The 48,881-nt window shown below is 56.5% G+C and carries 44 protein-coding genes and 1 tRNA gene (1 of these 45 cut by a window edge); 22 read left to right on the forward strand and 23 right to left on the reverse strand.

The features are described 5' to 3' along the window. The 6 genes from B5D61_RS19250 to B5D61_RS19275 all read right to left on the reverse strand — a co-directional run. On the reverse strand, positions 1 to 688 hold the beginning of the coding sequence (locus B5D61_RS19250; RefSeq protein ID WP_078815053.1) for an FAD-dependent oxidoreductase. The gene continues 881 nt to the left of window position 1, outside the view; the window shows 688 of its 1,569 coding nt (coding positions 1–688); its start codon is at positions 686 to 688; its stop codon lies beyond the left edge, outside the window. Then, positions 685 to 2,181 carry a polyamine aminopropyltransferase gene (locus B5D61_RS19255; protein WP_078815054.1) on the reverse strand — a complete coding sequence of 499 codons (1,497 nt, stop codon included), beginning with the start codon at positions 2,179 to 2,181 and terminating at the stop codon, positions 685 to 687. The genes B5D61_RS19250 and B5D61_RS19255 overlap by 4 nt, the downstream gene beginning before the upstream one ends. 67 nt (positions 2,182 to 2,248) lie before the next feature. Then, positions 2,249 to 2,452, reverse strand: coding sequence for a DUF350 domain-containing protein (locus tag B5D61_RS19260; protein ID WP_078815055.1), 204 nt, complete (start codon positions 2,450 to 2,452; stop codon positions 2,249 to 2,251). A gap of 65 nt (positions 2,453 to 2,517) precedes the next feature. Further along, positions 2,518 to 2,715 (reverse strand): hypothetical protein, encoded by a 198-nt coding sequence (locus tag B5D61_RS19265; protein WP_078815056.1) that lies wholly within the window; start codon positions 2,713 to 2,715, stop codon positions 2,518 to 2,520. Then, positions 2,715 to 4,625: a DUF4178 domain-containing protein gene (locus B5D61_RS19270; protein WP_078815057.1), complete on the reverse strand. Its 1,911-nt coding sequence runs from the start codon at positions 4,623 to 4,625 to the stop codon at positions 2,715 to 2,717. The genes B5D61_RS19265 and B5D61_RS19270 overlap by 1 nt, the downstream gene beginning before the upstream one ends. A 37-nt stretch (positions 4,626 to 4,662) precedes the next feature. Then, positions 4,663 to 5,286: a hypothetical protein gene (locus B5D61_RS19275; protein WP_078815058.1), complete on the reverse strand. Its 624-nt coding sequence runs from the start codon at positions 5,284 to 5,286 to the stop codon at positions 4,663 to 4,665. Positions 5,287 to 5,619: 333 nt separating this feature from the next. On the opposite strand from B5D61_RS19275, the gene B5D61_RS19280 reads away from it, so the two are divergent. Next, complete coding sequence (locus B5D61_RS19280) at positions 5,620 to 6,759, forward strand: sensor histidine kinase (protein WP_078815059.1); 1,140 nt, start codon at positions 5,620 to 5,622, stop codon at positions 6,757 to 6,759. A gap of 341 nt (positions 6,760 to 7,100) precedes the next feature. Next, positions 7,101 to 7,355: a GlsB/YeaQ/YmgE family stress response membrane protein gene (locus B5D61_RS19285; protein WP_078815060.1), complete on the forward strand. Its 255-nt coding sequence runs from the start codon at positions 7,101 to 7,103 to the stop codon at positions 7,353 to 7,355. Positions 7,356 to 7,505: 150 nt separating this feature from the next. Here B5D61_RS19285 and pstB read toward each other — a convergent pair whose 3' ends face one another. From pstB to B5D61_RS19300, 3 genes are read right to left on the reverse strand one after another with little or no spacing between them, the layout of a single operon-like run. After that, complete coding sequence (gene pstB, locus B5D61_RS19290) at positions 7,506 to 8,294, reverse strand: phosphate ABC transporter ATP-binding protein PstB (RefSeq protein ID WP_078815061.1); 789 nt, start codon at positions 8,292 to 8,294, stop codon at positions 7,506 to 7,508. A 3-nt stretch (positions 8,295 to 8,297) separates the two neighbouring features. Beyond that, positions 8,298 to 10,118 carry an ABC transporter permease subunit gene (locus B5D61_RS19295; RefSeq protein WP_078815062.1) on the reverse strand — a complete coding sequence of 607 codons (1,821 nt, stop codon included), beginning with the start codon at positions 10,116 to 10,118 and terminating at the stop codon, positions 8,298 to 8,300. After that, positions 10,118 to 12,523 carry an ABC transporter permease subunit gene (locus B5D61_RS19300; RefSeq protein ID WP_078815063.1) on the reverse strand — a complete coding sequence of 802 codons (2,406 nt, stop codon included), beginning with the start codon at positions 12,521 to 12,523 and terminating at the stop codon, positions 10,118 to 10,120. The genes B5D61_RS19295 and B5D61_RS19300 overlap by 1 nt, the downstream gene beginning before the upstream one ends. A 307-nt stretch (positions 12,524 to 12,830) precedes the next feature. Here B5D61_RS19300 and B5D61_RS19305 point away from each other — a divergent pair, with 307 nt between their 5' ends. From B5D61_RS19305 to B5D61_RS19340, 8 genes are all read left to right on the forward strand, one after another. Next, on the forward strand, positions 12,831 to 13,442 hold the full coding sequence (locus B5D61_RS19305) for a superoxide dismutase (protein ID WP_078815064.1): 612 nt from the start codon (positions 12,831 to 12,833) through the stop codon (positions 13,440 to 13,442). 122 nt (positions 13,443 to 13,564) lie between these two features. Continuing rightward, complete coding sequence (locus tag B5D61_RS19310; protein ID WP_139373373.1) at positions 13,565 to 14,812, forward strand: PQQ-binding-like beta-propeller repeat protein; 1,248 nt, start codon at positions 13,565 to 13,567, stop codon at positions 14,810 to 14,812. A 117-nt stretch (positions 14,813 to 14,929) separates the two neighbouring features. After that, positions 14,930 to 15,006: transfer RNA gene (locus B5D61_RS19315), tRNA-Arg, on the forward strand. Between the two features lie 71 nt (positions 15,007 to 15,077). Continuing rightward, positions 15,078 to 15,605, forward strand: coding sequence for a hypothetical protein (locus B5D61_RS19320; protein ID WP_139373374.1), 528 nt, complete (start codon positions 15,078 to 15,080; stop codon positions 15,603 to 15,605). A 21-nt stretch (positions 15,606 to 15,626) separates the two neighbouring features. Further along, positions 15,627 to 16,118, forward strand: coding sequence for a YidB family protein (locus B5D61_RS19325; protein WP_425440075.1), 492 nt, complete (start codon positions 15,627 to 15,629; stop codon positions 16,116 to 16,118). Positions 16,119 to 16,248: 130 nt separating this feature from the next. Next, positions 16,249 to 17,436 (forward strand): ABC transporter permease, encoded by a 1,188-nt coding sequence (locus tag B5D61_RS19330; protein ID WP_078815067.1) that lies wholly within the window; start codon positions 16,249 to 16,251, stop codon positions 17,434 to 17,436. 12 nt (positions 17,437 to 17,448) lie between these two features. Continuing rightward, complete coding sequence (locus B5D61_RS19335; protein WP_078815068.1) at positions 17,449 to 18,204, forward strand: ABC transporter ATP-binding protein; 756 nt, start codon at positions 17,449 to 17,451, stop codon at positions 18,202 to 18,204. Positions 18,205 to 18,287: 83 nt separating this feature from the next. Then, entirely contained in the window at positions 18,288 to 19,580 is a 1,293-nt protein-coding gene (locus tag B5D61_RS19340) for a (Fe-S)-binding protein (RefSeq protein WP_245846569.1), read from the forward strand. 11 nt (positions 19,581 to 19,591) lie between these two features. Here B5D61_RS19340 and B5D61_RS19345 read toward each other — a convergent pair whose 3' ends face one another. Both B5D61_RS19345 and B5D61_RS19350 read right to left on the reverse strand, forming a co-directional pair. After that, on the reverse strand, positions 19,592 to 20,638 hold the full coding sequence (locus B5D61_RS19345; RefSeq protein WP_078815070.1) for a redoxin domain-containing protein: 1,047 nt from the start codon (positions 20,636 to 20,638) through the stop codon (positions 19,592 to 19,594). Positions 20,639 to 20,657: 19 nt separating this feature from the next. After that, positions 20,658 to 21,761 (reverse strand): CAP domain-containing protein, encoded by a 1,104-nt coding sequence (locus B5D61_RS19350; protein ID WP_078815104.1) that lies wholly within the window; start codon positions 21,759 to 21,761, stop codon positions 20,658 to 20,660. A gap of 101 nt (positions 21,762 to 21,862) precedes the next feature. On the opposite strand from B5D61_RS19350, the gene mnmA reads away from it, so the two are divergent. Beyond that, positions 21,863 to 22,939: a tRNA 2-thiouridine(34) synthase MnmA gene (mnmA, locus tag B5D61_RS19355; protein ID WP_078815105.1), complete on the forward strand. Its 1,077-nt coding sequence runs from the start codon at positions 21,863 to 21,865 to the stop codon at positions 22,937 to 22,939. A 32-nt stretch (positions 22,940 to 22,971) separates the two neighbouring features. Here mnmA and B5D61_RS19360 read toward each other — a convergent pair whose 3' ends face one another. The 3 genes from B5D61_RS19360 to B5D61_RS19370 all read right to left on the reverse strand — a co-directional run bounded on the left by B5D61_RS19360 (position 22,972) and on the right by B5D61_RS19370 (position 25,496). After that, positions 22,972 to 23,124: a FeoB-associated Cys-rich membrane protein gene (locus B5D61_RS19360; RefSeq protein ID WP_078815071.1), complete on the reverse strand. Its 153-nt coding sequence runs from the start codon at positions 23,122 to 23,124 to the stop codon at positions 22,972 to 22,974. A gap of 66 nt (positions 23,125 to 23,190) precedes the next feature. Next, positions 23,191 to 25,263, reverse strand: coding sequence for a ferrous iron transport protein B (gene feoB / locus B5D61_RS19365; protein WP_078815072.1), 2,073 nt, complete (start codon positions 25,261 to 25,263; stop codon positions 23,191 to 23,193). Then, positions 25,260 to 25,496, reverse strand: a complete 237-nt coding sequence (locus B5D61_RS19370) for a FeoA family protein (protein ID WP_078815073.1) — start codon at positions 25,494 to 25,496, stop codon at positions 25,260 to 25,262. The genes feoB and B5D61_RS19370 overlap by 4 nt, the downstream gene beginning before the upstream one ends. A 163-nt stretch (positions 25,497 to 25,659) precedes the next feature. On the opposite strand from B5D61_RS19370, the gene B5D61_RS19375 reads away from it, so the two are divergent. The 3 genes from B5D61_RS19375 to B5D61_RS19385 all read left to right on the forward strand — a co-directional run bounded on the left by B5D61_RS19375 (position 25,660) and on the right by B5D61_RS19385 (position 27,884). Then, complete coding sequence (locus B5D61_RS19375) at positions 25,660 to 26,430, forward strand: ABC transporter permease (RefSeq protein ID WP_078815074.1); 771 nt, start codon at positions 25,660 to 25,662, stop codon at positions 26,428 to 26,430. Positions 26,431 to 26,502: 72 nt separating this feature from the next. After that, complete coding sequence (locus B5D61_RS19380) at positions 26,503 to 27,030, forward strand: DUF5069 domain-containing protein (RefSeq protein WP_078815075.1); 528 nt, start codon at positions 26,503 to 26,505, stop codon at positions 27,028 to 27,030. Further along, complete coding sequence (locus B5D61_RS19385; RefSeq protein WP_078815076.1) at positions 27,030 to 27,884, forward strand: sterol desaturase family protein; 855 nt, start codon at positions 27,030 to 27,032, stop codon at positions 27,882 to 27,884. The genes B5D61_RS19380 and B5D61_RS19385 overlap by 1 nt, the downstream gene beginning before the upstream one ends. A gap of 11 nt (positions 27,885 to 27,895) precedes the next feature. Here the strand turns inward: B5D61_RS19385 and B5D61_RS19390 are convergent, their stop codons facing one another. The 6 genes from B5D61_RS19390 to B5D61_RS19415 all read right to left on the reverse strand — a co-directional run bounded on the left by B5D61_RS19390 (position 27,896) and on the right by B5D61_RS19415 (position 36,243). Continuing rightward, on the reverse strand, positions 27,896 to 28,093 hold the full coding sequence (locus tag B5D61_RS19390) for a Trm112 family protein (protein WP_078815077.1): 198 nt from the start codon (positions 28,091 to 28,093) through the stop codon (positions 27,896 to 27,898). 12 nt (positions 28,094 to 28,105) lie between these two features. Then, positions 28,106 to 29,239 carry a molybdopterin-synthase adenylyltransferase MoeB gene (moeB, locus tag B5D61_RS19395; RefSeq protein ID WP_078815078.1) on the reverse strand — a complete coding sequence of 378 codons (1,134 nt, stop codon included), beginning with the start codon at positions 29,237 to 29,239 and terminating at the stop codon, positions 28,106 to 28,108. Positions 29,240 to 29,256: 17 nt separating this feature from the next. Next, the gene (locus tag B5D61_RS19400) at positions 29,257 to 31,233 is read right to left on the reverse strand and encodes an amidophosphoribosyltransferase (protein WP_078815079.1); all 1,977 of its coding nucleotides are present in this window, start codon (positions 31,231 to 31,233) and stop codon (positions 29,257 to 29,259) included. A gap of 70 nt (positions 31,234 to 31,303) precedes the next feature. Further along, complete coding sequence (locus tag B5D61_RS19405) at positions 31,304 to 32,221, reverse strand: DUF502 domain-containing protein (RefSeq protein ID WP_078815080.1); 918 nt, start codon at positions 32,219 to 32,221, stop codon at positions 31,304 to 31,306. Between the two features lie 98 nt (positions 32,222 to 32,319). After that, positions 32,320 to 33,423, reverse strand: coding sequence for a dihydrolipoyllysine-residue succinyltransferase (gene sucB, locus B5D61_RS19410; RefSeq protein ID WP_078815081.1), 1,104 nt, complete (start codon positions 33,421 to 33,423; stop codon positions 32,320 to 32,322). Positions 33,424 to 33,471: 48 nt separating this feature from the next. Continuing rightward, entirely contained in the window at positions 33,472 to 36,243 is a 2,772-nt protein-coding gene (locus B5D61_RS19415; RefSeq protein ID WP_078815082.1) for a 2-oxoglutarate dehydrogenase E1 component, read from the reverse strand. A gap of 183 nt (positions 36,244 to 36,426) precedes the next feature. On the opposite strand from B5D61_RS19415, the gene B5D61_RS19420 reads away from it, so the two are divergent. After that, entirely contained in the window at positions 36,427 to 37,677 is a 1,251-nt protein-coding gene (locus B5D61_RS19420) for a competence/damage-inducible protein A (protein ID WP_078815106.1), read from the forward strand. On the opposite strand, the gene sugE is transcribed toward B5D61_RS19420, so the two are convergent. Then, complete coding sequence (sugE, locus tag B5D61_RS19425; RefSeq protein WP_078815083.1) at positions 37,678 to 37,998, reverse strand: quaternary ammonium compound efflux SMR transporter SugE; 321 nt, start codon at positions 37,996 to 37,998, stop codon at positions 37,678 to 37,680. It lies immediately after the preceding gene. Between the two features lie 128 nt (positions 37,999 to 38,126). On the opposite strand from sugE, the gene B5D61_RS19430 reads away from it, so the two are divergent. Beyond that, a complete protein-coding gene (locus tag B5D61_RS19430; RefSeq protein ID WP_078815084.1) occupies positions 38,127 to 39,098 on the forward strand; it encodes a ThuA domain-containing protein in 972 nt (323 codons plus the stop codon). A 90-nt stretch (positions 39,099 to 39,188) separates the two neighbouring features. On the opposite strand, the gene trxA is transcribed toward B5D61_RS19430, so the two are convergent. Further along, a complete protein-coding gene (trxA, locus tag B5D61_RS19435; protein ID WP_078815085.1) occupies positions 39,189 to 39,518 on the reverse strand; it encodes a thioredoxin in 330 nt (109 codons plus the stop codon). 150 nt (positions 39,519 to 39,668) lie between these two features. Between trxA and mazG the strand changes: the two genes are divergently transcribed. From mazG to B5D61_RS19460, 5 genes are all read left to right on the forward strand, one after another. After that, positions 39,669 to 40,430 carry a nucleoside triphosphate pyrophosphohydrolase gene (mazG, locus tag B5D61_RS19440; protein WP_245846571.1) on the forward strand — a complete coding sequence of 254 codons (762 nt, stop codon included), beginning with the start codon at positions 39,669 to 39,671 and terminating at the stop codon, positions 40,428 to 40,430. 14 nt (positions 40,431 to 40,444) lie between these two features. Further along, positions 40,445 to 41,221, forward strand: a complete 777-nt coding sequence (locus B5D61_RS19445; RefSeq protein WP_078815087.1) for a YdcF family protein — start codon at positions 40,445 to 40,447, stop codon at positions 41,219 to 41,221. Between the two features lie 85 nt (positions 41,222 to 41,306). Continuing rightward, positions 41,307 to 41,852, forward strand: coding sequence for an RNA polymerase sigma factor (locus B5D61_RS19450; RefSeq protein WP_078815088.1), 546 nt, complete (start codon positions 41,307 to 41,309; stop codon positions 41,850 to 41,852). A gap of 31 nt (positions 41,853 to 41,883) precedes the next feature. After that, the gene (locus tag B5D61_RS19455) at positions 41,884 to 44,226 is read left to right on the forward strand and encodes a YfbK domain-containing protein (RefSeq protein WP_078815089.1); all 2,343 of its coding nucleotides are present in this window, start codon (positions 41,884 to 41,886) and stop codon (positions 44,224 to 44,226) included. A gap of 138 nt (positions 44,227 to 44,364) precedes the next feature. Continuing rightward, positions 44,365 to 44,961: a hypothetical protein gene (locus B5D61_RS19460; RefSeq protein WP_078815107.1), complete on the forward strand. Its 597-nt coding sequence runs from the start codon at positions 44,365 to 44,367 to the stop codon at positions 44,959 to 44,961. A gap of 221 nt (positions 44,962 to 45,182) precedes the next feature. Here B5D61_RS19460 and B5D61_RS19465 read toward each other — a convergent pair whose 3' ends face one another. Next, positions 45,183 to 46,553, reverse strand: a complete 1,371-nt coding sequence (locus B5D61_RS19465; RefSeq protein ID WP_078815090.1) for a hypothetical protein — start codon at positions 46,551 to 46,553, stop codon at positions 45,183 to 45,185. 130 nt (positions 46,554 to 46,683) lie between these two features. Between B5D61_RS19465 and B5D61_RS19470 the strand changes: the two genes are divergently transcribed. Next, on the forward strand, positions 46,684 to 48,507 hold the full coding sequence (locus tag B5D61_RS19470; protein ID WP_078815091.1) for a serine/threonine-protein kinase: 1,824 nt from the start codon (positions 46,684 to 46,686) through the stop codon (positions 48,505 to 48,507). Positions 48,508 to 48,881 lie beyond the last annotated feature (374 nt).

Genomic DNA, 48,881 nt, shown 5'->3' on the forward strand with positions numbered 1-48,881 from the left:
TCCAACCCTGACGAGCCATCCATTCCGCCATGGAAAGCTGATCCAACTCCATGAGATCCGCATCTCGTGGACTGCGATCAACGGGTAGGACGAAGGCTCGTCGTTCCTGATAGTTGCGAATCGTGGCCTCGAAGGCCGCCCATTCTTCACGATCCCGTGGCGTCATGCCTGCCAATGGGGCTATGCCTGCTTCCCATTGCCCGTGAATGAAGAGTCGCTCATGAGGCTCCTGACAGAGCGCCACCTCGTCATAGAGAGGTCTGCCAGCGGCATCCCAGCCCTGGATTAGGCCCAGTTCCTCGAACAAGGCACGCACTTCATGCAGTTCAGGGCCCGGCAGTGGCACATAGTGAGCGCCCCAGGGATACGCGGAGATGGTATTGTGCCCTGAGATGGAGTTCCCTCCGGCTTTAGGCTCCAGTTCGAGCAGTGTGAAGTCCTCCACGCCGTTTTTCCTCAGTTGATGGGCCGCCGCTAACCCCGAGATGCCTCCCCCAGCGATGAGCACATCCGTCTGGATCACTCGAGAGGGGGAGAGGGGGTGCGCAGGGGAAAAATCGCGCAGCCGATGACCCACACTGGCCGAGGCTCCCAGAATGCGTCCCGGGAGCTCTTGATCACGGGAGCAGGAGCCTGTCAGCAAGGCAGGCACCGCAGCCGTGGCTTGGAGAAAACGGCGGCGTTTCATCGGCTCCAGTCGTCGTCAAAGTAATGCACCAAGGCCTGATTATTCAGGCGATTGATCTCGGTCTCCACGCGACCCATGTCAGGGGGGAAGAAGCGGAGCTGAGTCAGGACTTCTTCGGTAACGAAGCGCAGTCCCTCTGGGAGATAAACCGGACCACTGAGGGGCTGGCGGGAGGCAAGAATAAAACCCCATTCACCAAAGCTGGGCACCAAGGCATGATAGGGTTCAGTCTGCAAACCACACGCGCGCAGCGTGGCATCCACACACCAGAAAGAATGCCGGGCCACAAAGGGGGAGGTGCTTTGAACGACCAAGGCCGCCTGGGGTGTCATGACCTTCAAGAGGCGTTGATAAAAAGTGGTGGTGTAGAGCTTGCCTAACGAAAAGTTAGAGGGATCGGGGAAGTCAATGATGACAAAATCAAAGAGCTCGTGGTTTCCCGCCAGCCAGGCGAAGGCATCGGCGTTTTCCACATGCACACGCAGGGATTTCAATGCGTCTGCATTTTGCGCGAGCAGCATGGGATTGGTGGAGAAAAGCTGCGTCATGGCTGGGTCCAGATCCACCAGGGTGATGCTTTCGACCCGGGGATACCGCAGCACTTCACGTGCGGCCAGGCCATCTCCACCGCCGAGAATGAGGACGCGGCGAGCCTCGGGCAGGCGCGAGAGCCCGGGATGCACCAGCGCCTCATGATAACGGTATTCGTCTCGGCTGCTGAACTGAAGATTACTGTTCAGATACAGTCGCAGCTCGTCTTTTTTACGCGTGAGCACGATCCGCTGGTAAGGGGTGGAGGTGGCGTAGATGACGGGATCTGGAAAAGCCGCATACTCACCCCAGCGGGTGATTTCCGTGCCGTGCATGAACCCGGCGATGAGCAGCACCGTTACCGTGAGTCCTTGAACCCAAAGGGAGCGTAGACGGGGGATCTCGGCTCTGAGCATGACGAGCGCCAGCAGCCCCACCCCGGCATTGATCAAGCCGAAGAGGAAGGCCGAGCGCACCAGGCCGAGATGTGGCACCAGCACCAGAGGGAAGAGCAGGGAAGCCAGCAGGGCACCGATGTAGTCGAAGCTAAATACATTGGAGACCAGATCTTTGAAGGCAAAGCGTCCCTCCAGGATGCGCAGGAGAAGCGGAATCTCCAGGCCCACAAACGAGCCGATGAGAAAGACGATGCTGTAGAGCGGGATGCGGAAGGACACGGTCCAACCAAAAATCAGAAACAGTAGCGAGGCTGAGCAGCCCCCCAGGAGGGCGATGAGAAACTCCACCCGGATGAATGTTCCGACGAGATTGCCAGTCACAAAACGAGACAGATAAGACCCCACCCCCATGGCGAAGAGATAGACGCCAATGATGGTGGAGAATTGCGTGACGGAATCCCCCAAGAGATAAGAAGCCAGCGTGCCTGCAATCAACTCATACACCAGGCCGCAGGTGGCGATGGCGAACACTGAGAGCAGCAGGAGCCAGGGGCGGGTATTCATGAAACGATGCGTGCCTAGCCAGCGCAGGCTTGCGAGCCTCTCGATGCCAAACCGACGAGCGTGGAGATCAATGAATCGCCGCTGCAATGATCAAGCAAATGCCGAGTGCCGCAGCACCGACTACAATCGCCAGGGCAAGGTTCTTTTCTTCGACGAGCTGCTTCCACAGGTCATACGGCGTGAGTTTATCCACGATGATGAAACCGGCGATGAAGATCACGATGCCGAGCACGGCATAGATCATGGAGTTGAGGAGGATGGTAAAGTCCATGGTGGCGAAGTGAAGGATGAGGGTGAAGTGATGTGATGAAGACGAATGATGTGGTGCCTAACAAGTTATTTGTGAGAGCCGCCGAAGGACCAGCCGCCACTGCTGCTGCCACTGGTAAAGACTGAGGGACGATAACGATAAGCGGTGCTGGTGAGCGCCCGGCGATTGGCCGTGTCTGGGAACATCGTCCAGCCACGCATGTTGGCCGTGACGAGGTAGGCGCAGGCCAGAAGGCTGATGGAGGAGTAAAAAGGATGTTTCATCAGTCGCTCGAATACGGGTTAAAGTCGCTCTCCATCCAGCGGCGTTTTTCAAAGCTGATGCTGCGCAGGATGAGCCACCCGGGCCATAGGGCGATGAGGCCGAGACCGATCCAGAAATTGGACCAGAACAATCCTCCGCGCTCAATGGTGAAGGTGACATTCGCTTGGGTCAGATCGCTGGAGGCATCCGGGGTCACGCGCAGATAATAGTCACCGCTGGGAATGGAGGCCAGGGTCACACGCTGGCGGCTGCCATCCGGTGCGGTGGTGTAATTGGCCAGCGGGAACGCCACGGGATAGGTTTGTTGGCTCTCGGCGGCCACGAGGCTGCCTTTGAGGCCCAGGTATTTGTCGCTGGGGAGTAAGCCGGTGGCGGTGATGTGAACGGGCGCTGAGCTTCCCTCCAGCTTGAAGGTCTCCGTCACCATCGCATCTCCTGGAGTGGCCCCCTGATAGGTGGCACCGACATGGCTCACTTCTTTGACCGTGCCCCAGCCCATGAAAAGGATCTGGATGACGATGTAAGCGATGACGGTGAAGACGGCGGGCGTGCGGATCTCCGACAGACGTTGGCGATGGGGATTCGGTTCGTTGAGGTAGGGACCATCTGGCGACGGGAAAGTGCGACCGGCTTTGGCAAAAGCCGCCTGCACCTCGGTGTGGGGGAGATATTCTCCACCGGACCAAGTGATCTCATTGAGTCCATCCATCTCTTCCTTGGAGAGGATATAAGGCGGTGCGATGAAATCGGTGAGCAGGGCACGTTCACCGTTTTTTACCCGCCAGTAAAACTCACCCAGCACGTCGGAGGTGATGGCTTCTTCACGGGCAAAGAGCTTGAAGGGACGGCCCTGCCATTCGGAGTCAGTTACATGTCCGGGAAGGAGGCGCACCAGACTCCAGTGGCCTTTGAACGTGACCAGAAAACGAAAGCCTAACCAAGGATTGAATAGGAGATATTCATCCCAGGAACTCCAGCGATCTTTCCGCCGCATAAAGCCGACGATTTCCCACAGCTCACCTTTCAACAGACCGCGCGTGCCGATCTCCAGGAGGGGCTGAAGGCGCAGCGTCGTTTGCGCCACCTTACCGATCTCTTTGAGACGCGGGGTGGAGGCATCTAGGATGCTCGCGCAACTTCCACACACTGCACTCATGCTCTGGCCCTCGGCACGCAGATGGACCGGCGCGGCGCACCTCGGGCAGTTCAGCGCCTCACTCTGGCGGCGGGTGATTTCGGCCTCTTTGTCCCAGCCGGGCACCTTGCGCAGTTCCGTGAAGTTCAGGTCAGCAAACTCCGCGTATTCGCCCTGATAAAACTCCACATCTCCCGAGGAGACTTCGATACTGCCGAATTGACCTTGAGGCCCGTTGAGGTCGATGCTGGTGCGCTTCCATCCCGGTGGCGGCACCATGGGCAGTTCACCCTCGGCGGCGATACATCGCCCTTCTTTCACATCGGTGATCAGCCAGTCTTCTTGATGGATCTTGATCCGCTGTCCGGCCTTGCTCGTGTCATCCACAAACGGCGGGAGCTTCACGCTGTGCGGAAAGCTCACCATGAAAAAGCCCATCACCTCAGCGATCCAGCCCGTCGTACCTTGGCCAAAGTCGGCGCACCATTCCGTCCAGGAGCCATCCCCATAGTGAAGACGCATGCGACCGATCAGCGTGAAGGCGCGGCCTTGCCAATGGCCCCGAGTGCCGATCTGGAGCGGGGAGAGGTCGGGCGGCAGCTCCGCCACTTGACCGTAGTTCTCCACCTGGAAATCCCGCCGGACCACCACCGTGCGGCAGTGGGCACAGATGGAAGAGATGCTGATGGAGGAGCGGAACTCGACCGGAGCACCGCATTGCGGGCATTCATAGCGGCGGCTGGCAGGGGCTGGGGCAGTCGTCGATGTTTCCACGGGTCTTATTCAAGCGGTAGGAAGGCCGAATGACAAATTACAATTGCGGCTTGGGAATGGATCGGGGCAGCCGCCGCCAGTCACCACTGTCCCAGTCCAGTGTCTCCAGTCCATGGAGTTGCTTTTTATAGTCATACGGGCTCGGCTCCAGTGTGGCATAGCCCGGGTAATAATAGCGGAGCCCGCGCTCACGACTATACTCCAGCTCCCTGAGCATGGTGTAGATGCCTAGGCTGCGCCAATCATGGTCAGGCTCAAACAAACCATAGACGGCAGAGCAGCTCTCCGCTCCGATGTCCAGGTAGCTGAGGGCGATGAGTTCCCGGCCCTCATACACCCGGCATTCCACACACTCACAGGGCACCGTGGCCGGATGAGGTGAAAGGAACATGTCCAGATCATCCGGCACGTTGTCTTTGAAGCGGTTTTTATGGCGCTGAAACATCAACCGCGCCTGCATGCTCAGCGTGGCGGGCGCGAATTCATGCCGGAGATCCTCGTTCTTACGCAAGACCCGGCGCTGGCTTTTGCTCAGCTCGAAGCGTGGTAAATCCACCCGCAAGGGGGTGATGGAGCGCACGTGATTTTCGTCAATGCTGAGACTGTAGCGGAAAAAAGTGCTGCCAAAATGACGCCAACCGGTGGCCCAGAGACGATCCATAATCTCCGGCGGGACGGAATCGCACAGGAAAGTCTGATTGATGATCTCGGGCACGCGCCAGAGTTTTGCTGATCTCCGCGAGGTGTCCAGCGATTCATTAAGAAATGAGCTGCTTTTCGGCGGAGCTGATCGAGGTCTAGAATGTGTCGAAATAATGCGGTCAGATAGCGAATTGTTTGGCAGACAAAGTCTGCTTTCAATTATCACCTCGTGGGTGGTTTTTTCTGGGGTTCAAATTTTGTAGTCGGAAGACTTTGTGTTGGTGATATTCTTAAGTTGGAAGATAATCATGTTTCGCGATCCCCTGCTTTATTTTTATGGTATAGTCATGCCATGCTACACTGTTTTTTAGCCGTGCATCGAGATGAGCTCATTGAAAGATGCCGAAGTAAGGCTTCTAACAGCGTGGGTGTGGTGGCAAGAGCGACCGACGAGATTGATCATGGGGTTCCTTTTTTTCTCGATCAGCTCATCAAGACCTTGAAGGTCGAGCAAAGTGCCCATCCCATAGATGGCTTGAAAGTCTCAGGAGGTTCTGGAGGCACTACGTTAGGTCTTTCCGAGTTAGGGGACATTGCTGCGCAGCACGGGAGAGATCTGATGCACCGGGGCTTTACTGTCGAACAAGTGGTGCATGGTTATGGAGATTTGTGTCAGTCAATCACAGATCTGGCTTTTGAACGTCACGAGCCTGTCAAGGTAGAGGAGTTTAGAACTCTCAACCGATGTCTGGACAATGCCATCGCGATGGCCGTAGCTGAGTTCAATCATCAGCGAGATTCTTTGGCAGCGGAGACACACGCAAAGATGCATTTGATGGAGATCGGTTTTTTCGCTCATGAGCTGCGTAATTTCCTCAATACGGCAACCCTGGCCCTCGTTGTGATTACCGAAGAAAACTTGAGTCTGAGCGGAGCTACCTGTGCGGTTCTCAATCGTGCCCTTATCGGCATGCGTGCTCTTATTGACCGCTCTTTGACGGATGTCCGCATGAGTGCCGGACTTCCGATTCAGCATCAGCTTTTTGACATGGCTGATTTTATTGATGAGTTGAAGCTTTCCTCGATGCTGGAAGCACACGTTAAGAAGTGCCGTTTTATCGTTCAGGCGGTGGAGTGCGGTCTGATGATTGAAGCTGATCGGGACCTGCTGCTGTCAGCTGCGGGGAACCTTCTGCAAAATGCCTTCAAATTTACTCTTCCTGGCACCGAAGTGATTTTAAGCTGTTTTGCTCGAGGAAACCGCATTCTTATCGAAGTGGAGGATCATGGCAAAGGTTTGCTACCGGCAGAGATCGAGAAGATATTTCACCCTTTCGCTCAAACAGGAAGCGACAGAAGCGGTCTCGGCTTGGGGTTGGCCATCGCACGCCGCTGTGTCGAAGCGAATAAAGGCGTTTTGAGCGTTCGCACCAAAGCGACATCCGGCTGCGTGTTTACCATTGATCTGCCCAGGCAGATTTCATCAAATTGATTGGCACGAGCGATTTCCCAAGGCTCCGTCTTATGGCATAACCAATTATTGCTTTGCGGTCTGTGGTGTGAACACTCGCAGACCTTTGTCTCGGAACTTTGATGCCCCGCTCCATGATCGCATTCGTGCAGGCTACAGGTTCATCGGTTTTCCAATGCGCAGCCCTGAGTTTAGAATCAAATGCTCTGCTTGTAGCGTATAACCCGCTTCTGAAGTGTGCGATGTGGTGAGGGACAGAGAGACTAGGTGATCGGTTTTATCGGTCCTTACTCAGATAAACACCCGCATGGCCGGTGAGTGCGACGAATGATGGCGTAACAAAACCGCTAACATCAAATCATATGGAAATTCTCTGGATGCTTATCATCGGCCTCATCGTTGGGGCATTAGCCAAATTCTTGACGCCGGGTAGAGACCCGGGCGGCTTCTTCATCACCATGATCCTGGGCATTGTCGGTTCGATGGTAGCTGGGTTTCTTGGCCGGACTCTTGGCTGGTATTCGGATGGTGAAACGGCGGGACTGATCGCGTCAATTCTTGGAGCGATTCTGGTCCTGTCTGTTTACCGTCTGATCTCAAGTCGTCGCAGATATTAAAGGAGGATGCTGACCCAGTTCGCCTGCTCGCATCGATCCAGCGCTTATGCTCAGGCAGCTTGGTCAGGATGAACTCTCTGAAAGTCACTCATCTTGTGAACTGGGGACCTCACGGAAGCAGATACCGGCTCTCATCTTTTTTCTCTGGATTCAACTGAACTTACCACGCACGTAGGCCTCGGTTTGAGGATCACGCGGGGTGTTGAAGAGGTCCATGGTGGGGCGGAACTCGATGAGTTTGCCCAGATAGAAGAAGGCGGTGTTGTCGGCACAGCGGCGGGCCTGCTCCATGTTGTGAGTGACGATGACGATGGTGAACTCTTCTTTGAGGCCATGCATCAGTTCCTCGATCTTGAGGGTCGCTACAGGGTCGAGCGCAGCGCAGGGCTCGTCCATGAGCAGGATCTGTGGGCGATTGGCAATCGCGCGGGCAATGCACAGACGCTGCTGCTGACCGCCGGACAGACCAAAGGCGCTGTCGTGCAGCTTGTCCTTCACTTCATCCCAGAGTGCGGCACCGCGCAGGCTTTTTTCCACCACTTCATCCAGCTCGCTCTTGCCGTTGCGACCGGCGACGCGGAGCGGGAAAATGACGTTCTCGTAGATGCTCTTGGGGAAGGGATTGTATTTCTGGAAGACCATGCCCACGCGCTTGCGCAGGGAGATGACCTCGACATCGGGGTCATAGAGACTCTGGCCATCAATGTAAATGTCCCCCTGATGCTGGATGCCATCCACGAGGTCATTCATGCGGTTGATGTTCCGCAGCAGAGTCGTTTTTCCGCAGCCGGACGGGCCGATGAAGGCGGTGATTTCTTTCTCGGGGATGTCCAGGGAGATGCTGTGCAGCACCTGCTTCGGCCCATACCAGAAAGAGAAATCATCCACCTTGATGAAGGCGGGATCGCACGGGTAGGAATCGGACGGGAGATCGGACATGGATTAAAACGCACTGGCCTGATACTTTTTCCGCAGCCGCGCACGGATCTGGATGGCGGCTAGGTTCAAAGCGACGACGAGAAGAATGAGCAGCAGGGTGGTGGCAAAGACCATCGGTTTCGCCCCTTCGGAATCGGGAGATTGGAATCCGAGGTCGTAGATGTGAAAGCCCAGGTGCATGAACTTGCGCTCGGCATGGATGAAAGGCCAGGAGAGGTCCAGCGGCAGGGATGGGGCCAGCTTAACCACACCGGTGATCATGAGCGGTGCGACCTCGCCCGCACCACGAGCCATGGCCAGGATAACGCCGGTCATCACACCCGGAAGGGCGCTGGGCAGGACAATACGTTGGATCATCTGCCACTTGGAAGCTCCGCAGGCCAGGGCTGCCTCGCGCACGCCACGCGGCACGGCGACCAAGGCCTCCTCAGTCGCCACGATGACCACGGGCAGGGTCATGAGGGCCAAGGTCAAGGAAGCCCAGAGAATGCCGCCCGTGCCAAAGGTAGGCGCGGGCAATTGATCGCTGAAGAAACCGTGGAAGTAGGGGCAGCGCGCGATCGTGATGATGACCAGGAACACGCTGGTGATCCAGAGGGTGCCTTCGACCTTGTGCAAAAATTTCTGCCGCTTCTGCTGAGTCGGAATGGCGGTGCGGTTATGCGTGGAGAGATAAACGGCGACGCCGATGCAGGTAAGCGCTCCCAAACCAGCGGCAAACCACCACGCCGGGGGCAGGGGATATTTCACACCGCCATCGATGAAACCTCCGACGCCGTAAACGAAGAAACCCAGGCCAAACACGCCGAACACGATGGACGGCACGCCAGCGAGGTTATTGACGCAGATGCGCACGATCTGAACGACGATGCCCTGCCGAGCATACTCACGCAGATAAATGGCGGCGATGATGCCGAACGGCGTGACCATGACCGCCATCAGCACCGTCATGACGAAGGTGCCAAAGATGGCGGGAAAGATGCCGCCCTCGGTATTGGCTTCACGAGGTTCTGTGAACAGGAATTCAAAGACGCTGTGGATGAAGACCCCGAGCTTGCCGAAGAAGCTCAGGTCATTCGGCTGATAAAAGTAGAGGATGTCGCCGACGTTCTGGGTGCGCTCCTCACCTGAGGCGAGTTTGTAGATGAGCTTATCGGCGGTCTGCTGGGCACGTAGTTTCTGGGCTTCATCCGCCAGCGTTTGATAGAGCTTCTGTTCTTCAGCAATCTCGTCCTTGAGATCCTCTTTACGGGAACGGATCTCCAGCTTCTTCATCCGCGCATTGATCTCGCCGATTTCGTTTTTCTCGATGTGCAGGATCTTTGCACGGCGCTCATTGGCCTCATCCACGAGCTGATGAAAGCGGGCGGAGAAGCTGGCGTCGTCCGCATTCAGGCGGCTGCCGTCTGCGAACTGAAGCGCAACGGGGGTGAAGATGGAGTCGCCATACTCCATGCGCTCCGCCACGTAGATGCCCTTGGTATCGGCCTGGGCGACAATGTCCGCGTCATTGATGAAACGGAAGCCGAGGTTATAGGCATCTTTGTTCCCGGTGTAGATCTGATGCTCGGTAGCGAAGCTGCCATCCGGCTTTCTCCGCTGCTGTGTTTTGACGAGGCTACCGGCGATCTGGGTTTCCTGACCGTTCTCCTTGATCGTGAAAACGGCGACCTGATCCGGCCAGAAGACAGAGAGACCATTGGCCGCAATGAGCAGGAGCAGGCCGCTGATCATGAGCAGACCCACGGTGAGTCCGGCGGCAGTGAGCCACACTTTGACCTCGCCTTTGGTGCGTGCTGGCGTTTGAGAGGGCGATTGAGACATCAGACGATTTTGAATTTATCCCGCAGTTTCTGGCGCAGCACTTCGGCCAGGGTATTCAGGATGAAGGTCATGCCAAAGAGCACCAGCGCACCGAGGAAGAGCGTGCGGTAGTGGGTGGAGCCTTGGGCTGCTTCCGGCAGTTCCACGGCGATGTTGGCGGACAGGGTGCGCATGCCATTGAAAATGTTCCAGTGATCCGCCAGGGGGAATTGACCGCCACCCAGGCCAAAGTCGCCAAAGATCAAGCGGCCGGCTTCATCCATGACAGGGGTGTTACCCGTGGCCATCACTACGATCATCGTCTCACCCACAGCACGGCCAAAGCCGATCATCAGTGCAGAGAAAATACCAGCGGAAGCGATGGGCAGCACCACGGTGCGCACCACCTGCCAGCGTGACGCCCCGAGAGCCTCCGAGGCGGAGGTGAGGGATGGCGGCACGTTGGAGAGAGCATCTTCAGCGATGGTGAAGACCACGGGAATGACGGCAAAGCCCATCATGAAACCCACCACCATGCAGTTGCGCTGATCATAAGGCATGCCGGTGAACTGAGGCCACCACATGCGGAAATCTGCCACCTGTGAGCCATCTGGCATGGTGGCGACGAAGAGGGCTTTTTCCAAAACTGGGCCGAGCTCCCAGCCCAACCACGCGAAGAACACCATGACCGGGGCGATCAAGAGATACTCCGTGCCTTTGGGGAGTTTGTTACGATACAGAATCGGCAAGCGCCCCCAGATGATCCCCAGCAGGCTGGCCGAGAGGGGGATTGAGATAATGACCAATAAAATGGACGGCACACGGCTTTCGATGAGCGGTGCCAGCCAGAGCGCTGCCAGGAAACCGAGCACGACGGAGGGCAGGGAAGCCATGATTTCCATGGCCGGCTTGACGATCCGTTTCATGCCTGGGGCCAGGAACTGAGAGGTGTAAATGGCGGCCATCAGGGCGATCGGCACCGCGAAGAGCATGGCATACAGGGTGCCTTTGAGTGAACCGATGATGAGAGGCACGAGGGACAGCTTCGGCTCGAAGTCATCCGTGCCGCTGGTGCTCTGCCATTCATACTTCGGCTTGGCAAAGCCCTCATACCACACTTGCCCGAAGAAGGCCTTCAGACCCGCTTCTGGGTGGGGGTCATGAATCTCATACAGATGCATGGTGCCCTGTGTATCCAGATAACCCAGATGTTCCGCCTTCGGGTCCATGGCCACGGAGACGGCCTCGAAGGGCAACTCCACGTGACGGCGGATGCTGGCGGTGGTGGCATAGCAAAGCGTACACTCCTTGGCATTGCCCACCAGGAAGGATTTATTGCGCTGGCTGGCGCGGTAATAAGTGATGGGGCCTTGCAGCGGCTGAAACTCCTTGGTGAGCCCGAACAGACGTGTGGTGCCCCCTTCGGGAACGAAGAGGCTGTAGATGCGCACCTGACCTTGATCATTGTAACAAACCACACTGACCTGCCCAAAAAGCCAATCGACACCGCTGACTTGTCCGCCATCGAAGGGCTTGAATTGCTGGCGGAGTTCCCAGCGCCCGGTGCTCCGGTAGAAGTAAAAGACCTCGCCGGAATCCGTGAGGGCAAGCAAGCTATCCGCAGTGCCTGCGGTGAGAACGCGCATCGGGTGAGCTCCTGCCAAAAGCGAGGTCAGTTCATCCCGACCTTCGATCTCGGTTTTTCCCTTGCCCATGAGGCTCTTCTTTTGCCGAAGGCTCACGGTGCTGAGCACCCTTTGACCATTGATCTCTTGAATTGCTGCGATGAGTTTACGATCTCCCGCATCGGCGTAGTCCAGATCCAGCACGGGAGCCGCAGCCCTAGGTGCGGTTGCATCCGTGGCGGATGGGTCACGAATCGGCATCAGGGGCTCCGCTTTGATGCTGGGCGTCACACTCCCTTGACTACCGGCTTGATAATCGGACTGAAAACTGAGCTTGATGAACCCTGCTTGACCATCAGCAGTGCCGACAATGATGCGTTGTGTGACGGGATCGTGACGTTGAGCCGTGACCTGTGTGCCTACGGGCAAACCGGTCGGAAGTTTGTGGGCTGCGCCCCCCTTCACTGGCTGAAAGGTGACTTCAGCGCCACCATCGAAATAGAAGGGGAGCTGCGACCACTCATCCAGACCCACGACAGCGCCTTGAGGAGCCGCCAGTGGCACCTTCATCTTCTCTTCAATGCGTGCCCCCTGAAACAGAGGGGCGATTTCCAGCACGATGAAAGCAAAGATGCCAAAGACCGCGACGATGATGCCGATGCCACCGAAGACGATGGCGGAGTTCATGAACCGATCCCACCTCAGGGTGCCGCGGGAGACAATGAACCTTTCCGGGACGGGGCGCGGTGATGCCTTGGCGCGTGTCGTGGAAGTGGGAGCTTCTAAAGAACTGGGAGGCATGCAAAAAAGGAAAGGTGGGTCTCGCCGACCCAAGAAGCTAGAAAGACGGTAGCGGAGGGTTTTGCAAATGACAAAAACGTCGCAAAGGTGACGGAATTGTCACATGGGAATCCATCCTTGAAAACCCTGTGACAGGAAATTTCATGACAGGAAGGGGCGCGGAGAGGGCGAAGCACGCGAATATGCAGGAACGTGGGTCGACAATGCGTTTCGATGAATGGCTGAGTTCTCTCCAGAACCCGCACCTTCTTCTTGCCCAAAGACGTAACGACCTCTACCTACCCACTCTAACCCAAACTAAACGACTATGGCTTATACCCTGCCTGCACTCCCCTACGACAAAACGGCGTTGGAACCCCACATCGATGCCACGACGATGGAGATTCATCACGGCAAGCATCACAACGCTTATGTGACCAATCTGAACAACGCCATCGCTGGCAAGGCTGATCTGGAATCCCTTTCCATCGAAGACCTGTGCAAGAACATCAGCAGCGTGCCTGCGGATATCCAGGCTGCAGTTCGTAACAATGGCGGTGGTCACTTCAACCACAGCCTGTTCTGGACCATCATGGGACCGAACGCCGGTGGCGCTCCTACAGGTGAATTGGCTGATGCCATCACCGCCGCGTTTGGCAGCTTTGATGCCTTCAAAGAAGCTTTCGCAAAAGCTGGTGCGACCCGTTTCGGTTCTGGCTGGGCTTGGCTGGTGGTGAAGGACGGCAAGCTGGCCGTGACCTCCACACCGAACCAAGACAACCCGCTCATGGACGGCAGCGGCACCCCGATCCTGGGCTGCGATGTCTGGGAGCACGCCTACTACCTGAAGTATCAGAACAAGCGTCCTGACTACATCACCGCTTGGTGGAATGTGGTGAACTGGAGCGCTGTGGCGGATCTCTTCGCCAAAGCTAAGTAAGACTTCTTAAAAGAGGCGGGGCTGCTGATGAGGCAGCCCCGCTTTTTTATTGGAGACCGATCTGCGTGTATCATCGCACGTCTTTTGATTGATGCGGTCAGTTCATACCGATATGCTTGGTGATGATGCGTGCTTTTCTGTTGCTCTTTCTCGCCTCGACTGTTCATGCGGAAAACTGGCCCCAGTGGCGGGGACCGAGGTTGGATGGCACCAGTCAAGACAAGGGCTTCCCGACCGAGCTGACGGAAAAGACCCTGCAATGGAAAACCGAACTGCCGGGAGAAGGTCATGCCTCGCCGATTGTCTGGGGAGATCGTCTTTTCACCGTCGCCTCTGACGCCGAGACTCAAGACCGCCAGCTACTCTGTCTGGACCGTGCTACGGGCCGAGTGCTCTGGAAGCAAGCCGTGATCAAATCCAATCTGGAAGGCAAGCATCGTCTGAACAGCCATGCTTCCAGCACGCCAGCAACAGACGGGGAGCGCGTCTTTACCGCCTTTCTGGATCAAACAGAGGTCGTTGTCAGTGCGCATGACTTCACCGGCAAGAAGCTCTGGCAGGTGCGCCCCGGTATCTTTGCCAGCAAGCACGGCTTTTGTTCTAGCCCGATTCTTTTTCAGGACAAGGTCATCGTGAACTGTGATCACGATGGCTTCGGTTATATGGTGGCATTGGCACGGGCGGATGGTCGTGAACTCTGGCGTATTCAGCGGCCTAACCAGACGCGTAGTTACTGCGTGCCGTTGATCCGAGAAATGGCGGGGAGCATGCAAATGGTGCTGACCGGGAGCCAGTGTGTGACCAGCTATGATCCTCAGGATGGGCGCCTGATTTGGATGATGGATGGACCCACGGAGCAATTTGTGGCCTCACCCGTGTTTGATGAAAAGTCCGGCCTGCTCCTCCTCAGTGGTGGTTTTCCGGAGCATCACATCCTGGCCATCCGCCCAGATGGTGTGGGGGATGTGACAGAGACGCACATCGAATGGCGCACGAATAAAGGCGTGGCCTATGTGCCTTCACCCGTGTCTGTGAATGGCTGGTTTTTGATCGTGTCGGACTCAGGCATCGCTCACTGCTTCGACACTCAGTCGGGGGAGATTGCTTGGGAAGAGCGCATGAAGGAACACCACGCTTCCTTGGTGGAGGCGGAAGGTCGGGTTTATTTCATCAATGACTTCGGAACCTTGCGATCGGTGAAGCCCGGTAAGAAATTCCAATTGCTGGCGGAAAGTGAGCTGGAGGAAAAAGTTTTTTCCTCGCCCGCGCTGAGTGAGGGACAGATTTTCATCCGAGGTCACAAGCATCTATTTTGTCTTGGCAAGCGCGTGGCTGCAGCGACGGCGAAGGCCGAAACCTCGGCTCCATAAGCCCTTTCCTGGGGCACCGATAAAAAAGAAAAGTTTTTTGTCAGCACTGTTTGACAAAGCGGAAGGTTCATCTAGTATTCCAATCCGCAGCCGACGCTGCAGCGGCCAAAAGCCGATGCACCCCTAGCTCAACGGATTAGAGCATCTGACTACGGATCAGAAGGTTTCAGGTTCGAATCCTGAGGGGTGCGCCAGATTAAAGTAAATCTGGCGCACCAAACGAAAAGTTTGACACTTAAACTCAGATTGTGTCATTGGAGAGATTATGGAAAGTAATCCCTATGCTCCACCCCTAGCTGAACTTAGTCCTCAGGAGAAGCCCGAGGCAGTAAGATTGCGTGAGGAACACATCAATGTGGAAGCCACGATCAAGAGCGTTGGCATGCTGTATTTCCTGGGGGCAATGGCAGTGATTCTCGTTGGCGTCATGGGATTAGCCAGTGGTGAAACTGCAGGACGCCTGCCTTTAGCGATCTTCTTTTGTGGTCTCGGTTTCTTCCAAGGCTGGGTTGGCTATGGGCTGCGAAAATTGCAGAGTTGGGCGCGCATCCCCACGATCACTTTTTCATGCATCGGTCTGCTTGCCTTTCCTCTGGGAACGCTGATCAATGGCTACATCCTCTCTCAGATCCTCAGCAAGAAAGCCAACTTTGTTTTGTCTGATGAGTATAAGGCGATCATCACCGCCACACCTCAGGTGAAGCGCAAGACCTCGAAGGTGGTTTGGGTGCTTTTGTTCGCCTTCATTGCTCTTCTCGTCGGATCTCTATTGGTGGGGATTTTGGGCCATTGAGGCCTGAAAAGACGATCCTCTCTGGAACGGAACAACTCCGCTCCGGTTGACTTCGACTCAAGCCCCCATCATGCTGGGAATCTTATGGGACTTTTCGATACTCTGGCAAAGCAAGCGATGGGCGGACTTTTGGGCGGGGCGAAGCAGGCAGACATGCTTTCTGGACTGATGAGTGAAGCTGGGGGATTGACGGGCCTGAAGGAGCGTTTTCAGCAAGCGGGGTTGGGGGAAGTCTTTGCTTCCTGGGTTTCCACAGGAGAAAACCAGCCTTTGCAGCCGAGCCAACTTCAAGGCGCCTTGGGCATGGATAACATCGAGCAACTGGCGGCGCGGGTCGGCTTCGATGTGAAGATGCTGTTACCTTTACTGTCCCAGTTCTTTCCTCAGATCATCGATAAGCTGACCCCCAATGGCAGCATTGAAAATGCGCATCCGTCGGCAGATCAACTGCAGGACGTCCTCGCCAGTGTGATGAAGAGCGGGCTGGGCAGCTTCTTCGGTGGCCGATCATAAAGAGCGCACTAGGAAACTTCGCGAAAGCTAACGCGAGTTTCTGGCATGTCTTCTGCCACTAGTTTCCCGGATCATTCGTAAAAGGAAGCTGACGCTACAGGTGATCCTCACCGTTCTCTCCCCCATTTGCATGCTCCGCCTCGCCCTTAAAATGCTGTTTGGTGATACTGGGAAGTATCTCATGTTGGTGGCTGGGCTGGTCTTTGCGACCTTTTTAATGGCGCAACAAACGGCGGTGTTTTGCGGCTTGATGAGCTGGACGACAGCAACGCTGAAAAATGTGCCCGCTCCGATCTGGGTGGTGGAGGGAAAAGTCGAGCAGGTGAACGAGACCAATCCCTTGCTAGATACCGATGTGGCACGGGTGAGGAGTGTGTCCAGTGTGGCCTGGGCAGCCCCGCTTTACTCGGGGATTCAGCGGGTGCGTTTAATCAATGGGAGCTTTAAGATCATCCAACTCATCGGCATCGATGCAACCACCCTGGCGGGTGCGCCTGTGAAGCTGATCGAAGGACGTCTGGAAGATCTGAGGCTGCCGCATGCGGTGATCATTGATGATCTGGGGGTGAAGCGCCTAGCCCAGCAGCGTGGTGGGCAAGTCAAGCTTGGAGATACCTTTGAGATCAACGACCAAGAGGCTCGTGTGGTCGGCATCGCCGACACCATGCAGAGCTTTACTGGCGGGCCGTATGTGTGGACGACCTATGAGCGCGCTCTGCAATACACCCCGCCTCAGCGGAAGATGCTTTCGGCGGTGATCGCTGCGCCTCGACCAGGCATCAGCGAAACCCAGTGCATTCAAGACATTGTCAAAGAAACGGGGCTTAAAGGGTATCTGAACCGTGGCTTTTCCTGGGATGACTACACGGCTGAGAAACCTCCGGCTGTGCAGGACTTTAACACGACGACGGTGGCATGGTATGTCCGTAACACCGGTATCCCGATTAGCTTTGGCATCACCGTGATTGTGGGGTTCGTCGTGGGCACGGCCATCTCATGCCAGACGTTTTACTCCTTTGTGCTGGAGAATATGAAGCACCTCGGAGCGCTGAAAGCCATGGGAGCTTCCACCGGGACGCTTTGCTTGATGCTCTTGACACAAGCGGTGACGGTCGGGCTGATCGGTTATGGCATCGGTCTATTTTTCACGGCAGGATTTGCGCGCGGGGCTTTAGCCAATGAGCAGCCACCTTTCTACATGCCGCAGATGGTGCCGTGGATGGTCCTGGGCGTGATCTTGTTCATTTGCAGTTTGTCTGCACTCCTGGGGATCTGGCGGGTTTCTCGCTTGGAGCCCGCCATGGTTTTCCGAGGATAATTTTGATGTGTCATGGCTGAATCTGCTCCCCCATCGGCTGCTCGCGTGCGCGGCCTGAACAAGTCCTTCGGCGATGGAGCCTCGCGCATCCATGTGTTGAAGGACGTGGCGCTGGATGTGCGGTTGGGTGATATCACCATGCTTATCGGTCCCTCTGGCTGTGGTAAAACCACACTGATCAGCATCTTAGCTGGGACGCTAAAACCGGATGCTGGAACCCAAGATCTGACCGTGCTGGAAAAGGATCTTCAGACCATGAGCACGGCAGCCGTGACACGGTTCCGCGCACAGAATATCGGGTTTATCTTCCAAGCCTTCAATCTCATCCCCACATTGACACTGGCCGAAAACGTGAGCGTGCCTTTGCTGATCCAAGGTGTCTCGGCCAGCAAGGCGGAGAAAAAAGCGCGTGAGGTGCTGGCGGAGGTGGGGCTGGGGGATCGTGCACGCAGTCGCCCGAGTCAGCTATCCGGCGGGCAGCAACAGCGCGTGGCCATTGCAAGGGCCCTGGTTCACGAGCCCCGCTTGATCATCTGCGATGAACCCACGGCTGCACTCGATGCCAAGAACGGTCAGGTGGTCATGGAGTTGTTCGAAAGCGTGGCCCGCAGTCCTGAGCGCGCAGTCTTGATCGTGACTCATGACAATCGTATCTTTCAGCATGCGGACCGCATCGCTTCCATGGACGATGGACGCATCGTTGAGGTTCATGACATTGATGAGGCTCATCCACTGCCGGAAAACCTTCGGCACGGATTTCATCAGTGACAAATGCCCTTTGATTCTGAAAAGATGGAAGAACGTGCTTTCAGAAGCCGCTATCTGCTTCTTTCCTTGCCCCTGTCCATCCTGTGAATCTGCTCCAATCGCTCGACTACTCCGTTCTCCAGCAGTGCATGCACTGTGGCATGTGCCTGCCGACTTGTCCCACCTACATGGAGACGAAGAGGGAACGTAACAGTCCGCGTGGCCGCATCTCACTGATGCGCAGTGTGGCGGACGGAGAGTTAGAGGTGACCAAGGCTCTCGCAGATGAAATGTATTATTGCCTGGGCTGCCTAGCCTGCCAGACGGCCTGCCCTGCGGGGGTTAAATATGCCGAGCTTTTTGAAACAGCGCGCGCCGAGGTCGAGCGGGCAGGAGTGGCGAGTCATCCTGAAAGAGACTTTTGGCGTTGGCTGACACTCAACGTGATGTTCATGCATCCAAGGCTCCTTCGGCTCGCAGGCTGGGGACTGCGTTTGTGGCAAAAGACAGGTTTGGATCAAGCACTGCGGCGCGTGAAGTTCTTTGGACTGCTGCCGAAAAAACTGAGGGATCTGGAACCGCAGACACCGCGTGTGGCTGAGAGCTTCTCGGACGGTTTAATCGAGCCTATCGAGACACCTCCTGTGCGGCGTTATCGAGTCGGTATGCTGACAGGCTGCATTCAGGATCTCGCCTTTTCGAATATCAACCGAGACACGGTGGATGTTCTCCTCGCCAACGGCTGTGAAGTCATCACTCCGCGGGCTCAATCTTGCTGTGGCTCCCTGCATGCTCACAACGGAGCCGTGGAGATGGCCCAGGAGTTGGCGCGGCGGCAGATTGATAGTTTTGATTTGGAATCCGTGGATGCCATCATCACCAATGCCGGGGGATGTGGATCACATCTAAAAACTTATGCTCACCTCTTGCACGAAGATCCTTTTTACGCTGAGAAAGCAAGGCTCTGGGACAAAAAGGTGAAAGACATCCATGAATGGTTAGGCCAGATCGGCATCCGAGCTCCGTTGAGTGAAGCTATTCCCCAGGAAGTGACCTACCACGAAAGCTGTCACCTCTGTCATGGTCAGAAAGTGGTGAATCAGCCAAGGCAGATGTTAAAGGCGATCCCCGGCTTATCCTTGAAAGAGTTGCCCGAAAGCAACTGGTGCTGTGGAAGCGCTGGTATTTACAACATCACCCAGCCCGAGCAATCCGCTAAACTCCTGACGAGAAAGGTCAAGAACATCGAAGCCACAGGAGTGACCGTGGTGGCCACCTCCAATCCGGGATGTCATCTTCAAATTGCCAATGGCTTGGGCGACGCGGCACGGGTGACGCAGCCAGTGACACTTCTAGCCAGCGCTTACAGGCGTGAACAAGGAAACTTAACGCTGTAATAGCTGGGGATTCAGAGTGGGGATAACTTCTCGCGAATGGCTTCGATGCTGGTTTGTTTCAAGACGATTTTGCCTTCGGGGTCGACGAGATAAAAGGTGGGAAAGTTGCGCAGATTAAACAGCGTGGTGATGGGGCCACTCGTGGTCCCATCCGACCAATTGCGGAAAGTCACGTGGTAGTCCTGATAAGCTTTGCGGGCTTCATCAGGGATGTCGGTATTGATGCCGAGCACAACCACTGACTTCCCCTGAGTCTCCAGCACGAATTGATTCACACTTGGAATGACTCCATGACAGGCGTGGCACCAGCCGCCCCAAAACATGAGCACCACATGTTTACCACGGAAGTCACTTAGCTTAAAACCTGTGCCGTCCACATCCTTGCCATCAATCTCTGGGACCTCGCTGCCCACCGAGAGATTACTCATTTCAAAAAGCATGCGTCCGGCTTGATCGGCAATGGGGAAGCCTTGAATGCTGACCTGGCTGTAACTGGAAACGATTTCCTGGAAGCAATCCATGGCCTGCGTTTTTGAGGCTTCGGCTTGCTCAGGAGTTAGAGCCGCATCAAACCGGCGGAAGTGCTGCATGCCTAAAGCGTAAAGGGCAGCGGCTTTCTCTTCCGCATGAGGATTCGTTTCTCGGATGGTTTTGAGGATAGGTTCCACCTTTTCCAGAGGCTGATATTCTAGAGCCTTCACGGCCGGCGCAATCCCGCTGCTTTGGGCATAGGTGGTGCCGAGCAGTTTTAACGCGGCATCATATTCAGGGAAGGCCGCCGCCTGCGTAATGAGCCAGGAGACGCCTGTGGCACTTCCAGGCTCGCTCGCATTCTTCTCCACGATTTGCAGCACCTGGGTGGCATAGGGGCCTACGCTGGGGATGGTTCCGCGATACTTGGCTTTTTCTTCTTCCGTTTTGGCGTCGATGATCTTTTGCGTATTGGCGCGCACTTTGGTTTCATACGTCTCGATGACAGAACGGATCTGTTCGGTCACGGATTGAGCATGCAGGGAGGTGCCGAGCAAGATAAAGAAAAGCAGGACGAAGCGAGGCATGAACGTGAATGAATACTGGTTAGAGAAGTGAGCGGCGACGCTGAAAAAGTAAGACACCCGAGATGGCTAGAAGGCCTAAAGTTCCCGGCTCGGGCACGATCTGGAAAGCGGCATACACGTTGTCATAAAACAAGACCGGAGCTCCATAAACTTCCGTATGGGCATTCAGAGTAAAGGTCTGCGAGGCCAGGCCTGTATCAGGAGCTTCCACTCGGTAGAGCATGCCATCGGTGAAACCAGTGAGAGCGATGTTAAAACCACCTGCGCTGTTGGTGACGCCTGAGGCCAATAACTGGTTGGTGAGATCATCGAAAATAAAGATCTGCGTGCCAGCCCAGCCTTCCCCGGGGGTGTAAAAGAGATCGGCAGCAATGCTGTCCGCATAAACCACGCCGGTGAGGATGGCATCGGAGACGAAGCCACTGCCGGTGGAACGATACTGTGTCGCGGAATGCTGAGTGATCACCAGCGGGCCGGTGACCTCGGTGTTAGAGCCTGGAATGGAGATCGTTTGAAAGCCAATCCCGATCTCCTTGATCCGTGCAGACATCAGCGTCTCTCGGTGACTGGTGCCGGGTTGGAGGCCTGTGCCGCTGCCGCCATCCGGCCCCCAATCGATGGCCAAGGCTGCATGACCATGCAAAACATCCACCCCTGTAGCAAAGAGGCTTTCGGCTGCTTCCAGCCACTGTGAGGAGTAACCTCCCGCGATGATCTTTTGCGAGACCGTTTGGCCACCGATCCCATGCGCCTGCTGATCTTGGCTGACCATGGTGTTGGAATAGTTGGTGGCGGATGTGTTTAGCGAGCTATTCCAGGCCAACGGAGGTGCAGAGGAAAGCGTGCTCCATTGGGCATAAAGCTCCGCTGCGCTGACTCCATAGAAATTGAGTGCTGCGGCAATGGTTGGGTGGTCGGATTTCACCGAGTCCCACACGCCAGGACTGCTCATGTTCACGATTTGCTCCAATTCCTCGGCTGGAGCCCGGCGCATGCGATTGATGATTTCCAACCAATACTGCTGCTCAGCGGTAGGATCTGCCGCTACCAAGGTCTGCGTGAGACAGCACAATCCGACCAGCCCTGCTAAGCAGGAACGGTGGAGTGTGGCGAGGTAGCTCATGAATGGCTAATTTATGGTAATTATAAACATCTGCAAACAAGAACTCGCTTCTGTGCGAACGCCATTTGTCTCTGCCGTTCGTTTATGCCATTGAAGATAAGATGAAGATTTTGGCTGCGATGTCGGGAGGCGTGGACAGCAGTGTCGCAACGGCGCTGCTGGCCCGGGAGGGGCATGAGGTGGTAGGGGCCTACATGAAGAATTGGATCAATGAGGAGAACATCATCGGTCATTGCCCTTGGGAAGAAGACATCGTGGATGCTCGTGCCGTGGCCGATCAGCTCGGGATCGAATTTCACGTGGTGAACCTGATGAAGGAGTATCGGGAACGTGTGGTGAAGTATCTTTTGGAAGGCTATCAGGAAGGGATCACCCCCAACCCCGATGTGATGTGCAACCGTGAGATGAAATTTGGTGTGCTGTGGGACTGGGCCAAGGAGCGCGGCTTCGATGCCATTGCGACGGGTCACTACGCGCGTAAAGGCAGTGATCCCCAGGTGATCCTGCGCGGAGCCGACCCTAACAAGGATCAGACCTACTTCCTGGCCATGATGCAGCCGGAACAGGTGAGCATTGCCCGGTTCCCCATTGGTCATCTTTTGAAACCGGAACTGCGTGAGGAAGCGCGGCGGCTTGGGCTCAAGACGGCGGAGAAGAAGGATAGCCAAGGCATCTGCTTCATCGGCGAGGTCAAGATGGAAGACTTCCTGCGCACCTTTGTGGAGGATCGCCCGGGGCCGATTGTAAATCTGGAAGGTAAAGTCCTGGGCGAGCATCGCGGACTCCACCTCTACACCCTCGGTCAGCGTAAGGGCATCGGCGTGGCGAGCAATCTCTACAAACAAGCGTATGTCGTGGTGGCTAAACGCCATGAGAGCAATGAACTGGTGATTGCGATCGAGCGTCCAGATACCCCTTTGCTGTGGGCTCGGCGCTGCACCTTGAGTGCGATTTCCACCACGGGGCTCCCTCTGGATGAAGCCCGCACGCTTCAGGCCCAGCCACGTTATCGTTGTCCGGCTGGAGTTGCAGAGTTCCGTCCTCTTGGCGGGGGACGCGCCGAACTGATTTACACCGAGCCTCAGCGGGCTCTCACTCCGGGGCAGATCTGCGCCTTATACGACCAAGATCGCCTCCTCGGCGGTGCCGTGTTTGAGAGCATTCAGCATGAGGAATAACGAGGCTGGACGTGTATTCCCAGCCTGATTTCTCAGTGCGGTTTGACTTTGATCTTCGAGCCACAACCGCAACTGCCTCCGCAGCCGCTGCCACCTGCTTTTTGATTTCGGATGGCGCGCCAAATCATGGCCGCTGCTGTGACCAAGACCACCCCCAGAGCTGCCCATGATTGCCAGTCGTCCATAAGTGAATTGCTTTGGAGGTTTAGAGTCGCGTGAAGGACATTTTGCTCACTAATTACCGAGAAACTTCAATACCCAAGCGCGCTGCCGATTTGATACACGGCCAAGGCTAGGACGTAGGCGGTGCCACTCATGAAGCCGAGCTGGAAAAACATCCACTTCCAACTGCCGGTTTCACGTTTGACGATGGCCATGGTGCTGATGCACTGCATGGCGAAGACGTAAAAGACCAAAAGGCTGATGCAGACCAACGGTGTATAAACGGGCGAGCCGTCTGCACGCTTTTCTTCCCGAATGCGATCCCGCACAGGGGCCAGATCGTCGTCTTCCTCGGCCTGGACGGCATAGACAACGGACATGGTGTTAACGAACACTTCTCGGGCGGCAAAGCTGCCAATCAAGCCGATGCCGATTTTCCAGTCATAACCCAGAGGTTTGATGATGGGTTCAATCAAGTGGCCTGCCTGTCCCGCAAAGCTGTGGCGCAGAGCTTCTGAAGGATCATCAGACTCATGCTTCGGATAGGTGGAGGCTGCCCAGATGAGCACCGAGATGGCAAAGATGATGGTGCCTGCACGGACGAGGAAGGCCTTGGCTCGCTGCCATACCAGCATCAAGATGGAGCGCAGGGCGGGCATCTTGTAGGAGGGCATCTCCAGGATCATCGGCGCATTAGCGCCACGCATGAGGGTGCGATTGAAGATCCATGCGAAGAAAAAGGCCCCAAAGGTGCCGAGGGCATAGAGGCCGACCATGATCCAAGCCTTGGCCCAGGTGGAGACGCTATCCGGCATGAGCACACTGATGAGCAGCAGGTAGACGGGAAGGCGCGCCGAACAACTGGCCAGCGGGGCGATCAGAATGGTGATGAGGCGATCCTTCGGACTCTCAATGGTGCGCGTCGCCATGACACCGGGGATGGCGCAGGCGTAGGAGCTGAGAAAAGGAATGAAGGCTTTCCCATTCAGGCCCACGAGACTCATCATCCGATCCAGAATGAAAGCCAACCGGGCCATGTAGCCCGTGTCTTCCATGATGCCGATGAAGAAAAAGAGAATCAGAATCTGGGGTAGGAAGATGACCACGCCCCCCACACCAGCGATGGCACCGTCCACAATCAGATCGCGTAAATCGCCCGCGGCCATGTGCTCAGACACCCAAGTGCCCAAAGCTCCAAATCCGGTATCGATCCAATCCATGGGACCTTCGGCCACCTTGAAGATGAGGTAGAAGAGGAAAACCAGGAAGGCTAAAACGGTGATGCCACCAAAAATCGGATGCAGAAGAAAGGCATCCAGTTTCTGGGTGAAGGTCGGCAATTCCTTCTCGGGACGCCGAAGCACTTTGGCCGTCAGTTTTTCAATCTCGGCGTAGCGATCTGCCACGAGTTGATCTTCCCAGCCTGGATGAGCCTGACTCAGCTTTTCGCGACCCGTTTGAATTTGCCCCAGGATCTCATCCTGAATCCCCGCATGCAGAGGATCGTGGTCGGAGAGCAGGTAAAGCGGCTCAAGAATCGTGGTCTTGTCATGGATCGCTCCGCTTTGCAGCAATTCGCTGCGAGTGGTCTGGAGCGCGTAGCGGATGTCTTCCGGGAGGGGGGCTGAGTGCCAGCGGGGCAGAGGCAGGTCTTCCCGGCTAATTGCGGTTTTTAATTCCAGAAAGCCTGTGCCGCTGGTGGCCTGCATGGGCACGACAGGCACTCCAAGTTCTTCGGCCAGCTTGGGGACATCAATCCGCCACTCTTTCGACTCGGCAATGTCCATCATGTTGAGCACGAGGACGGTCGGTAGGCCGAGCTCGAGCACCTGGGTCAGGAGGTAGAGATTACGCTCCAGGTTGGCCGCATCGGCAATGAAAACAACTCGGTCAGGACGGGGCGTGTCGGGACGGCGACCTAAGAGGACGTCCCGCAGGACCGCTTCGTCAGGGCTGCGAGCGTTCAGGCTGTAAGCACCCGGCAGGTCAATTAAGCGCAGTTTTTTACCGTGCTGGCTGTAGCACTCGCCGATCTTTTTTTCGACCGTGACGCCCGGGTAGTTGCCCACCTTTTGGCGCAACCCCGTGAGCAGGTTGAAAATGGTGGTCTTGCCAGAGTTCGGATTGCCGACGATGGCCAGCAACGGCATTTCGGCGCTCATGCTTGGGAGATGGAGATGTCAGCGGCTTCGTGATTGCGCATGGCCAAGTGAGAACCACGAACGGTGATCTCGATCGGTTCACCCAGAGGTGCCCGGCGCACCACGGTCACCTTAGCCCCTGGGGTGAGGCCCAACTCGCGTAGACGGGTAAGCCCGGCCCGGCCAGTGGGCATGGACTGGATGATGCCGGACTTACCGACAGGAAGCTGGGAAAGGGAAGACAGGGCGTGCATGGAAAGTGCAATTGAGACGCGCTCGCAGAGTTAACGCTAGCGAAGGGGGAAGTCTTTGCAACTGCGCGGCGTTTATCCTGAGTGAATTCTTGTTTTCAAAGCGCAATAACTGCACGGCGCTGGACAAAACGGGAAAAACGAGACTCTTGTGGAGGCACTGAAGATGTTTTCGCGGATCATCAGCCTTGTTGTTCTTCTCTTTCTCCACGCACCGTTGGTGGTGCTGGTGATGAACTCCTTTAACGAGTCCCGCTTCGGTGGTGAGTGGGAGGGCTTCACCTGGAAATGGTATGACAAGCTTTGGAAGGCTGATGAGGTGTGGGAGTCTCTTTTTTTGACCCTGAAGATCGCTGTGAGTTCCAGTCTGGCTGCGATGTTATTGGGGACGATGGCGGCTTGGGGGCTGCATCAATTTCGCTCTCGGTTGCAGACGGTGCATCACACCTTGGTGACGCTGCCGCTTGCACTGCCAGATCTGCTGATGGGGATGTCGCTGCTCGCCTTATTTGTCGCCGCAGGTGTGGAAACTGGGTTCATGACAATCTGGATTGCTCACGTGACGTTTTGCCTGAGCTATGTGGCCATGGTGGTGCTGGGACGGTTGCAGGACTTTGACGTCAGCCTGCTGGATGCGGCTCGGGACCTGGGTGCGTCGCGTTGGCAGACGGTGCGGCGGGTGTTGCTTCCTCTCCTGATGCCTGGCATCCTGGCAGGAGGATTGCTGGCTTTTACGCTCTCGATGGATGATTATGTGATCACGTTTTTTGTCTCCGGTCCCGGCACGACGACCCTCCCCCTGAGAGTGGCGAGCATGATGCGGAACAGTCGTAACCTTCCGGTGATCAATGCTCTGAGCACATTGATGATCTCCGCCACCTTTCTTCTGGCCCTGCTGAGTTTTCGTCTGCAAAAGCGGGGGGCGTCTGTGACCTAGGGACAAAGAATGTCATAATGGGCGAAATTTTCGCGTGCCCAGACGACGGGCTGTGCTTATTCATCCGCTCATATGAAGCACTACATTTGGGATTCCTATTTCGTGGAACTATTCGATGCCTGCGTGGACGAATACGATGAGGGTAATCAAGACTTCGAGAGCTGGTTCAGCGATGAAGATCAGGATTTTCTGAAGTCGATCGGCTGTCGTGAGCGGGAGTTCTTCGACTTCGTGGAAGACAATGTGACTTCAGGGGGTGAGAACCCGACGGCCATCACAGCACTTTTGGTCGCAGCGGTGCGGCGGGATTACTTTCTGACGATTCAGAAGGGCGTGCCTAGCTCCAACGTGATCGTGCCGTCCGAGCTCCCTGCGAAAACAGCAGAGTTGGAGGGCTTTGTCTGGCTGCCTCGTATCATGGCCAAAGCGCGTGCCAAGCTGAAAGGTGAGATGGATGCGGATACCATGTTCTGCTGTGGTGGAGACCGTGCGTTCCTTTCCAAACATGACATTCATCCGGCTGACTTCTTGCGTGTCGTCTGGGCCGCTGGGGATGACGATCAAAAGATTGTGGCCTACGTGAAGTCTCGCCAAAGCTGATGGAACTGTTTCGGGAACAACTGTTGCTCGCGGTGAGTGTGCCGGTCATTCTTGGAGCGATCTTACTGGAGATCGTGGTCACTCACTTTCATGGCATTCGTGCTTACACATGGAGTGAGACGCTGACCAATTTTTACATGGCGGCGCTCAATGGCAGTTTGGATCTGTTGCTACGGGCCGTGCTGGTTTTGCCAATCCTAGCATGGTGCTGGCATCATCGGGTCTTGGATTGGAGCTCTGAGGAGCAGGGGTGGTCTTACTGGCTGCTGCTGTTTTTACTCCAAGACTTCGCCTACTACGTCCTGCACTATGTGGACCATCACTGCCGGTTATTCTGGGCGGTGCATGTCACTCACCACTCTTCGGTGGAGTTTAACTTGACCACGGGTTTCCGTTCGTCCGTCTTCCAACCGGTGTATCGCACCCTTTATTTCATGCCGATTGCGTGGCTGGGGTTCGATCCTTTGGACATTCTCTTCATGTATGCGGCAACGCAGATTTACGGCAGCCTCATTCATACGGAGCGAATTCGCAGTCTGGGTTGGCTTGAGTATGTGTTGGTCACGCCGAGCCATCACCGCGTGCACCATGCCTCCAATGGATGCTACCTAGACAAGAACATGGGCATGTGCCTGATCATCTGGGATTATTTGTTTGGCACTTTTCAGAAGGAACTGCCTACAGAACCCGTGCGCTATGGGCTAACGAAAAGCATCGAAGACCGAGGTCCGGTGAATATCGTGCTGCACGAATGGCGAGACATGGTTCAAGATGTGCGGCAGAGTCCGCTGCCGTGGTGGAAGCGTGTGGGCTATGTCCTACGCGGTCCTGGTTGGAAGCCTCACCGGGATTGACTGCGAAAAGCTCAGCTCTCTTGAGGGAGCAGCACCGGAATGCCGTTATCGATCGGGTAGAAACGACTTCCGTCTTGATTCACCAAAGCCTGTTCATCGGCGGCTCTGCCATGACGCTGCAGATCCTCGGCCTCAGCCCAGCGCAGGGGCTGATGCGTGTGGGGGCACCGAAAGGTGGGGAGAAAGTCGTTGATCCAGTGGAGGTCCATGCAGCAGAGATTTTAAACAGCGGGAACCGAAGGATCGATGTCTTTTGACCAAGCCAGGATGCCACCAGCCACGTTCCAGATCTGGGTGAAGCCTTTTTCTTGAAGTGCTGCCACGGCTTTCGCGCTTCGGGCACCGGAACGACAATGGACGTACACAGGCTTATTCGTTGGGATTTCACCCGCTCTGTCAGCCACTTGTCCCAGGGGGATCAAGGTGGAGCCTGAGATATGGCCAAAGGCATATTCATCGGCTTCCCGCACATCCAGCAGGAAATGATCGTCGCCTTTTTGACGATGTTCATGAAGGTCTTGAACAGAAATGGTTGGAACGGTTGGAGGAGGTGTCATACCGCAGAAGCCTTGATAATCGATAGGTTCAGTGATGGTGGGATGGTCACCGCAGACTGGACAATCTGGGTCCTTGCGGAGATTGAAGGTGCGAAAGCGTAAGCTGAGGGTATCCACATGCAAGAGACGGCCTAACAATGGTTGTCCAATGCCGGTGATTAGCTTGATGGCTTCCAGCGCTTGCATGGTGCCTACGAGGCCAGGGAGAACTCCCAGCACCCCCCCTTCAGCACAACTGGGCACGAGACCTGGCTTGGGCGGGGTGGGGGACATGCAGCGGTAGCACGGGGCTCCGAGATGAGGTGCGAAGACGGCGACTTGTCCTTCAAAGCGGAGGATACTGCCGTAAACGTTAGGTTTCTTCAGCCACACCGCTGTGTCATTGGAGAGATAGCGGGTAGGAAAATTGTCCGTGCCATCAATGATGATGTCGTAGTCTGCCGCGATCTCGCGGGCATTGGCGGCGGTAAAGAGCTCCCGATGGAGACGCACCTCGATGTGCGGATTCACGTCCAGCAGGCGATCCCGAGCGGCCTCCAGCTTGGGGCGGCCGATATCGCTTTCACCAAAAAGCACCTGACGCTGAAGATTGGAGACTTCGACGACATCGGGGTCCACAAGGCCCAAACACCCAACACCAGCGGCGGCTAGATAGAGGCTGATCGGCGAACCGAGCCCGCCTGCGCCGATGCAGAGCACACGGGCGGCTTTGAGCTTTTGCTGAGCCTCCAGACCGAACTCAGGCATGGTGAGATGCCTGGCATAACGCTTCAGTTCGGCCTGGTTGAGAGGGATCATGTCTCGAACAACAAGGCTCAGAGCAGGGTGTCGTAAGTGCGCCCGCCCTTGCCTTCGAAGAAGTTGATGAAGGCTCTGTTCACGGTGGCAAAACCGCCTGGAGTCGGGTAATCACCGCTGAAATACCAATCACCGTAATCCGGGCCGAGGGCTTTGTGAAGGCCTTCAATGGACTGGAAGATGACGTGAATGTCGCCCTTCCATTGAGTGTTCTGAGGATAGACCAATTCGCTGACTTTGGCGGAGATTTCGGTATCGGTGAACGGCGCATAGATCGCTTTCACAGCATTGGTCATCTCTGCTTTCGGCTTCAGGAGTTCCTCTTTGCAGGCCTCATAAGTTTCTTTGACCACATGGCGCATGCCACGCTCATCAAGCAGGGCAATTGCTGCCTGGAAAGCAATGAACTTGCCCAGCTCCGACATATCAATGCCATAACAGTCAGGATAGCGAATCTGAGGAGCCGTGGAGCAAACGATGATGCGACGCGGATTGGTGCGAGCCAAGATGCGCAGCAAACTCTTTTTCAGGGTGGTTCCACGGACGATGGAATCGTCAATCACCACCAAGTTGTCGTTGGGACTGACAACGCCGTAAGTGATGTCATAGACACTGGAGACGAGCTGATCACGTCCGCTCTCCTGGGCGATGAAAGTGCGCATCTTGATGTCCTTGTGCGCGATTTTTTCCGACCGTGGCCAGTTACGCAGCACGAGGTCATCCAGCTTGGTTTCATCAAAGCTGCCACTCTGGAACATTTCGACGATGGCCTGTTTCACTTCCAGGCGGCGAGTGTAGCGAAGACCATCGAGGAACCCGTGATAAGCGGTCTCTGCGGTGTTAGGAATGAAGCTGGTGACCGTATGCTCCCAGTCATTACCAATGGCCTCGATCAGTTGAGGCACCATCTGCTCACCAAGCGCTTTGCGCTGGCGATAGATGACGGAGTCATTGCTGCGAGAGAAATAGATTCGCTCAAAGGAGCAGGGATGCTGCTCTTGGGCTTGAGTGAATGGAGCGATGGTCATGTGACCTGAAGATTTGATCACACAGACGTGAGCGGCAGGAAGCTCATTGATTTGCTCTTCGTTGACTTCGAAGACTGTCATCAGGGCCACGCGCTCCGACGCGAAAGCAATGACCTCGTCATCTTCATACATGTGGCAGGGGCGGATGCCCTGCGGGTCACGCATGATGAAGAAATCACCGTTGCCGATGGCACCGGCAATCGTGTAACCACCATCCCAGAGATCGGCGGATTTGCGGATGATCTGAGTGACATCAAGCTGCTCACTGATGTGCTTCGTGATTTCCTCAAGAGGCACCAGCCCAGAGTCACGCATTTTGTGATAAAGATCGGTGTGGGCTTCGTCGAGCTGGAAACCGATCTCTTCGAGCACCGTTTGGGTGTCCGTATCGAAGACTGGATGCTGGCCACGCCGCATCATGATCTGATTCAGCTCACCTGAGTTGGTGAGGTTGAAATTCCCCATGACCATGAGGCTACGGGTCGGCCAAGTGCTACGGCGAATGTAGGGGTGCAGGCTGCCTTTCCCAAAAGCACCGCTCGTGCCGTAGCGCAGATGCCCCATGTTGATTTCACCTGCCAATTCGAACTCGCGTTTGATAGCGTCAGGATCTTCTTCGAAGGGGGTGTAGTCGGCACCGGTTTCATCACGCATTTCTTTGCGCTCTGCATTCACGCGGCGCGCGATGCGGTTGAACTCCTTCATCTCATCGGCCAGCACCTCACCGATGGCCTCGGCAGATTTGGTGGAGCGAACACGGAACATGTAAGGAGCTCCAGGAGGCATATCCAGCTTACAGCAGCCGATGCCGATCCCGTCTTGGCCACGATTCCGCTGCTTGGCCATGAGGCCAAAGAGGCGTTCCAGTCCATACAGGGCGCTACCATACTTGTCCTGATAATAGGCCAGGGGTTTCTTCAGCCGGACTACGGCAATGCCGCACTCGTGTCGGATGGGGTCGCTCATGTGTTGGGAGCACCTATCCTTGCCAGACAATGCGTCGAGTGCAAGACGCGGCGATAGCTTTTTACGGGCATTATTTCTTCTTCCATGTGAGAGCGCTCAAAATGCGGCGACCGGGTGAGCGGGATGTTGTGCCCGCCAGTTCGGCGGCTTCCAGTTCGGAATCGCTGAGAATATCCGGATCTCCAGAGTCAAAATCTTCGGCCCGGGGCAGGCCGAGAGGCAAGGCAGGTTCGGGCTCTTCTTCGTCGGAGGTGTCGGCCACCGGGAGTGGAGCGGGATTGATATCTGGCTTCGAGGCCGGGGCCGTGAGGCGAGGAGGCACCACCAAGCCGCCGGAGAAGATGAGCTTCATGGCATCTTCCACCGTGAGGGGTGCATCCGTGACTTGCTCCACTGGAACAACGATGAGCAGACCCGTCATGGGACTCAAGGCTCCAGGCACGAAGACGGCAGCGAGAACCTTATTCTGTTGAGGGTCCAAATACTGGCCTGTGACAAAGCCGAGCATCTTCATCTCCCCTGAGGGATAGTCCACATAGACCACACGTTTGAAATTTTGACGGCCACCTAGACCTTTGAATCCATCAATGACCTGCTTGAGCGACTTATAGATGAAGGAGACGATGGGCACGCTCAGCAGGAGCTTATCCATCGCCGTCACGACACGGACGCCCAAGACATTGGTCGCCATCACACCGAGGGCCAGAAAAACCATCAGCGGAATGAGGAAGCCAACGAAGGTTAGAACATGCTGGTAGGTAGGGGCTGATGGGTCCACCACCACGCGTCCGACCAATTCATTGATAAAGCGCGCAAAGAAGTCCACCAAGGGCACACTCCAGCCATGGAGCATGTGGTAGGCACTCTGCAGAATCCAGAACGTGATAAGCAGGGGGAGAGCCACTGCGACACCCGCCAAGAACTTGTTGCGTAGCCACACGAAAGGGCTACGCGGATTAGGCGGAGAACTGGGGGGAAGAGGAGACATCAGGGGGTGTAGGCCCACATGCAGACGTTAAGGTAACGCCTACGATCATAGATAACCTAACACCTTTACGTGTTCAACGAAGGGAAAGTTCGTGTCAATTATGCGCCAACGAGCATTCGGGCTGGGTTTTCGATGCAATCTTTGACGCGAATGAGGAAGGTGACAGCTTCTTTGCCATCCACCACACGGTGGTCATAGCTCAAGGCCAGATACATCATCGGACGGATCACGACTTGGCCATCCACCGCGATGGGACGCTGCTGGATGCTGTGCATGCCCAGAATACCGCTCTGAGGAGGATTGATAATCGGCGTGCTCAGCAGGGAGCCATAGACGCCACCATTGGAGATGGTGAAGACCCCACCCGTCAGATCAGGGATGGAGATCTTGCCTTCCTTAGCTTTGGCCGCATAGGCCAGGATATCTTTCTCAACATCCGCAAAGGACTTCTGATCCACATCGCGGAGAACAGGCACAATCAGACCTTTTTCAGTGCCAACGGCGACTCCCACATCATAGAAGTGGTTCTGAATGATTTCATCGCCTTCGACGCGGACATTGATGGCGGGGACCGCCTTGAGCGCTTCCACCACGGCTTTGACGAAGAAGGACATGAAGCCGAGCTTCACACCGTGAGCCTTCACAAAGCTGTCTTGCAGCTTGGAGCGAAGAGCCATGACATTGCTCATGTCGCACTCGTTAAACGTGGTCAGGATGGCGGCCGTCTGTTGGGCGCTGACAAGTTGATCCGCGATCTTCTTGCGCAGAGGGCTCATCTTCTTGCGCGTGACCCGGCCTTCCACCTTGGCTGGCGTTGGGGCAGGGGCAGGAGTTGGCTTGGGAGCAGGGGCTGCTTCAGCTTTCGGTGCAGGTGCCGCTGCGGGTTTGGTTTCAGGCGCAGGAGGAGGTGTTTCGGGCTTGCTTGCTGCAGGGGCTGGGGCCTGTTTGGCGGGTTCTGCCGCAGGTGCCACACCTTCCGCGATGCTGCCGACGATCGCTCCGACTTCCACATCTTCGCCAGCTTGCTTGCCGATGGTCAGGATACCGGCGTTTTCAGCGGTGACTTCCGCAGCGACTTTGTCCGTTTCCAGGGTCAGCAAGATGTCGCCTACTTTCACGGCATCTCCATTATTGAAGTGCCATTTGGCGATTTGACCTCCGGCGACGGATTCGCCGAGTGCGGGGATTTTGATGTCGGGCATGGCTAAGAAAGGAAAGGGGGCTTTTTCGGGGGCAGGGGCGATGACAAATTAAACGGAGAAGGCGTCTTCCACCAGTTTCTCCTGTTCCAGCACGTGGATGGCCTTGGAGCCTGCGGCTGGGCTGGAACTGCGTTCGCGTCCGGCGTAGCGGACACGGTGGCCGGAGATGTCGGAGAGACGGTTACGGATGTAGCCAAAGGCCCCCATGTTGCGCGGCTCTTCTTGGCACCAGACCCATTTCTTTTGAGCTCGGGGATAACGTGCCACGATCTCTTTCAGCTTCTCTTCATGCAGAGGATAAAGCTGCTCGATGCGGATGATGGCGGCATTCTTGATCTTGTTCTGCTCGCGGAATTCCAGCAGATCATAATACACCTTACCACTGCAAAGAATGAGACGAGTCACGCGCTCAGCAGGTCCGAGCAGATGTTCATCGTCCAGAATCTCATTGAAGGAGGTGCCTTCAGCCATGTCACTGAGCTTCGACACGCACTTCGGATGGCGAAGCAGGCTCTTCGGCGTCATCACGATCAACGGCTTGCGGAAGCCACGCTTCATCTGGCGACGAAGCGCATGGAAATACTGGGCTGGGGTGGTGAAGTTACAGACCTGCCAGTTACGTCCAGCAGAAAGCTGGAGGAAACGCTCCAAGCGGGCGCTGGAGTGCTCAGGGCCCTGGCCTTCATACCCGTGCGGAAGCAGGAGGGTGATCTGGCTGGGGCGCTGCCACTTGCTTTCAGCACTGGCGATAAACTGGTCGATGATGACTTGGGCTCCGTTGACGAAGTCACCGAATTGGGCTTCCCAGCAGATCAACACATTCGGGGCAAGGAGGGTATAACCGTAGTCAAAGCCCAGCACCGCAGCTTCGGAAAGAAGGCTGTTGTAAACGCAGAAGCGGCCCTGGTCTTCGGACAGCTTGGTCAGCGGGATGTGGCGTTCGCGGGTCTCCGTGTCGTAAAAAACACAATGGCGCTGGCTGAAGGTGCCGCGACGCACATCCTGGCCGGAGAGACGAACTCCTAGACCTTCGGTCAAGAGCGAGCCGAACGCCAAGGACTCGGCATACGCCCAATCAAAACCTTCGCCGGACTCGATGGCCTTTTTACGGGCAGCCAAGAAACGGCGGGAGATGGTGGGATGCAGATGGAAACTTTCAGGGGCCTGCAGCAGTTTTTCACCGATTTCCTTGAGTTTGGCTTCTTCAACACCAGTCAGGGTCGGTTCGAAACTAAAAGGAGGCTGGGACTCGGCGGTGGAACCTTCGTAAGGGTTTTCGCCGATTTTCGATTCGCGCTCGGCGAGGGTTTTGACGCCGTCTTCGAGTTCGTCTTCAAGTTCCTTCTGGAGAGCGTTGGCACCCGATTCATCAAGCACACCTTTTTCCACCAAAAGATTGCGATAGATGGTGGCCGTGGAGGGGTGGGAGGCGATAGCACGCGCCATGTTGGGCTGCGTGAATGCGGGTTCATCGGTCTCATTATGGCCGTAGCGGCGATAGCAGACGATATCAATGACGACATCACGGCCGAACATTTGACGGAACTCAATGGCCAGCTTGGCTGCGTGGGCCACTTCCAGCGGGCAGTCGCCATTCACGTGAATGATGGGGGCATCCACCATCTTGGCCACGTCGGTGCAGTAAGTCGTGGAACGAGCATCGGCTGGCAGGGTGGTGAAACCGATTTGGTTGTTCACCACGATATGGATGGTGCCACCGGTACGGTAGCCAGGGAGCTGAGAAAGGTTCAGGACCTCGGTTACGATCCCTTGGCCGGCGAAAGCGGCATCACCGTGAATGAGCACGGGGATGACACTTTTACGGTCCACCGTATCTCCGAGCATCCGCTGACGAGCACGGGTCATGCCTTCGACAACTGGATCGACGGCTTCCAGGTGGCTGGGGTTAGGGGCTAACATGACGGCGATTTCTTTGCCGTCGCGTGTTTTACGAACCGTCTCGAAGCCGAGGTGATACTTCACGTCGCCGTCCCCAGCCACCATGTTCGGCACGTAGTTCTCGCTGAACTCGTAAAAGAGGTTTTCCAGGGGTTTACGGAGGAAATTGGCCAGCACGCTCAAGCGACCACGGTGGGCCATGCCCATGACGATTTCGGAGGCACCGAGGCGTGGCAGGCTTTCCAAGATCGTTTCCAGGGCGACGAGTAGGGACTCTCCGCCTTCCACTGAAAAGCGTTTTTGACCGACGTAGCGACGGTGAAGGAAGCGCTCGAAGGTTTCGGCTTCCAGCAGCCAGCGGAGGGCATCCACCTGCTGTTCTGCGGGGAGTTCGGGCTCGAAGGGACGCTTTTCTACACGATCCAACAGCCAGTTTTGCACTTCGGGGGTGTGGATGTGCATGAACTCATAGCCCGTCTGGCCACAGTAGATTTTGCGCAGTTCGCTGAGCATCTCCCGCAGTTTCATGGGCTGGCCACCGCGGAACATGTGAGTTTTCACTTCCTCATCCAGCTCATCTTCCGTGAAACCCAGGCCCTCAAGAGTGAGGGTAGGAGGGTTCGGGGCAGCGGCTGAGAGGGGGTCAAGATGGGAAGCTGTATGTCCCAGGGAACGGAAGACCAGCAGCGCGTTGGTGACACGCATGCGGAAACTGAGCGTCTTTTCAGACAGAGTCCCGCCTGCACCACCCGTTGCCGTATCGGTTTTGGCCTGACGCTTGGTCAACTCGACGAGTCCCAGCTCGAATCCTTCAAAGAATGCAGCCCAAGAGGCATCTACGGAGCTTGGGTCTTTTTTCCAGGCAGTGTATTGAGTGTCGAGGAGATCAGAATTTGCCCGAAAGGGCACGGTGGCAGTCATGGCTATGGGGATCAGTCAGAATGTGCCCATTTGCTACGCTTGCAACTTTGTAAAGGACGTAATTGTGGGTTTCTGCCCTCAATCGCGCAATCCAGTCACTCGAGAGCGCAAAAACGTGACGAATGGAAGGACGCGGTGGCGCTTGATGTGGAGCCGCATTCCATCTATGGGGCAGCACACTTTATGCGTCTCGAACTTGTGAACACAGGCACCGAACTTTGTCTCGGCGATGTTATCAATACCAACGCCGCTTGGATCGGGCAGAGAATGGCGGCGTTAGGCATCGAAGTGGCCCGCCAGACGATCGTGCCTGATGGTGGAGCTGTGAAAGAGGCCATTGCTGAAGCTGCTGCGAGGTCGGATGTGGTTTTGGTGTCGGGAGGGCTCGGACCCACGAATGACGATGTGACTCGAGAGTCCACCGCCGATCTTCTGGGACTGCCTCTGTTTGAGGATGCGAAGGCACGAGCGACCCTGGAAGCGTATTTTGCACGACGGAACAAGGTCCCTGTCGCGTCGAATTTCCGCCAAGTCATGGTGCCAGCAGGCGCCACGGTGCTGGAAAATCCGATGGGCACAGCTCCCGGTCTTTATTTTCCCGCCGCTTTAGGCGAAAGCCGAGGATGGAACTGCCACATCTTCTTGCTGCCTGGGCCGCCACGGGAATTGAAACCGATGGTGGAAGCCTGCCTGGAACCACGCTTGCGCGAATGGATCCCTGATGGGACCTCCCGCCGGGTGATTTATCTCAAACTCACCGGCATTGGTGAGTCTGAGATCGTAGAGAGCGTGGAAAAGGACCTGGAAAAAGTCCCTGGGCTTGAGTTAGGCTACTGCATCGGGAAAGGCGATGTCGATGTTCGTCTTGCAGGACAGCCTGGCCCCGTGGAGCAAGGTGCTGAAATCGTGCGGAGTCGTTTGGGGGATTTCATTCTGTCTGAAGATCAGCGAGTGATCGAAGAAGTGGTCATCCAACGATTGGCTGAGCGTGGCGAGTGGCTAGCGACGGCAGAATCCTGCACGGGGGGCTTTTTGGCGAGTCGACTGACCGATGTGAGTGGGGCTTCCAAGGTCTTCGGCCATGGTTTTGTGACCTATGCCAACGAAGCGAAACAAAATCACTTGGGCGTGCCTGAGGATCTCCTGGCTGCACATGGGGCCGTAAGTGAACCGGTGGCGCGTGCGATGGCTGATGGATGCCTCCGCGTGTCCGGTTCAGACTATGCGCTGTCCGTCACCGGGATTGCTGGACCCACAGGGGGGACCGAAGAAAAACCTGCGGGCACGGTTTTTGTCGCGTTGGCCTCCAAAGGACAGGAAACGGTGGTGAAAAAGCTGTTCTACCCCGTTTCTCGTGATCGTTTCAAGCTGTTGACCTCTCAGTTCGCCTTGGACATGCTCCGGCGTCGTTTGAACGGGCTGCCCATGCCTTGATTAGGCGTGGGAGGTCAGTTTTAAGCCGATAATACCGGATAGCACGAGGCCAATGCAGATCAGCCTCATGAGCGTCTTCGGCTCGTCAAAAAAGACAATCCCCACGATCACGGTGCCAACTGCGCCGATGCCTGTCCAGATGGCGTAACCGGTGCCGATGGGCAGGGTTTTGAGTGCTTGTGAAAGCAGAAAGAGACTGATGCCGATGAGGGACGCCGTGATAATGCTGGGCCAGAGGCGTGTCCAACCTTGGGTGTATTTCAATCCGATCGCCCAAGCAATTTCCGTGAGTCCCGCCAAAAAAAGATAAATCCAAGCCATTAAATACAATTATTGCCAGGGTCGTCCCCGTTGTAGAAATGGATGAGCGAGGTCGTCCTCGCGTCCGCGGTTGTGAAAGTCACTCTGAACCTCCACGGCATCTTTGTCAAACCAGCCTAACCTCCACTATGATTCGTCGTTCGTTTCTATCGCTCCTCGTCGTCCTCGCTGCGGCTAGCGGGCAAGCCCTTGCCGCTCCGAAAAAACTGCTCGTGGTCACCGTGACCACTGGATTCCGTCACTCGTCCATTGAGACGGCGGAAAAAGTGCTCGGCGAGCTGGGACAATCCTCCGGTGCCTTCACCGTGGACTATGTGCACCAGCCCTCCGCCCAGCCGAAGAATCCGGGCCGTCCACCCGAGAAAAAGGGCAACGAAAGTGAAGAGGCTTTCAAAGCCCGCCAGGAAACCTACAGCAAGGCTCTGGCCGACTTTAATGCTGCCAATGCCACCTGGATGGAGGAGGTGAAGGCCTACATGGCGGACAAGATGGCCCTGGACAAGATCAAGGACTACGATGGCTTCATCTTCGCCAACACCACGGGTGATCTGCTGCTGCCGGATCGTGAAGGTTTTGTGGAACTGATCAAAGGCGGCAAGGCTTTTGTGGCCATGCATTCCGGTGGCGATACTTATCACCCTTTCCGGGGGTATGTGGATATGCTGGGCGGTGAATTCAAAACCCACAAGGCTCAGGTGGAAGTGCAGCCCATCCTGCATGATCCGGCTCACCCCGCCACCAAACCGATCCCGAATGGTTACAAGGTCTATGATGAGATCTACATCTTCAAAAGCTATGACCCTGCCACCGTCCATGGGTTGATGGGACTGAACAATCACCCCAATGAAGGCACCCCGGGCTACTACCCCATCTCCTGGTGCAAAGCCTTTGGCAAAGGTCGCGTGTTTTACACCTCCCTTGGACACCGTGAAGATGTCTGGGATCCGACCTGGAAGGTGGACACGAAGGATCGCAAGAACTCCCCTGAGATTGCCAAGACCTATCAAGAGCACATCTTGGGCGGCATCAAATGGGCCCTGGGTCTCGTCGAAGGTGAAGCCGAGCTAGGCAATGTGAAGGACGTGACGCTGGGCGAGTAAAGCGAGCGTCAAAGATTCTGAAAACAACAAAGCCGTCTGGGAACACCAGACGGCTTTGTCATTTTAAAGGATCAAAGGCAGGCGCGAGGCTTAAGCCAAGGCGTCCACTTTGCGAGCGAGGGCGTCTTTGGACTGCACGCCGACGACGGTTTCTTTCACTTCGCCGTTCTTGATGAAAAGCAGCATGGGGATGGAGCGAACGCCAAACTGAGCGGCGAGGTTCGGGTTCTCATCCACATTCACTTTGGCGACCTTAACAGCGGAGCCCTTCTCGTCAGCAAGCTGCTCAAGGATGGGGGTCAGCATGCGGCAAGGTCCACACCACTCAGCCCAGAAATCCACGATCACCGGGACCGTGCTGCTGGAGATTTCGGATTGGAAGTTGGATTCGTTGAGGTTGAGGACTGCTTCGGAGGCCATAAGGGTAGAAGGTTTGGGAGGAGTTACGAGAGAAGTGACGACGCCGACGCATGAGGTAGGCGAGTCAGGCGGTGAATCAATCATTTTCACGTTTCCTCTGGCCCTTTTGCGGTTATCGCGTGGGGTATGAGCCTTGATCACCCAGATCCGATGACCCGTCTGCGTTACGTTGTGCACCGTTTGCGTGCGCCCGGGGGCTGCCCGTGGGATCAAGAGCAGACTCACGAAACGTTGATTCCCCATGTGATTGAGGAAGCTTATGAAGTGGTGGATGCCATCCGCAGCGGCGACCCGACTTTGATTTGCGAGGAACTGGGAGATCTACTTTTACAGCCCATCCTGCATGCTGAAATCGCCGCCGGAGATGGCACTTTTAATCTCGATGACATGGCCACCGGGTTGACGGAAAAGCTGATCCGCCGTCATCCCCATGTGTTTGGTGAGGCTCAAGCCGAGACATCCTCTGCCGTGCTAAGCCAATGGGATGTGATCAAACGTCAGGAAAAAGGCACGCAGAAAGAGGGGCATCTCCATGGAGTCGGCAATGGCCTGCCTGCGCTGATGAAAGCTCAAAAGCTGCAAAAGAAAGCGGCACGAGTGGGATTTGACTGGCCAGATGCGGCGCCTGTGTTTGCGAAAATTCGTGAAGAAGCCGCCGAGCTAGAGCAAGCCATCGCCGAAGGTGAAAAGAAGGCCGTGGAGGAGGAACTCGGGGACTTGCTTTTCAGTGTGGTCAATCTCGCTCGTAAGTTAGGTGTGGAGTCTGAAGCAGCTCTCGCCATGGCAAATGAAAAGTTTGTTCGCCGATTTCATGCAGTGGAAGCCACTCTAACGGAGCAGGGAAAGAAACTCGGCGAAGCAAGCCTGGAAGAGATGGATGCAGCCTGGGAGGCTGGCAAAAGGAAGGTTTAACCAAGGATTGACTTATGGAATCCCTGCTGCGCGGCTTCATGCTTTTGATTCAGCCTTTGACGCTGGTTTGGCTGCTGCTGACGATTTGGGTCGTGCGGATGGTCTGGATGCGTCTCTGGCGCTGGGCAGCTCTCCCTACTGTCGCTTGGGGGATTCTTTCCTTGCTCACGTGCACTGCTCTGCCGTCATGGTTGATGGCGAGGTTGGAGGATCAGTATGCTTTACCTTCTATCCAAGAGGTGACGGGAGCCGATGCCGTTGTGTGCCTGGGCGGCGGGATTCATCCGTCGTTGACAGAGCCCACGGGATTGCATCTCGTTCGAGGCTCGGATCGTCTCGCCACGGCCTTGTCCATGGTGGTCGGAGGCATGGCTCCGATTCTCGTTGTGGGTGGCGGTGGCTATGAGAATCAGGGAGATGTGCTTTCGGAGGCGGATGCGATTGCGGATTTCCTGAGCCGCTTTCCGGAACCGGGCTTTGAGATCGTCAGTTTAGGTGTGTGTGCCAATACGCGAGATGAAGCGGTGAAGGTCGCGGCTCTGGCGAAAGAGCGCGGCTGGCAAAAAGTGGTGCTGGTGACTTCAGCCAGCCACATGGCGAGATCGGTGGCTACTTTTGCCAAAGTAGGTGTGCCGGTGCTGCCGGTGCCTTGCCATTATCTCAGCAGTTACAATCAGGTGGGCACGGTGAAGTGGTTCCACCTGCCGCATCGCAACTCATTCGATATCTTTGATGCTTGGTTTCACGAGATCATTGGCACCTGGATGTATCGGTGGCGTGGGTGGATGTGAAGGCTTCGTGCCGTGATTTGCAAAAAAGTTCGAAGGGTTCCCAAGAAACGCAGTCCAAGTCCGTGCTGCTTCCTGAACCCACCCCATGAACGACCTGCACCGCCTGTTTCTGGATACCTTGACACGCTATGAGCGGCCTCTGCTGCGCTATGCTCATAGCTTCACTCAAGATGCTGAAGACTCGCGGGACATCGTTCAGGAGGTGTTTCTCAAACTGAGCCAGAATCTGGCGACGCTCGATCATGAGCGCCTCGCTCCCTGGCTGTTCACGGTGTGTAAAAACCAAGCCGTGGATCATCAGCGCAAACACCAACGTGTCATCGTTATGGAAGTGCAAACACTCGATCTCGAAGCGGCCGACAGTCCGCAACCTGGAGAGGAACTCCAAGGCCGCGAAACCGCCGCCGCTCTACGTCAACTCATCGATGAACTTCCCGTGCGGCAGCGGGAGGCGATTCGGCTGAAGTTCATCGCCGGTCTCGACTACAAAGAGATCAGCGCCGCCATGCAAACCAGCATCGGCAATGTCGGCTATCTCATTCATCAGGGTGTGCAGGCGCTGCGCCTGAAGTGGCAGGCGCAAGAGGGACATGAACAACCGCAAACGCCCCCCAAGACCGCCTTGGCCTAACCAATAAAATCACCCCCACATCACGACTTTTATGAAACAGGAAAACATCACCGCGTGGGCTCTGGATGAACTCAGCGAGGAGGAAAAGGCCCAGATCGAGGCCCTCCTGAAAGACGACGCCGAAACTCAAGCCCTGGCATCTCACACCAAAGACTTTTGCCAGTTCCTGACTGCGGAACTGGGCACGGATTCGCTGACGCTCAATGCCGATCAGCGCGAGCGGTTGGAGAAAGCCGATTTGCAGCTTCTGGAAAGCTCCGCAGAACCCCCTCCGACCCAAGCCAAACCCCAGCCTTCCTGGTGGCGGCGTCATGCCCTCGTGAACCTTTCTGCGGCTGCTGCCGTGGTGCTGGGAACGACGGTGTTGATTCGTCAGCAGATGGAGCAGGAGCAGATCACGGAAGGGCAGGTGATGAGCTATGTCCAGCCGGGGGGAGAAGAACTGCGTAAACAAGACGCTACGGCGGTAGATGATGAGATGCTGTTGTCTCGTGCTGCCCCGGTGCCGATGGAGGCGCCTAAGCCAGCTTCGCCACAGACGGAGAGTGATCAACGCCGAGACATCACTTTAGGCTTCGCGAAGAATGAAGCGTTCTCGGATTCATATACGGGTTCCACCGAGGGCTCGAAGGATTCCCCCGCGCTACGGCCGCAGAGTCAAAACATGACGGACCTAGCTGCCGCCGCCGCTCCTGCAAAGCCCGCCTCTCCTCCTCCGCCACCGCCTGTTGCTGCGGCCCTGGGCGATAGCTCAATGATGGCGACGTTATCAGGAAGTGGAACGGTAAGTGGACGCATGAGCATGTCTGCTGGGGCTGCAAGCACAGAGATGATGCAACGTGTCGGTGCAGGCCAACTCGGCAATGACGATCTCGAAACCAATGGCAGACTGTCGCCTCCCGTTGTTGGGCTCTTGTTCGGCAATCGCAGAGATACCGAAACCTACACCGCCATCACGGAGAATCGTCTGACGGATGTGCTGCGTGAGCCGCTCTCCACCTTCTCCATCGATGTGGATACGGCTTCGTATGCGAACGTGCGGCGCTTTCTCAATCAAAACACACGTCCTCCACGGGATGCTGTGCGGGTGGAGGAGCTGATCAACTACTTCCCCACGGATGAAGATGGCCCAGCCGCCAATGCCAAGGAACCCTTTGCCGTGAAGGTGGAGATGGCCGCCAGTCCTTGGCAGCCTGCGCATCGCCTAGCTCGCATTGCAATCAAGGGTAAGCAGATCGGTAAAGACCGCCAGCCCAGCAATCTCGTCTTCCTCGTGGATGTCTCCGGCTCCATGGGCGAGCCTAACAAACTGCCTCTCGTGCAGCAGAGTCTGCGCATGCTGGCGGAGCAGTTGGGCGAGAATGATCGCGTCTCCATGGTGACGTATGCAGGGGGAACTCAGGTGGTGCTTGCCTCCACAAGCGGTCAGCAGAAAGCCGAGATTATGGCGGCCATTGATCGCCTGAACTCCGGGGGTAGCACGCATGGCAGTGCAGGCATTCGCTTGGCCTATGAACAGGCGGTGGCTGGGTTCATCAAGGGCGGGGTCAATCGTGTGATCCTCTGCAGCGATGGCGACTTCAATGTCGGTATCAGCGATCCGACCGAGCTGGAAACCTTCATCACCGAGAAAGCCCGCAGTGGTGTCTTCCTCAGCGTGCTGGGGTATGGCCAAGGCAATCTCCATGATCGCACCATGGAAACCCTGGCGGATAAGGGCAATGGCAACTACGCCTACATCGACAGCCTCAGCGAGGCCCGCAAGGTGCTGGTGGAGCAGATGAACGGCACGCTGGTCACCATCGCTAAGGATGTGAAGATCCAGGTGGAGTTCAATCCCGCCATCATCCGCAGCTACCGCCTCATCGGTTATGAGAATCGTTTGTTAGCCAAAGAGGACTTCAACGACGATACCAAGGACGCCGGTGAAATCGGTGCCGGGCATAGCGTCACCGCTCTTTACGAGTTGGTGCCTGCGAACCTACCCCCAGGCACCGAGCCACGCCCAGCGGTGGATGCGCTCAAGTATCAGCCAACAGCCCCTGCGGCCGAGCCCGCTGCTCCTGCGGGAGATGCTGCAGGTGAAGCCCTCACCGTGAAGCTGCGCTACAAGGAACCTGAGGGCAGCACCAGCCAGCTTATCGAGGTGCCGGTGAAGGATGACGACCGCGCCCTGGATCAGGCCGGGCAGGAGTTCCAGTTCACCGCTGCCGTGGCCGGATTTGGTCTGCTGCTGCGTGAGTCGTCCTATGCCGGGACACTGACCTGGGAGCAGGTGCGCCAGCGAGCTCTTGCCGGGAAGGGGAGTGATCCCCTGGGATATCGCGGCGAGTTCATCCAGCTCATCGAAAAAGCCCGTGGTTTGAGCCGCTAAGGGCCTCTTGTCCTGGCTTCAGCGGACCCTCGATCATCGGGGGCCCGCTTTTCATTTCGGGAGCTCAAACCCACCGGGTCAGGACGATTCGATTGCAGATTGACCACAGCCCAGGTCGCGCCACACTCCACGCCTCTCATGGAACACGTCCTCGTCATCCCGCGCTCCCTTTTCGATTCTCTCGGCAGTTTTCAGGGCTTTCAGCCCGAGGTAGAGCGCTACCTGGAGGCCATGCTGGCTCCTGGGGCCAACTTTTTCATGGAGCGTCCCGCCGCTGAGGCCGACCCCACGCACAAGCAGCTCATCCCCTATTCCGTCTTCCGCCACGAAGGCCGTCTGCTCAGCTACACCCGTGGCGGCAGTTCTGGCGAGAAGCGCCTCGTGGCCAAACGCAGCATCGGTATCGGTGGCCATATCAACCCCGTGGACCAGGGGCAGGATCAAATGGGCCGCGCCATGTATTTCAACAGCATCGAGCGCGAGATCGCCGAGGAACTCCAGCTCGGTGGCACCCACACCCAGACCGTCATTGGCCTCATCAACGATGACAGTAGCGAAGTCGGCAGCGTCCACCTGGGTGTTGTCCATGTCTTCGAACTCAGCTCCGATGACGTGAAGTCCAACGAAGACGCCATCCAGGACCTGCGCTTCATGACGATGGAGGAACTCCTCGCTCAGAAAGGCAGCCTGGAGTCCTGGTCCCAGATCTGTGTGGATCATCTCGCCAAGGCGTGAGGAACGGCGCGAAGCGTCCCGGAGTGCGGTGGGAAGCGATAGCGCCACACCGCTCTTGCGGGGGCAAGACCTACTCTAGGACAACAGCCTCGAGCGGATGATATAATTCCCAGGAAGGCTGCGAGGTCTTCGTCAATGGATTCGCTTCGGCAAGAGCGGTGTCGCCAAAGCCCGATGGCTCCGGCTTCTTTGCCACCGCACTCCGGGACGCTGCCGCGTAGTCACTTAAACACGCGCTTGAGCACGGCTTTTTCTTCGGGGGTAAGGGTGTCCCGCCAGACCTGTTCGCCACCTTGACCTGTATTCGTGGTGTTGCCCGCGGAGGTCGGGCCTTGAAAGGTCTTGTCCACGTCGTGCTTGCCGTCTTTCAGGCCGAGTTGAGTGCTCAGTTGGACGCGGCTGAGGTCGGGATTGGAGACGGCCTCGGTGTTTTGGGTGCCGAAGTCGTTTTCTTCATCAGAAAGTGTCAGGGGGGCGCTGCCTGGGCCGCGTGAGATGCCGCCTTCGCCAGGTTGGTCGCCTTCACCTTCACCCTCACCAGGGCTGTTGCCTTGACCTTGCTTGAGGCGACCGAGCATCTCGGCGAGCTCATCGTCAGCACCCTCGCCATCGCCAAGGAAACCGGGATTTGAGCCCATGCTGCCGCTCTGCTGGGCCCCTTGTTTGAGGGTCTCACGGAGTTGATCGAGTTGCTCCTTGGAGAGACCGGAGAGGTTCTGGGGGTCGAGTGATTTCAGCTCTTTGAGGAGATCAGGATGCAGCTCCAAGCCATTGGTTTGCAGGTCCTTGAGAGCCTCGCTCATGTCCTGGAGGAGTTGGTCACGGGTGGCGGGGCTGAGCTGGCTGGCGTAGTTTTGCAGGCCATTGAGACTGCGCTCGATGCGGCTGAGGTTCTGCGAGAGACGGGCCATGTCACGCTGGAGTTGCTCCTTCAGCGTGTCGCTGGCGTGGAGGCTGTCATGGCTGAACCACTGCTCGGGAGATTGCTCACGCAGTTCAGCGATTTTGGCCGCTTGCTCGGCTTTTTCTTCGGGAGTGATGAGCTTTTCATCCTCCAGTTGGCTGAGCCATTCCTCCATCTGCTGCCAGGACTGGGGCTCAGCTTGCGGTCGGCTGGCGATGAGGGCGGGTGAGATGGGCAAATGGAAGGCGAGTAGCAGCAAGGCTAGACTGATGAGCCAGGGGGTGCAAAGCTGCCGCCAACGCCACTGCCATCCATCCTGAACATGCGGCGGGATCTCCGGCCAGCGTCCCTGCCCGAGGTGGGCAACGGAAAGCGCATTGTGCAGATGCAGCTCAGATTCCAGTCGCACGAGGGCTTGAGGCAGGTGGATGAACCGATGACGAATCTGGAGATAGGCGGCGAGGCTGAGGATGAGGAGCAGGGGGAGCAATGCAGGCCAATAAGGGCTGGCGGAAACCCCGCTGGGTTGGTTTCTCCACCAGAGCACGACAGTGAAAAGAATGACGCTGCTGGCGATGAGCCAAGGGTTGAGTGCCTGAAGCCACCAGCCGAGATTCACCTTCCGCGCGGTGCGGCGGGCGAGTTTTCGCCATTGGCTGGAGAGCACGGCCTGATCGTTCATCACCATGCATGATACGGAGGAAAGTGCAGGCCGCCAAGAGAGGGACGAAGTTTCTTTTCAGGCTGCCTATGAATTTCTTCGATTTTGTGACAAGGCCGGGCATAGACTTAGCTCCTAGTCACTGTTTAAAAGACGAATGCCAGATGATGCACAGTCCGCACCCGGAAAGGAAGGCCCACAGGATGGGCCTTTAGATGGGGCGTTGTTTCCAACGCTGGAGGAATTGGGCGCGCTGCTGCCGCAGTATGAGATGCAGCGGATCATTGGCATCGGCGGTATGGGCGCCGTTTATCTGGCCCGGCAGTCGCACCTGGAGCGCTGGGTAGCGCTGAAGGTGCTGCCAGTGGCGGCTGCGGCCAATCCGGCGGACGCAGAGAGATTCAATGCCGAGGCCCGCTCCATGGCGCGGCTCTCCCATCCCCACATCGTGGCGGTGTTTGAGTTTGGCCAGACTTCCGCCGGGCATCTGTATCTGGCCATGGAGTATGTGGACGGACCCGACCTACACATGCGGACGCTGGCGGGGGAGATCACACCGGAACGAGCCCGGCATGTGATGATCCAGCTCTGTGAGGCCCTGCACTATGCGCACACGCAGGGGGTGATCCATCGCGACATCAAGCCTGCCAATGTGCTGACGACTTCTGACTGGCAAGTGAAGGTGGTGGACTTCGGTCTGGCTCGTGATCTGGCCTATGCAGAGCGTGCGGAGACGGAGGAATACGGCACGCCTGAATACACGGCACCGGAGAGATTGATCGTGGGTCAGCCTACGGATCATCGTGCGGATATTTATTCACTGGGGGTCGTGATCCATGAGCTGCTCACCGGCAAGACACCCCGTGCTGCGGGAGCCCAAGCGGGCATGGGCATTCCACCCGAGTTTGCCGGGGTGCTCTCGAAGTGTCTGATGAGAGACCCTGCTCGGCGTTATCAGTCAGCACAAGAGGTGCGTCAGGCGATCCTTACCGCCACCACTCCGGCGAAAACGCAGGAAGTGCCTGCGCCTCCCAGGCCGCCCACGGTTCGGCGCATGCCTCCGAGTGGGCCTCGTCCGCCCGCCCACGCTTTGACCCGCTCGCCCGCCAAAAATAACGCGATGGGTTATGCTGTGGCCTGCATCCTCATCGTTCTGCTATTGGGGCTGCTGGTGTGGCGGGATCACTTTAGCCATACCCCGCCAACCAGGGAAAAGAAAAGACCCGTAGCTGAAAAAGTGCAGGACGCACCCCCGAATATCGCTCAACCAGACTCGTCTAAGCCAGACCTCTCGGGTGAAAAGCCCGGGAACTCTGAGCCGCTTCCGACACGCCTGTCAGAAATTCCTAGTGACATGGAGTCTAACAAGGTGGTATCAGAAACCGTTAAATCCGTGCCGTCACCAATGAACAAAGCCATTCCTACCGCCCTCGCGCTTGCTGCTACGACCGCCACCGCTTTCAGCGTGGACTATAAGACTCAGATTGAGCCTATTTTCAGAACGAAATGCTATGCTTGTCATAATGCGGCGAAAGGCAAGACGAAGGGGGATCTGGCCCTGGACCCCGACAAGCTTTCCAGCGTCATTGGTCCCGGCCAGCACATCGTCCCAGGCGAGCCTGCGAAGAGCACGATGCTGAATGTCTGCAAGCTGCCAGACGATGACTCCGATGTGATGCCGCCGAAGGGGAAAAACCGACTGACGGAGGCGGAACTTCTGACCTTTGAAAACTGGATCAAGGAAGGTGCCAGCCTCACTGGCGGTGCTGCCCCAGCGCCCGCCGTAGCTACTACCCCAGCACCTGCGGCCGGTCCTCAGAGCTGGACCAGCAGCGATGGCAAAGTGGTGCAGGCCAACTTTGTTTCACTCCAGGGCGATCTCATTACGTTGAAAACCGCGGATGGGAAGACCTTCACCTTTCCTCTGAGCCGCCTTTCGGCTGAAAGCCAAGCCCAAGCTAAAGCGGCTGCGGGCATGTAAGGCGAGTTTGATCGACTTCAATGGATGACCGAACTTAAACTTGCATCACCATGGGTTTACTTTCGGTCATCAAAGCGAAGCTCGGAACGATGATTTTGGGCAAGTTGATCACGGGCCTCGGCGCGCTTCCTAACGATCTTGATGGCAATAAGATATCGTTTTCTATTCGGCAGTATCGAGGTCTAGTGGGCTGTCAGACAAGTTCCCTGCATAAATATTGGACCGTTCCGAGGATTAAATCAGCCGAGGCAGTCCAAGTGAAAGGCTTGGGCTTTCTACTGTGCTCCACTAGATAGTCACGGAGGGCCTGCTCTAGTTGAGCCACGCTACGCTGTGAAAGCTGCTGCGACGCAGCTTGCGCATCGTCAAATCGG

It is taken from the genome of Prosthecobacter debontii, from assembly GCF_900167535.1.
GTDB lineage: Bacteria > Verrucomicrobiota > Verrucomicrobiia > Verrucomicrobiales > Verrucomicrobiaceae > Prosthecobacter > Prosthecobacter debontii.

What these genes read in the sequence shown, in the direction of transcription:
- B5D61_RS19265 (WP_078815056.1), bottom strand. Translation starts at nt 2,715, where the DNA reads ATGAAACATCCTTTTTACTCCTCCATCAGCCTTCTGGCCTGCGCCTAC.
- B5D61_RS19405 (WP_078815080.1), bottom strand. Translation starts at nt 32,221, where the DNA reads ATGTCTCCTCTTCCCCCCAGTTCTCCGCCTAATCCGCGTAGCCCTTTC.
- B5D61_RS19320 (WP_139373374.1), top strand. Translation starts at nt 15,078, where the DNA reads ATGGAAAGTAATCCCTATGCTCCACCCCTAGCTGAACTTAGTCCTCAG.
- B5D61_RS19385 (WP_078815076.1), top strand. Translation starts at nt 27,030, where the DNA reads ATGGAACTGTTTCGGGAACAACTGTTGCTCGCGGTGAGTGTGCCGGTC.
- mnmA (WP_078815105.1), top strand. Translation starts at nt 21,863, where the DNA reads ATGAAGATTTTGGCTGCGATGTCGGGAGGCGTGGACAGCAGTGTCGCA.
- B5D61_RS19380 (WP_078815075.1), top strand. Translation starts at nt 26,503, where the DNA reads ATGAAGCACTACATTTGGGATTCCTATTTCGTGGAACTATTCGATGCC.
- B5D61_RS19350 (WP_078815104.1), bottom strand. Translation starts at nt 21,761, where the DNA reads ATGAGCTACCTCGCCACACTCCACCGTTCCTGCTTAGCAGGGCTGGTC.
- B5D61_RS19300 (WP_078815063.1), bottom strand. Translation starts at nt 12,523, where the DNA reads ATGCCTCCCAGTTCTTTAGAAGCTCCCACTTCCACGACACGCGCCAAG.
- B5D61_RS19445 (WP_078815087.1), top strand. Translation starts at nt 40,445, where the DNA reads ATGGAATCCCTGCTGCGCGGCTTCATGCTTTTGATTCAGCCTTTGACG.
- B5D61_RS19345 (WP_078815070.1), bottom strand. Translation starts at nt 20,638, where the DNA reads ATGCCTCGCTTCGTCCTGCTTTTCTTTATCTTGCTCGGCACCTCCCTG.
- B5D61_RS19285 (WP_078815060.1), top strand. Translation starts at nt 7,101, where the DNA reads ATGGAAATTCTCTGGATGCTTATCATCGGCCTCATCGTTGGGGCATTA.
- B5D61_RS19260 (WP_078815055.1), bottom strand. Translation starts at nt 2,452, where the DNA reads ATGGACTTTACCATCCTCCTCAACTCCATGATCTATGCCGTGCTCGGC.
- B5D61_RS19335 (WP_078815068.1), top strand. Translation starts at nt 17,449, where the DNA reads ATGGCTGAATCTGCTCCCCCATCGGCTGCTCGCGTGCGCGGCCTGAAC.
- B5D61_RS19255 (WP_078815054.1), bottom strand. Translation starts at nt 2,181, where the DNA reads ATGAATACCCGCCCCTGGCTCCTGCTGCTCTCAGTGTTCGCCATCGCC.
- B5D61_RS19275 (WP_078815058.1), bottom strand. Translation starts at nt 5,286, where the DNA reads ATGGATCGTCTCTGGGCCACCGGTTGGCGTCATTTTGGCAGCACTTTT.
- B5D61_RS19360 (WP_078815071.1), bottom strand. Translation starts at nt 23,124, where the DNA reads ATGGACGACTGGCAATCATGGGCAGCTCTGGGGGTGGTCTTGGTCACA.
- mazG (WP_245846571.1), top strand. Translation starts at nt 39,669, where the DNA reads ATGACCCGTCTGCGTTACGTTGTGCACCGTTTGCGTGCGCCCGGGGGC.
- B5D61_RS19450 (WP_078815088.1), top strand. Translation starts at nt 41,307, where the DNA reads ATGAACGACCTGCACCGCCTGTTTCTGGATACCTTGACACGCTATGAG.
- B5D61_RS19430 (WP_078815084.1), top strand. Translation starts at nt 38,127, where the DNA reads ATGATTCGTCGTTCGTTTCTATCGCTCCTCGTCGTCCTCGCTGCGGCT.
- B5D61_RS19280 (WP_078815059.1), top strand. Translation starts at nt 5,620, where the DNA reads ATGCTACACTGTTTTTTAGCCGTGCATCGAGATGAGCTCATTGAAAGA.
- B5D61_RS19305 (WP_078815064.1), top strand. Translation starts at nt 12,831, where the DNA reads ATGGCTTATACCCTGCCTGCACTCCCCTACGACAAAACGGCGTTGGAA.
- pstB (WP_078815061.1), bottom strand. Translation starts at nt 8,294, where the DNA reads ATGTCCGATCTCCCGTCCGATTCCTACCCGTGCGATCCCGCCTTCATC.
- sucB (WP_078815081.1), bottom strand. Translation starts at nt 33,423, where the DNA reads ATGCCCGACATCAAAATCCCCGCACTCGGCGAATCCGTCGCCGGAGGT.
- sugE (WP_078815083.1), bottom strand. Translation starts at nt 37,998, where the DNA reads ATGGCTTGGATTTATCTTTTTTTGGCGGGACTCACGGAAATTGCTTGG.
- B5D61_RS19295 (WP_078815062.1), bottom strand. Translation starts at nt 10,118, where the DNA reads ATGTCTCAATCGCCCTCTCAAACGCCAGCACGCACCAAAGGCGAGGTC.
- B5D61_RS19470 (WP_078815091.1), top strand. Translation starts at nt 46,684, where the DNA reads ATGCCAGATGATGCACAGTCCGCACCCGGAAAGGAAGGCCCACAGGAT.
- B5D61_RS19370 (WP_078815073.1), bottom strand. Translation starts at nt 25,496, where the DNA reads ATGCACGCCCTGTCTTCCCTTTCCCAGCTTCCTGTCGGTAAGTCCGGC.
- B5D61_RS19390 (WP_078815077.1), bottom strand. Translation starts at nt 28,093, where the DNA reads ATGGACCTCCACTGGATCAACGACTTTCTCCCCACCTTTCGGTGCCCC.
- B5D61_RS19455 (WP_078815089.1), top strand. Translation starts at nt 41,884, where the DNA reads ATGAAACAGGAAAACATCACCGCGTGGGCTCTGGATGAACTCAGCGAG.
- B5D61_RS19415 (WP_078815082.1), bottom strand. Translation starts at nt 36,243, where the DNA reads ATGACTGCCACCGTGCCCTTTCGGGCAAATTCTGATCTCCTCGACACT.
- B5D61_RS19375 (WP_078815074.1), top strand. Translation starts at nt 25,660, where the DNA reads ATGTTTTCGCGGATCATCAGCCTTGTTGTTCTTCTCTTTCTCCACGCA.
- B5D61_RS19465 (WP_078815090.1), bottom strand. Translation starts at nt 46,553, where the DNA reads ATGGTGATGAACGATCAGGCCGTGCTCTCCAGCCAATGGCGAAAACTC.
- B5D61_RS19460 (WP_078815107.1), top strand. Translation starts at nt 44,365, where the DNA reads ATGGAACACGTCCTCGTCATCCCGCGCTCCCTTTTCGATTCTCTCGGC.
- feoB (WP_078815072.1), bottom strand. Translation starts at nt 25,263, where the DNA reads ATGAGCGCCGAAATGCCGTTGCTGGCCATCGTCGGCAATCCGAACTCT.
- B5D61_RS19330 (WP_078815067.1), top strand. Translation starts at nt 16,249, where the DNA reads ATGCTCCGCCTCGCCCTTAAAATGCTGTTTGGTGATACTGGGAAGTAT.
- B5D61_RS19310 (WP_139373373.1), top strand. Translation starts at nt 13,565, where the DNA reads ATGATGCGTGCTTTTCTGTTGCTCTTTCTCGCCTCGACTGTTCATGCG.
- B5D61_RS19400 (WP_078815079.1), bottom strand. Translation starts at nt 31,233, where the DNA reads ATGAGCGACCCCATCCGACACGAGTGCGGCATTGCCGTAGTCCGGCTG.
- B5D61_RS19420 (WP_078815106.1), top strand. Translation starts at nt 36,427, where the DNA reads ATGCGTCTCGAACTTGTGAACACAGGCACCGAACTTTGTCTCGGCGAT.
- trxA (WP_078815085.1), bottom strand. Translation starts at nt 39,518, where the DNA reads ATGGCCTCCGAAGCAGTCCTCAACCTCAACGAATCCAACTTCCAATCC.
- moeB (WP_078815078.1), bottom strand. Translation starts at nt 29,239, where the DNA reads ATGATCCCTCTCAACCAGGCCGAACTGAAGCGTTATGCCAGGCATCTC.